General features: G+C 61.6%; 63 protein-coding genes (2 of these 63 only partly in view). 53 read left to right on the top strand and 10 right to left on the bottom strand.

Annotation, left to right across the window (positions count from 1 at the left end; genetic code table 11):
- The 30 genes from rpsC to NKH41_RS15030 form a co-directional block, all read left to right on the top strand.
- Positions 1 to 132 carry the 3' portion of a 30S ribosomal protein S3 gene (gene rpsC / locus NKH41_RS15175; protein WP_023675137.1) on the top strand. 594 nt of this gene lie to the left of the window's left edge, so 132 of the gene's 726 nt are visible here — the last part of the coding sequence; the start codon falls outside the window, past its left edge; its stop codon occupies positions 130 to 132.
- A 27-nt stretch (positions 133 to 159) separates the two neighbouring features.
- The gene (gene rplP, locus NKH41_RS15170; RefSeq protein ID WP_006205460.1) at positions 160 to 573 is read left to right on the top strand and encodes a 50S ribosomal protein L16; all 414 of its coding nucleotides are present in this window, start codon (positions 160 to 162) and stop codon (positions 571 to 573) included.
- A gap of 13 nt (positions 574 to 586) precedes the next feature.
- Positions 587 to 787 (top strand): 50S ribosomal protein L29, encoded by a 201-nt coding sequence (gene rpmC / locus NKH41_RS15165; protein ID WP_006205459.1) that lies wholly within the window; start codon positions 587 to 589, stop codon positions 785 to 787.
- A gap of 11 nt (positions 788 to 798) precedes the next feature.
- Entirely contained in the window at positions 799 to 1,038 is a 240-nt protein-coding gene (gene rpsQ, locus NKH41_RS15160) for a 30S ribosomal protein S17 (RefSeq protein ID WP_023675136.1), read from the top strand.
- An 81-nt stretch (positions 1,039 to 1,119) separates the two neighbouring features.
- Positions 1,120 to 1,488, top strand: coding sequence for a 50S ribosomal protein L14 (gene rplN, locus NKH41_RS15155; RefSeq protein ID WP_006205457.1), 369 nt, complete (start codon positions 1,120 to 1,122; stop codon positions 1,486 to 1,488).
- A 12-nt stretch (positions 1,489 to 1,500) separates the two neighbouring features.
- Positions 1,501 to 1,815, top strand: coding sequence for a 50S ribosomal protein L24 (gene rplX / locus NKH41_RS15150; protein ID WP_254817150.1), 315 nt, complete (start codon positions 1,501 to 1,503; stop codon positions 1,813 to 1,815).
- Positions 1,808 to 2,386 carry a 50S ribosomal protein L5 gene (gene rplE, locus NKH41_RS15145; protein WP_008875670.1) on the top strand — a complete coding sequence of 193 codons (579 nt, stop codon included), beginning with the start codon at positions 1,808 to 1,810 and terminating at the stop codon, positions 2,384 to 2,386. The genes rplX and rplE overlap by 8 nt, the downstream gene beginning before the upstream one ends.
- A 27-nt stretch (positions 2,387 to 2,413) precedes the next feature.
- Complete coding sequence (rpsN, locus tag NKH41_RS15140) at positions 2,414 to 2,719, top strand: 30S ribosomal protein S14 (RefSeq protein ID WP_352451046.1); 306 nt, start codon at positions 2,414 to 2,416, stop codon at positions 2,717 to 2,719.
- Between the two features lie 12 nt (positions 2,720 to 2,731).
- Positions 2,732 to 3,130 (top strand): 30S ribosomal protein S8, encoded by a 399-nt coding sequence (gene rpsH / locus NKH41_RS15135; protein ID WP_006205453.1) that lies wholly within the window; start codon positions 2,732 to 2,734, stop codon positions 3,128 to 3,130.
- Between the two features lie 89 nt (positions 3,131 to 3,219).
- Complete coding sequence (gene rplF / locus NKH41_RS15130; protein ID WP_023675133.1) at positions 3,220 to 3,753, top strand: 50S ribosomal protein L6; 534 nt, start codon at positions 3,220 to 3,222, stop codon at positions 3,751 to 3,753.
- A gap of 85 nt (positions 3,754 to 3,838) precedes the next feature.
- The gene (rplR, locus tag NKH41_RS15125) at positions 3,839 to 4,198 is read left to right on the top strand and encodes a 50S ribosomal protein L18 (RefSeq protein ID WP_023675132.1); all 360 of its coding nucleotides are present in this window, start codon (positions 3,839 to 3,841) and stop codon (positions 4,196 to 4,198) included.
- An 83-nt stretch (positions 4,199 to 4,281) separates the two neighbouring features.
- Positions 4,282 to 4,845 (top strand): 30S ribosomal protein S5, encoded by a 564-nt coding sequence (gene rpsE, locus NKH41_RS15120; protein WP_006333394.1) that lies wholly within the window; start codon positions 4,282 to 4,284, stop codon positions 4,843 to 4,845.
- A 24-nt stretch (positions 4,846 to 4,869) separates the two neighbouring features.
- Complete coding sequence (gene rpmD / locus NKH41_RS15115) at positions 4,870 to 5,067, top strand: 50S ribosomal protein L30 (RefSeq protein WP_006205449.1); 198 nt, start codon at positions 4,870 to 4,872, stop codon at positions 5,065 to 5,067.
- Between the two features lie 22 nt (positions 5,068 to 5,089).
- On the top strand, positions 5,090 to 5,563 hold the full coding sequence (gene rplO, locus NKH41_RS15110; RefSeq protein WP_292660428.1) for a 50S ribosomal protein L15: 474 nt from the start codon (positions 5,090 to 5,092) through the stop codon (positions 5,561 to 5,563).
- Between the two features lie 191 nt (positions 5,564 to 5,754).
- Positions 5,755 to 7,095 (top strand): preprotein translocase subunit SecY, encoded by a 1,341-nt coding sequence (gene secY / locus NKH41_RS15105; RefSeq protein WP_352471807.1) that lies wholly within the window; start codon positions 5,755 to 5,757, stop codon positions 7,093 to 7,095.
- Complete coding sequence (locus tag NKH41_RS15100) at positions 7,092 to 7,703, top strand: adenylate kinase (protein ID WP_352471809.1); 612 nt, start codon at positions 7,092 to 7,094, stop codon at positions 7,701 to 7,703. Before secY ends, NKH41_RS15100 begins: the two co-directional genes overlap by 4 nt.
- A gap of 198 nt (positions 7,704 to 7,901) precedes the next feature.
- On the top strand, positions 7,902 to 8,270 hold the full coding sequence (gene rpsM, locus NKH41_RS15095) for a 30S ribosomal protein S13 (protein WP_006205445.1): 369 nt from the start codon (positions 7,902 to 7,904) through the stop codon (positions 8,268 to 8,270).
- 139 nt (positions 8,271 to 8,409) lie between these two features.
- The gene (gene rpsK, locus NKH41_RS15090; protein WP_006205444.1) at positions 8,410 to 8,799 is read left to right on the top strand and encodes a 30S ribosomal protein S11; all 390 of its coding nucleotides are present in this window, start codon (positions 8,410 to 8,412) and stop codon (positions 8,797 to 8,799) included.
- A 104-nt stretch (positions 8,800 to 8,903) separates the two neighbouring features.
- Positions 8,904 to 9,914, top strand: coding sequence for a DNA-directed RNA polymerase subunit alpha (locus tag NKH41_RS15085; RefSeq protein ID WP_023675128.1), 1,011 nt, complete (start codon positions 8,904 to 8,906; stop codon positions 9,912 to 9,914).
- Positions 9,915 to 10,030: 116 nt separating this feature from the next.
- Positions 10,031 to 10,462: a 50S ribosomal protein L17 gene (gene rplQ / locus NKH41_RS15080; protein WP_023675127.1), complete on the top strand. Its 432-nt coding sequence runs from the start codon at positions 10,031 to 10,033 to the stop codon at positions 10,460 to 10,462.
- Between the two features lie 188 nt (positions 10,463 to 10,650).
- Positions 10,651 to 12,138 (top strand): DegQ family serine endoprotease, encoded by a 1,488-nt coding sequence (locus tag NKH41_RS15075; RefSeq protein ID WP_352541987.1) that lies wholly within the window; start codon positions 10,651 to 10,653, stop codon positions 12,136 to 12,138.
- Between the two features lie 43 nt (positions 12,139 to 12,181).
- Positions 12,182 to 13,492, top strand: a complete 1,311-nt coding sequence (locus NKH41_RS15070; RefSeq protein WP_352471813.1) for a replication-associated recombination protein A — start codon at positions 12,182 to 12,184, stop codon at positions 13,490 to 13,492.
- 136 nt (positions 13,493 to 13,628) lie between these two features.
- Positions 13,629 to 14,459, top strand: coding sequence for an aspartyl/asparaginyl beta-hydroxylase domain-containing protein (locus NKH41_RS15065; RefSeq protein ID WP_352451041.1), 831 nt, complete (start codon positions 13,629 to 13,631; stop codon positions 14,457 to 14,459).
- A 31-nt stretch (positions 14,460 to 14,490) separates the two neighbouring features.
- The gene (gene crcB / locus NKH41_RS15060; protein ID WP_352451040.1) at positions 14,491 to 14,877 is read left to right on the top strand and encodes a fluoride efflux transporter CrcB; all 387 of its coding nucleotides are present in this window, start codon (positions 14,491 to 14,493) and stop codon (positions 14,875 to 14,877) included.
- 125 nt (positions 14,878 to 15,002) lie between these two features.
- On the top strand, positions 15,003 to 15,374 hold the full coding sequence (locus NKH41_RS15055; protein ID WP_352766955.1) for a CrcB family protein: 372 nt from the start codon (positions 15,003 to 15,005) through the stop codon (positions 15,372 to 15,374).
- The gene (locus tag NKH41_RS15050) at positions 15,371 to 15,709 is read left to right on the top strand and encodes a DUF190 domain-containing protein (RefSeq protein WP_352451038.1); all 339 of its coding nucleotides are present in this window, start codon (positions 15,371 to 15,373) and stop codon (positions 15,707 to 15,709) included. Before NKH41_RS15055 ends, NKH41_RS15050 begins: the two co-directional genes overlap by 4 nt.
- Positions 15,710 to 15,771: 62 nt before the next feature.
- Positions 15,772 to 16,752, top strand: coding sequence for an RluA family pseudouridine synthase (locus NKH41_RS15045; protein WP_352766662.1), 981 nt, complete (start codon positions 15,772 to 15,774; stop codon positions 16,750 to 16,752).
- Between the two features lie 68 nt (positions 16,753 to 16,820).
- The gene (locus NKH41_RS15040; protein WP_502895615.1) at positions 16,821 to 17,678 is read left to right on the top strand and encodes a DMT family transporter; all 858 of its coding nucleotides are present in this window, start codon (positions 16,821 to 16,823) and stop codon (positions 17,676 to 17,678) included.
- A gap of 2 nt (positions 17,679 to 17,680) precedes the next feature.
- Positions 17,681 to 18,472: an ATP12 family chaperone protein gene (locus tag NKH41_RS15035; RefSeq protein WP_352766658.1), complete on the top strand. Its 792-nt coding sequence runs from the start codon at positions 17,681 to 17,683 to the stop codon at positions 18,470 to 18,472.
- Between the two features lie 187 nt (positions 18,473 to 18,659).
- On the top strand, positions 18,660 to 20,549 hold the full coding sequence (locus tag NKH41_RS15030) for an MFS transporter (RefSeq protein ID WP_352451033.1): 1,890 nt from the start codon (positions 18,660 to 18,662) through the stop codon (positions 20,547 to 20,549).
- A gap of 76 nt (positions 20,550 to 20,625) precedes the next feature.
- Here NKH41_RS15030 and NKH41_RS15025 read toward each other — a convergent pair whose 3' ends face one another.
- The gene (locus NKH41_RS15025) at positions 20,626 to 20,820 is read right to left on the bottom strand and encodes a DUF2735 domain-containing protein (protein WP_352451032.1); all 195 of its coding nucleotides are present in this window, start codon (positions 20,818 to 20,820) and stop codon (positions 20,626 to 20,628) included.
- A gap of 319 nt (positions 20,821 to 21,139) precedes the next feature.
- Between NKH41_RS15025 and NKH41_RS15020 the strand changes: the two genes are divergently transcribed.
- A complete protein-coding gene (locus tag NKH41_RS15020; protein WP_023717535.1) occupies positions 21,140 to 22,180 on the top strand; it encodes a glutamine synthetase beta-grasp domain-containing protein in 1,041 nt (346 codons plus the stop codon).
- Between the two features lie 115 nt (positions 22,181 to 22,295).
- On the opposite strand, the gene glnA is transcribed toward NKH41_RS15020, so the two are convergent.
- Both glnA and NKH41_RS15010 read right to left on the bottom strand, forming a co-directional pair.
- Positions 22,296 to 23,705 carry a type I glutamate--ammonia ligase gene (gene glnA / locus NKH41_RS15015; RefSeq protein ID WP_023675115.1) on the bottom strand — a complete coding sequence of 470 codons (1,410 nt, stop codon included), beginning with the start codon at positions 23,703 to 23,705 and terminating at the stop codon, positions 22,296 to 22,298.
- Positions 23,706 to 23,759: 54 nt separating this feature from the next.
- Entirely contained in the window at positions 23,760 to 24,098 is a 339-nt protein-coding gene (locus NKH41_RS15010; protein WP_019857988.1) for a P-II family nitrogen regulator, read from the bottom strand.
- Between the two features lie 357 nt (positions 24,099 to 24,455).
- On the opposite strand from NKH41_RS15010, the gene NKH41_RS15005 reads away from it, so the two are divergent.
- Together NKH41_RS15005 and NKH41_RS15000 are read left to right on the top strand one after the other, a co-directional pair.
- Positions 24,456 to 25,985 (top strand): NAD(P)H-hydrate dehydratase, encoded by a 1,530-nt coding sequence (locus NKH41_RS15005; protein ID WP_352471820.1) that lies wholly within the window; start codon positions 24,456 to 24,458, stop codon positions 25,983 to 25,985.
- On the top strand, positions 25,982 to 27,985 hold the full coding sequence (locus tag NKH41_RS15000; protein WP_352766656.1) for a hypothetical protein: 2,004 nt from the start codon (positions 25,982 to 25,984) through the stop codon (positions 27,983 to 27,985). The genes NKH41_RS15005 and NKH41_RS15000 overlap by 4 nt, the downstream gene beginning before the upstream one ends.
- 43 nt (positions 27,986 to 28,028) lie before the next feature.
- On the opposite strand, the gene NKH41_RS14995 is transcribed toward NKH41_RS15000, so the two are convergent.
- Together NKH41_RS14995 and NKH41_RS14990 are read right to left on the bottom strand one after the other, a co-directional pair.
- A complete protein-coding gene (locus NKH41_RS14995; RefSeq protein WP_352766654.1) occupies positions 28,029 to 29,099 on the bottom strand; it encodes a M48 family metallopeptidase in 1,071 nt (356 codons plus the stop codon).
- Positions 29,100 to 29,106: 7 nt separating this feature from the next.
- Entirely contained in the window at positions 29,107 to 30,639 is a 1,533-nt protein-coding gene (locus tag NKH41_RS14990; protein WP_352933019.1) for an acyl-CoA carboxylase subunit beta, read from the bottom strand.
- A gap of 387 nt (positions 30,640 to 31,026) precedes the next feature.
- Here NKH41_RS14990 and NKH41_RS14985 point away from each other — a divergent pair, with 387 nt between their 5' ends.
- Entirely contained in the window at positions 31,027 to 32,445 is a 1,419-nt protein-coding gene (locus tag NKH41_RS14985) for a DEAD/DEAH box helicase (RefSeq protein ID WP_352502945.1), read from the top strand.
- 103 nt (positions 32,446 to 32,548) lie between these two features.
- Here NKH41_RS14985 and NKH41_RS14980 read toward each other — a convergent pair whose 3' ends face one another.
- Positions 32,549 to 32,707: a hypothetical protein gene (locus NKH41_RS14980; RefSeq protein WP_502893806.1), complete on the bottom strand. Its 159-nt coding sequence runs from the start codon at positions 32,705 to 32,707 to the stop codon at positions 32,549 to 32,551.
- A 22-nt stretch (positions 32,708 to 32,729) separates the two neighbouring features.
- Positions 32,730 to 33,551: an SDR family oxidoreductase gene (locus NKH41_RS14975; protein WP_352457508.1), complete on the bottom strand. Its 822-nt coding sequence runs from the start codon at positions 33,549 to 33,551 to the stop codon at positions 32,730 to 32,732.
- A 215-nt stretch (positions 33,552 to 33,766) separates the two neighbouring features.
- Here NKH41_RS14975 and NKH41_RS14970 point away from each other — a divergent pair, with 215 nt between their 5' ends.
- From NKH41_RS14970 to NKH41_RS14945, 6 genes are all read left to right on the top strand, one after another.
- Positions 33,767 to 34,801, top strand: a complete 1,035-nt coding sequence (locus NKH41_RS14970) for a cysteine synthase A (RefSeq protein WP_023675106.1) — start codon at positions 33,767 to 33,769, stop codon at positions 34,799 to 34,801.
- Complete coding sequence (locus tag NKH41_RS14965; RefSeq protein ID WP_023675105.1) at positions 34,801 to 35,544, top strand: alanyl-tRNA editing protein; 744 nt, start codon at positions 34,801 to 34,803, stop codon at positions 35,542 to 35,544. The genes NKH41_RS14970 and NKH41_RS14965 overlap by 1 nt, the downstream gene beginning before the upstream one ends.
- A 35-nt stretch (positions 35,545 to 35,579) precedes the next feature.
- A complete protein-coding gene (sseA, locus tag NKH41_RS14960) occupies positions 35,580 to 36,431 on the top strand; it encodes a 3-mercaptopyruvate sulfurtransferase (protein WP_352766649.1) in 852 nt (283 codons plus the stop codon).
- Positions 36,432 to 36,436: 5 nt separating this feature from the next.
- Positions 36,437 to 37,000: a GNAT family N-acetyltransferase gene (locus NKH41_RS14955; protein ID WP_352448953.1), complete on the top strand. Its 564-nt coding sequence runs from the start codon at positions 36,437 to 36,439 to the stop codon at positions 36,998 to 37,000.
- A gap of 150 nt (positions 37,001 to 37,150) precedes the next feature.
- Positions 37,151 to 37,957: a 4-hydroxy-tetrahydrodipicolinate reductase gene (dapB, locus tag NKH41_RS14950; RefSeq protein ID WP_352448952.1), complete on the top strand. Its 807-nt coding sequence runs from the start codon at positions 37,151 to 37,153 to the stop codon at positions 37,955 to 37,957.
- Positions 37,958 to 38,034: 77 nt separating this feature from the next.
- Complete coding sequence (locus NKH41_RS14945; RefSeq protein ID WP_352471826.1) at positions 38,035 to 38,502, top strand: DUF1203 domain-containing protein; 468 nt, start codon at positions 38,035 to 38,037, stop codon at positions 38,500 to 38,502.
- A 244-nt stretch (positions 38,503 to 38,746) separates the two neighbouring features.
- On the opposite strand, the gene ald is transcribed toward NKH41_RS14945, so the two are convergent.
- The gene (ald, locus tag NKH41_RS14940; RefSeq protein WP_352933016.1) at positions 38,747 to 39,862 is read right to left on the bottom strand and encodes an alanine dehydrogenase; all 1,116 of its coding nucleotides are present in this window, start codon (positions 39,860 to 39,862) and stop codon (positions 38,747 to 38,749) included.
- Positions 39,863 to 40,019: 157 nt separating this feature from the next.
- Between ald and NKH41_RS14935 the strand changes: the two genes are divergently transcribed.
- Positions 40,020 to 40,493 (top strand): Lrp/AsnC family transcriptional regulator, encoded by a 474-nt coding sequence (locus NKH41_RS14935; RefSeq protein WP_023675099.1) that lies wholly within the window; start codon positions 40,020 to 40,022, stop codon positions 40,491 to 40,493.
- A 13-nt stretch (positions 40,494 to 40,506) separates the two neighbouring features.
- On the opposite strand, the gene NKH41_RS14930 is transcribed toward NKH41_RS14935, so the two are convergent.
- Positions 40,507 to 41,163 (bottom strand): 5-formyltetrahydrofolate cyclo-ligase, encoded by a 657-nt coding sequence (locus tag NKH41_RS14930; protein ID WP_352766645.1) that lies wholly within the window; start codon positions 41,161 to 41,163, stop codon positions 40,507 to 40,509.
- A gap of 178 nt (positions 41,164 to 41,341) precedes the next feature.
- Here NKH41_RS14930 and NKH41_RS14925 point away from each other — a divergent pair, with 178 nt between their 5' ends.
- The 7 genes from NKH41_RS14925 to NKH41_RS14895 all read left to right on the top strand — a co-directional run bounded on the left by NKH41_RS14925 (position 41,342) and on the right by NKH41_RS14895 (position 48,144).
- Positions 41,342 to 42,607: an NAD(P)/FAD-dependent oxidoreductase gene (locus NKH41_RS14925; protein WP_352613578.1), complete on the top strand. Its 1,266-nt coding sequence runs from the start codon at positions 41,342 to 41,344 to the stop codon at positions 42,605 to 42,607.
- 131 nt (positions 42,608 to 42,738) lie between these two features.
- Positions 42,739 to 44,718, top strand: coding sequence for a bifunctional 2',3'-cyclic-nucleotide 2'-phosphodiesterase/3'-nucleotidase (locus NKH41_RS14920; protein ID WP_352471831.1), 1,980 nt, complete (start codon positions 42,739 to 42,741; stop codon positions 44,716 to 44,718).
- Positions 44,719 to 45,089: 371 nt separating this feature from the next.
- On the top strand, positions 45,090 to 45,224 hold the full coding sequence (locus NKH41_RS14915) for a hypothetical protein (protein WP_292655342.1): 135 nt from the start codon (positions 45,090 to 45,092) through the stop codon (positions 45,222 to 45,224).
- A 103-nt stretch (positions 45,225 to 45,327) separates the two neighbouring features.
- Complete coding sequence (locus tag NKH41_RS14910) at positions 45,328 to 45,615, top strand: Dabb family protein (RefSeq protein WP_352766643.1); 288 nt, start codon at positions 45,328 to 45,330, stop codon at positions 45,613 to 45,615.
- 306 nt (positions 45,616 to 45,921) lie between these two features.
- Positions 45,922 to 46,809, top strand: a complete 888-nt coding sequence (locus NKH41_RS14905) for a VOC family protein (protein ID WP_352541999.1) — start codon at positions 45,922 to 45,924, stop codon at positions 46,807 to 46,809.
- A complete protein-coding gene (gene kdsA, locus NKH41_RS14900) occupies positions 46,806 to 47,657 on the top strand; it encodes a 3-deoxy-8-phosphooctulonate synthase (protein ID WP_352933012.1) in 852 nt (283 codons plus the stop codon). Before NKH41_RS14905 ends, kdsA begins: the two co-directional genes overlap by 4 nt.
- A gap of 121 nt (positions 47,658 to 47,778) precedes the next feature.
- The gene (locus tag NKH41_RS14895; RefSeq protein ID WP_023675091.1) at positions 47,779 to 48,144 is read left to right on the top strand and encodes a PRC-barrel domain-containing protein; all 366 of its coding nucleotides are present in this window, start codon (positions 47,779 to 47,781) and stop codon (positions 48,142 to 48,144) included.
- 77 nt (positions 48,145 to 48,221) lie between these two features.
- Here NKH41_RS14895 and NKH41_RS14890 read toward each other — a convergent pair whose 3' ends face one another.
- Positions 48,222 to 48,344 carry a hypothetical protein gene (locus NKH41_RS14890; RefSeq protein WP_084642452.1) on the bottom strand — a complete coding sequence of 41 codons (123 nt, stop codon included), beginning with the start codon at positions 48,342 to 48,344 and terminating at the stop codon, positions 48,222 to 48,224.
- A gap of 202 nt (positions 48,345 to 48,546) precedes the next feature.
- Between NKH41_RS14890 and eno the strand changes: the two genes are divergently transcribed.
- The 5 genes from eno to NKH41_RS14865 all read left to right on the top strand — a co-directional run.
- Positions 48,547 to 49,821, top strand: coding sequence for a phosphopyruvate hydratase (gene eno, locus NKH41_RS14885; RefSeq protein ID WP_352471834.1), 1,275 nt, complete (start codon positions 48,547 to 48,549; stop codon positions 49,819 to 49,821).
- A 134-nt stretch (positions 49,822 to 49,955) separates the two neighbouring features.
- A complete protein-coding gene (locus NKH41_RS14880; RefSeq protein WP_023675088.1) occupies positions 49,956 to 50,276 on the top strand; it encodes an FtsB family cell division protein in 321 nt (106 codons plus the stop codon).
- Positions 50,277 to 50,447: 171 nt separating this feature from the next.
- Positions 50,448 to 51,488: a pyruvate dehydrogenase (acetyl-transferring) E1 component subunit alpha gene (gene pdhA, locus NKH41_RS14875; RefSeq protein WP_352502934.1), complete on the top strand. Its 1,041-nt coding sequence runs from the start codon at positions 50,448 to 50,450 to the stop codon at positions 51,486 to 51,488.
- Between the two features lie 15 nt (positions 51,489 to 51,503).
- The gene (locus NKH41_RS14870; protein WP_352766642.1) at positions 51,504 to 52,907 is read left to right on the top strand and encodes a pyruvate dehydrogenase complex E1 component subunit beta; all 1,404 of its coding nucleotides are present in this window, start codon (positions 51,504 to 51,506) and stop codon (positions 52,905 to 52,907) included.
- Positions 52,908 to 52,925: 18 nt separating this feature from the next.
- On the top strand, positions 52,926 to 53,438 hold the start of the coding sequence (locus tag NKH41_RS14865) for a pyruvate dehydrogenase complex dihydrolipoamide acetyltransferase (protein WP_352766640.1). It continues 864 nt past the right edge of the window; only the first 513 of its 1,377 coding nucleotides appear in the window; its start codon is at positions 52,926 to 52,928; the stop codon falls past the right edge of the window.

The following is a 53,438-nucleotide window of genomic DNA, read 5'->3' as shown; positions in this document are numbered from 1 at the left end:
AAGGTCTGGGTGTTCAAGGGCGAAATCCTCGAGCACGACCCGATGGCTTCGGAGCGCCGCGCCACCGAGGGCGATCATGCGCATGGCGGTGGTGGTGAGCGCGAACGCGGTCGCCGTCGCGAAAACGCGTAAGACATTTAGGAATTTGGAGTTAGAACGATGCTGCAGCCAAAGCGCACAAAGTTCCGCAAGCAGTTCAAGGGCCGCATCCACGGTACCGCCAAGGGCGGCACCAACCTGGATTTCGGTGGTTTCGGGCTGAAGGCGCTTGAGCCGAACCGCGTCACCGCGCGTGAGATCGAGGCGGCCCGCCGCGCGATCACCCGCGAGATGAAGCGTGCCGGCCGCGTGTGGATCCGTATCTTCCCGGACGTGCCGGTGACGTCGAAGCCGACCGAAGTCCGTATGGGTAAGGGCAAGGGCGCGGTCGACTACTGGGCGGCACGCGTCAAGCCGGGCCGCATCATGTTCGAGATCGACGGCGTCAACGAGGAAACCGCCCGTGAGGCGCTGCGTCTCGGCGCGGCCAAGCTCTCGGTCAGGACGCGCTTCGTACAGCGCATCGCAGAATAAGGACGGGCTGATCATGAAAGCCGAAGACATCCGGACCAAGACCCAGGACCAGCTGACCGACGACCTGGCCAGCCTGAAGAAGGAGCAGTTCAACCTGCGCTTTCAGAAGGCCACCGGCCAGCTTGAGAAGACCGCGCGCGTGAGGCAGGTCCGCAAGGACATTGCGCGTATCAAGACCATCGCTGCGGAAAAGTCCGCGGCCAAGAAGGCTTAAGGACGAAAACCATGCCAAAGCGCATTCTGCAGGGCACCGTCGTCAGCGACAAGAACGAGAAGACGGTTGTCGTCAAGGTCGAACGGCGCTTCACGCATCCCGTGATGAAGAAGACCGTGCGCATGACCAAGAAGTACAAGGCGCACGACGAGAACAACGCCCACAAGGTCGGCGATCAGGTGTTCATCCAGGAATCGAAGCCGATTTCCAAGGACAAGCGCTGGGTCGTGGTGTCTTCGGACCAGGCCTGATCAGGGCTAACGAACGAATTTTGGACAGACCGGGGAGGGGTGAGAAACCCGTCCCGTTAGAAAAGAAGAAGGCGGCCAGTCATGATTCAGATGCAAACAAACCTCGACGTCGCGGATAATTCCGGCGCCCGTCGTGTCATGTGCATCAAGGTGCTGGGCGGCTCGAAGCGGAAATACGCTTCCGTGGGCGACATCATCGTGGTGTCGATCAAGGAAGCCATCCCGCGCGGCCGCGTCAAGAAGGGCGATGTGATGAAGGCGGTCGTGGTTCGCACGGCCAAGGACATCCGCCGCCCGGACGGCAGCGTGATCCGTTTCGACAAGAACGCAGCCGTTCTCGTCGACAACAAGAAAGAGCCGATCGGCACGCGTATCTTCGGACCGGTTCCGCGCGAACTCCGCGCCAAGAACCACATGAAGATCATCTCGCTCGCGCCTGAAGTGCTGTAAGGAGCCGGACCAATGCAGAAGATTAGAAAAGGCGACAAGGTCGTCGTGCTGGCCGGCAAGGACAAGGGCCGTTCGGGCGAAGTCCTCTCGGTACAGCCGAAGGACGACACCGCGCTGGTGCGCGGCGTCAACCTGATCCGTCGTCACCAGAAGCAGTCCCAGTCCCAAGAGGGCGGGATCATCACCAAGGAAGCGCCGATCCAGCTGTCGAACATCGCGCTGGCCGACCCCAAGGATGGCAAGCCGACCCGCGTCGGCTTCATCTTCCAGAAGGACGGCAAGAAGGTGCGCGTCGCCAAGCGCTCGGGAGAAGTCATCAATGGCTAAGGCTCAAACCAAGCAGGCAACTGCCCAGAACACGCCGCGCCTCAAGCAGGTCTACAACGAGACCATCCGCAAGGCGCTGCAGGAGCAGTTCGGCTACGAGAACGAGATGCAGGTTCCGCGCATCGACAAGATCGTGCTGAACATGGGCGTCGGCGAGGCGACCGGCGATTCGAAGAAGCCTTCGATCGCGGCGGAAGACCTTGCGATGATCGCCGGCCAGAAGGCCGTCGTCACCCGCGCCCGCAACTCGATCGCCGGCTTCAAGGTCCGCGAGAAGATGCCGATCGGCGCCAAGGTCACGCTGCGCAAGGAACGCATGTACGAGTTCCTCGACCGCCTCGTGAACATCGCACTGCCGCGCGTCCGCGACTTCCGCGGACTTAATCCGAAGAGCTTCGATGGCCGTGGCAACTATGCCATGGGCATCAAGGAACACATCGTGTTTCCGGAGATCAACTACGACAAGGTTGATCAGATCTGGGGCATGGACGTCATCGTTTGTACGACTGCGAAGACGGACGACGAAGCCAGGGCATTGCTCAAGGCCTTCAACTTCCCCTTCCGCCAGTAACGGCAGCGAGAAAAGGAAAAATCTGAAATGGCAAAGACCAGCTCAGTCGAGAAGAACAACAGGCGCCGCAAGCTTGCGGACCAGTTCGCTGCCAAGCGCGAGGTGCTCAAGGCGATCATCATGGATCAGTCCAAGCCGATGGAAGAGCGCTTCCGCGCCCAGCTGAAGCTTTCGGCGCTGCCGCGCAACTCGGCCAAGACCCGCATCCGCAACCGCTGCGAAGTCACCGGACGTCCGCGTGCCTATTATCGCAAGCTCAAAGTATCGCGTATCGCGCTTCGTGATCTCGGCAATAACGGCCAGATCCCGGGCCTGGTCAAGTCGAGCTGGTAAGGAGGACATAACATGTCATTGAGCGATCCTCTCGGCGATATGCTGACCCGCATCCGCAACGCGTATGGCCGCAAGAAGTCGAGCGTTTCGACGCCGGCCTCGCGCCTGCGTACCCGCGTCCTCGACGTGCTGAAGGCGGAAGGCTATATCCGCGACTACAGCCAGACCGACTTCGACAACGGCAAGTCCGAAATCGAGATCGAGCTGAAGTATTTCGATGGTGCGCCGGTGGTGCGCGAAATCGCTCGGGTCTCGAAGCCCGGCCGCCGCGTCTACGTTTCGGCCAAGTCGATACCGCACGTCGCCAACGGCCTCGGCATCGCCATCCTTTCGACGCCGAAGGGCGTGATGGCCGACCACGAAGCGCGTGAACAGAATGTCGGCGGGGAAATCCTCTGCCAGATCTTCTGATCTGGTATGTGACCCGGTTGGAAACAGGTTTTCGGGATCTAGTCCCGAAAGCCGAGACCTGAAACAAGAGAAGTGACGAGGACAACAAAATGTCTCGTATTGGAAAGAAACCCGTTTCGCTGCCGCAGGGCGTGACCGCGACCGTCAACGGCCAGACCGTGACGGCGAAGGGTCCGAAGGGCGAGCTGAAGTTCGTGGTGAACGACGAAGTGCTGGTCAAGATGGAAGGCAGCGAGATCGCTGTCCAGCCGCGCGACCAGACCAAGACTGCCCGTTCCAAGTGGGGCATGTCGCGCACGCAGATCGTCAACATCCTGCAGGGCGTCAAGGACGGCTTCGAAAAGAAGCTCGAGATCACCGGCGTCGGCTATCGTGCCGCCATGCAGGGCAAGAACCTGCAGCTGGCGCTCGGCTTCAGCCATGACGTCGTCTACGAGACGCCGCAGGGCGTGACGATTTCGGTGCCGAAGCCGACGGAAATCACGGTGACCGGCATCGACAAGCAGCAGGTCGGCCAGGTTGCCGCCGAGATCCGCGAGTATCGCAGCCCCGAGCCCTACAAGGGCAAGGGTGTCCGCTATGCCGGCGAGAAGATCGTCCGCAAGGAAGGCAAGAAGAAGTAATTTTAACGCCGCGGGGAGCGGTCGCGGGAGGCTCGTCCTACCGCATATGGCTGCCCCCGTTTTTTGAAGGCAAGGAACTGATATCATGGGCTCGAAAGAATCCACCCAACGCCGCGCCCAGCGCGTCCGCCGCCAGATCAAGAAGGTTGCCGGCGATCGTCCGCGCTTGTCGGTCCATCGCACGTCGAAGAACATCTATGTCCAGGTGATCGACGACGCCAAGGGCCACACCATCGCGGCTGCTTCGACGCTCGAGAAGGAGCTCAAGGGCTCGCTCAAGACCGGCGCCGACACGGCGGCCGCCGCTGCCATCGGCAAGCTGATCGCCGAGCGTGCCTCGAAGGCTGGCGTCAAGGAAGTCGTCTTCGACCGCGGCGCCTATATCTACCACGGCCGTGTCAAGGCGCTTGCCGAGGCTGCCCGTGAAGGTGGTCTGAGCTTCTAAAAACGAAATTCGCCCCCGGCGACCCACAGAGGCGCCGGATATCATCATCAACCGTGCTTCCGGAAAAAAACAAGGAACAGGATATGGCACAGGAACGTAGGGATGGCGGCCGCGGCCGTGATCGCGAAGAGCGCGACGACGGCATGGTCGACAAGCTCGTCCACATCAACCGTGTCGCCAAAGTCGTCAAGGGCGGCCGGCGCTTCGGCTTTGCGGCACTTGTCGTCGTCGGCGACCAGAAGGGCCGCGTCGGCTTCGGCCACGGCAAGGCGCGCGAAGTGCCGGAGGCGATCCGTAAGGCGACCGAATCGGCCAAGCGCGACATGATCTTCGTGCCGCTGCGCTCAGGCCGCACGCTGCACCACGACGTCGAGGGACGCTGGGGCGCGGGACGCGTTCTGCTGCGCGCCGCCAAGCAAGGTACCGGCATCATCGCCGGCGGCCCGATGCGCGCCGTTTTCGAAACGCTCGGCATGCATGACGTGGTCGCCAAGTCGATGGGTTCTTCGAACCCCTACAACATGGTTCGTGCCACTTTCGACGCGCTGAAGAGCCAGATGCATCCGAAGGATGTGGCTGCTGCGCGCGGCATCAAGTATTCGACCCTTCAGGCCCGCCGCGGCACCGCCGTTGCGGCTGAAGAATAGTCGACGCTGACCAGGGATTTGACCATGGCCAAGAAAGCAACCAAGACCATCACCGTCGAGCAGATCGGTTCGCCGATCCGCCGGCCGAAGGAGCAGCGCGCAACGCTGGTCGGCCTCGGCCTCAACAAGATGCACAAGCAGCGCACGCTGGAGGATACGCCCTCGGTGCGCGGCATGATCGCTGCCGTCCAGCATCTCGTCCGCGTCGTGGACGAGGGCTGAACCAGAGCGCAGGAGAACCCAGATGAAACTCAATGATCTGCGTGACAAGGACGGCGCGACGCACTCCAAGAAGCGTCTCGGCCGTGGCATCGGTTCCGGTTCGGGCAAGACCGCCGGTCGCGGCGTCAAGGGCCAGAAGGCGCGCTCCGGCGTCGCCGTCAACGGCTTCGAGGGTGGCCAGATGCCGCTCTACCGCCGCCTGCCGAAGCGCGGCTTCAACAATATCTTCGCCAAGAGCTTCACCGTCGTGTCGCTGGCCCGCATCCAGGCGGCGCTCGATGCCAAGAAGCTCGACGCCAAGACAGTTGTAACGGCCGAGGCGCTGGTTGCGGCTGGCGTCATCCGTCGCGTCAAGGACGGCGTGCGCATCCTTTCAGATGGCGACATCAAGGCCAAGCTTGCCTTCGACGTAGCCGGAGCCTCCAAGGCCGCGATCGAGAAGATCGAAAAGGCCGGCGGCTCGGTGAAGCTGCCTGAGAAGGCAGCCGCCGAGTAACGGCAATTTGAAGTACGGCCGGCAAAGGTGGAATTCGGTTTTGCCTGCGGTCGTGCTTTGATCCGACAGATGTGACGGCCGCATCAACGCGGCCGCTTGCATGTTTGCAGTCCGGAGCTTATCTCGTGAGTTTCGGTGACACGCGCCGCCTGAGCTGCGGGCATCGAGCGTGACCAAGCGGAGAATCAGGCATGGCTTCGGCTGCTGAACAACTAGCCTCGAATCTGAATTTTTCGGCCTTCGCCAAGGCCGAGGATCTGAAGAAGCGCATCTGGTTCACCATCGGCGCGCTGCTCGTCTACCGTCTTGGCACCTATATCCCGCTGCCCGGCATCAATCCGGACGCCTTTGCCCACGCCTTCTCGTCGCAGAGCAAGGGCGTGCTTGGCATGTTCAATATGTTTGCAGGCGGTGCCGTGCAGCGCATGGCGATCTTTGCCCTCGGCATCATGCCCTATATCTCCGCCTCCATCATCATGCAGCTGATGACCTCGGTCATCCCGTCGCTGGAAGCGCTGAAGAAGGAAGGCGAGCAGGGCCGCAAGATTATCAACCAGTATACGCGCTACGGGACCGTGCTTCTGGCGCTGGTCCAGGCCTACGGCATTTCGGTCGGGCTCGAGGGCGGAAACGGCATCGTCAACGATCCCGGCATCTTTTTCCGCATCTCGACCGTCGTCACGCTGGTCGGCGGCACCATGTTCCTGATGTGGCTCGGCGAGCAGATCACCGCCCGCGGCATCGGCAACGGCATTTCGCTGATCATCTTCTCCGGCATTGTCGCCGGCCTGCCGCGCGCCATCTCCGGTACCTTGGAGCTAGGCCGCACCGGAGCGCTGTCGACCGGCCTGATCCTGGCGATCATCGTGCTCGCCATTATCGTTATCGGCCTGATCGTCTTTTTCGAGCGCGCCCAGCGCCGCCTGCTGATTCAGTACCCCAAGCGCCAGGTCGGCAATCGCATGTTCCAGGGCGATACCTCGCATCTGCCGCTGAAGCTCAACACATCCGGCGTCATTCCGCCGATCTTCGCTTCGTCGCTATTGCTGCTGCCGGCGACCGTCGCCGGTTTCTCGCAGACAACGAACATGCCCGCTTGGGCCAGCACCATCCTGGCGTCGCTCGGTCATGGCCAGCCGCTCTACATGGCCTTCTACGCGGCGATGATCGTGTTCTTCGCCTTCTTCTACACGGCGATCGTCTTCAACCCGAAGGACACCGCGGACCAATTGAAGAAGCATTCGGGCTTCATCCCGGGCTATCGCCCGGGCGAGCGCACCGCGGACTATATTGACTATGTGCTCACCCGCATCACCGTCGTCGGCGCCATCTATCTGGTGCTGGTGTGTCTGCTGCCCGAGTTCCTGATTTCAGCGACTGGCGTACCGTTCTACCTTGGTGGCACTTCGCTCCTGATCGTGGTCAGTGTAACGCTCGATACGGTGGCGCAGATTCAGGGTCACCTGATCGCGCACCAGTATGAGGGCCTGATCAAGAAGTCGAAGCTGCGCGGGGGGAAAAAGGCCAGATGAGGTTGATATTGCTTGGACCGCCGGGGGCGGGCAAGGGGACACAAGCACTGAGACTGGTAGAACGACACGGCATCCCACAGCTTTCCACGGGGGACATGCTGCGTGCTGCTGTCCAGGCCGGCACCGAAGTCGGCAAGCGCGCCAAAGCGGTGATGGACGCTGGCGAACTGGTGTCCGACGCTATCGTCAACGCCATCGTAGCAGAGCGCATCGATCAAGCTGATTGCGCAAACGGCTTCATCCTTGACGGGTATCCCCGAACTCTGGTGCAAGCGGACGCCGTTGAGGAAATGCTGTCGGATCGCGGACTGGAGCTAGACGCGGTCATCGAATTTGTCGTCGACGACAAGGCGCTGGTTGGCCGAATCGTCAAGCGAGCCGAAGAAGCCAAGGCCGCAGGCCTGCCGGTGCGCAAGGACGACAGTCCAGCGGTGTTCGAAGAACGCTTGAGGGAATATTACAAGAAAACCTCGCCGCTGATCGGCTACTACTACGCCAAGGGTAAACTCAGGGGCGTCGATGGCATGGCCGACATCGATGCGGTGACGCAGCAGATCGAGGCGGTGCTCAGGGCGACGACCCGGCGGGTTGGCCAGGCGGCCGGCTAGAGAATCGAACGATTGCGCTTGACTGGAGCGGTCCGCTGGGGTATGGCGGCCCGTCTTCCTATCAGGCATGAGGCTTGCTTGTCCGCAAGGGCAAGGCAGGCCGCTTTGAACTGGAAACTCCCGCAAGGGCCGGCCTCCACCGGACGCGGGGCAACTTGAAGCGCCGGCTCGCCCGGCCTATATGGAGAAGAGAAGAACATGGCTCGTATAGCCGGCGTCAACATTCCGACCAACAAGCGCGTTGTCATTGCGCTTCAATACATTCACGGCATTGGCAAGAAGTTCGCCCAGGAGATCGTCGACAAGGTCGGCATCCCGGCCGAGCGCCGCGTCAACCAACTGACCGACGCGGAAGTGCTGCAGATCCGCGAGACCATCGACCGCGACTACCAGGTCGAGGGCGACCTGCGCCGCGAAGTGTCGATGAACATCAAGCGGCTCATGGACCTCGGCTGCTACCGCGGCCTGCGTCACCGTCGCTCGCTGCCGGTTCGTGGCCAGCGCACGCACACCAATGCGCGCACCCGTAAGGGCCCGGCCAAGTCGATTGCCGGAAAGAAGAAGTAATTTAGGGCAGTAAGGGGGTAGGGCAGTAAGGCAATAGGGACGGCAGACATACTGCCCTACTGCCATATTCCCCCACTGCCTTCTCCCTGGTGGAGCCGCTGGCATTACGGCGGTGTAGAGATCAACTGAAAGGACTATCATGGCCAAGGAAGCCGCTCGTGTTCGCCGTCGCGAACGCAAGAATATCTCGTCGGGCGTTGCCCACGTCAATTCGACCTTCAACAACACGATGATCACCATCACCGACGCACAGGGCAATTCGATTGCCTGGTCGTCGGCCGGAGCCCAGGGCTTCAAGGGATCGCGCAAGTCGACCCCTTTCGCTGCCCAGATGGCTGCCGAAGATGTTGCCAAGAAGGCTCAGGAACACGGCATGCGCATGCTCGAGGTCGAGGTCTGTGGACCCGGCTCCGGTCGTGAATCGGCGTTGCGCGCACTGCAGGCAGCAGGGTTCACCATCACCTCGATCCGTGATGTGACGCCGATCCCGCACAACGGCTGCCGTCCGCGCAAGAAGCGCCGCGTCTAAAGAATTTACCGAACGCCGCGCGAGCGCCTCAAGGGCGCTCCTCCACGGCATTCCAGGTCGCCCGCCACGATTGGATGGTGGCGGGACAACGGAAGGAAAGCACTATGATCCAGAAAAATTGGCAAGAACTGATCAAGCCGAACAAGATCGAGTTCTCGTCGAAGAAGAAGACGCTGACCACGCTGGTCGCCGAGCCGCTCGAGCGCGGCTTCGGCCTCACCCTAGGCAACGCGCTGCGCCGCGTGCTTCTGTCTTCGCTGCGTGGCGCGGCTGTAACCGCCGTGCAGATCGACGGCGTTCTGCATGAATTCTCGTCCATCGCCGGCGTCCGCGAGGACGTGACCGACATCGTTTTGAACATCAAGGAAATCGCCATCCGCATGGAAGGCGACGGCCCCAAGCGCATGGTCGTCCGCAAGCAGGGACCGGGCGCGGTTCTCGCCGGCGACATCCAGACGGTCGGCGACGTCGAGATCCTCAATCCCGACCACGTCATCTGCACGTTGGACGAAGGCGCTGAAATCCGCATGGAATTCACCGTCGATACCGGCAAGGGCTATGTGCCGGCCGACCGTAACCGCGCCGAGGACGCGCCGATCGGGCTGATCCCCGTCGACAGCCTGTATTCGCCGGTCAAGAAGGTCTCGTACAAGGTCGAGAACACCCGCGAGGGCCAGGTTCTCGACTATGACAAGCTGACCATGACCATCGAGACCGACGGTTCGATTTCGGGCGAGGACGCGGTGGCCTTCGCCGCTCGCATCCTGCAGGACCAGCTCGGCCTGTTCGTCAATTTCGACGAGCCGCAGAAGGAAGTCGCTGCCGAACAGGTTACCGAGCTTGCCTTCAACCCGGCGCTGCTCAAGAAGGTCGACGAACTCGAGCTTTCGGTGCGTTCGGCCAACTGCCTGAAGAACGATAACATCGTCTATATCGGCGATCTGATCCAGAAGACCGAAGCCGAGATGCTGCGCACCCCGAACTTCGGCCGCAAATCGCTGAACGAGATCAAGGAAGTCCTGGCGGCGATGGGCCTTCATCTCGGCATGGAAGTGCCGGACTGGCCGCCGGAAAACATCGAAGACCTCGCCAAGCGTTACGAAGATCAATATTAAGCATGATCCCGAACCGAAGGTCAGCGCAGCAAAAAGTTGCAGACTTTTCGGACAAGATCATGCGGCTAACCAACTGAGGCTCAGGCCTCTTGAAACCGCAATGAAGGAGAAGAGCCATGCGCCACGGTTTTAAAGGCCGCCGGTTCGCCCGCAGCATAAGCCATCGCAAGTCGATGTTTGCCAACCTTGCCGTGTCGCTTATCGAGCACGAGCAGATTCTCACCACGCTGCCGAAGGCGAAGGATTTGCGTCCGATCGTCGAGAAGCTGGTGACGCTCGGCAAGCGCGGCGACCTGCATGCTCGCCGCCAGGTGATTGCCCAGATCGGCAATGAAGGCGTCGTCAAGCGCCTGTTCGATACCATCGCGCCGCGCTACGCCACCCGCAATGGCGGCTATCTGCGCATCATGAAGGCGGGCTTCCGCCACGGTGACAATGCCGCAATGGCCGTCATCGAATTCGTCGACCGCGACACCTCTGCCAAGGGCGCCGGCGATCGCGCCCGCATCGAGGCCGAAGGCACCGAAGAGGAAGCCGCAGCCGCATAAGGCTTGGCTTTTCTGAGTGAGTTTAAGGGGCCCGAGGGCCCCTTTTTCGTTGCAGAAGCTGCCGGGCAGGTCTGTAGGGTTTTGTCACCGGTTTTTGGGGCGACTACTCAAAATATCGGATTTCAGCGGCTTAGCCTTTCATTTTGCACAATCGTCAGGACAATGGCGCCCGACTTGGAGGATTCGGAATGCGCGTTAAACGGCTGTCCCTTGTTCTGATCTGCGCCTTGATGGCGCTGGCCATCGTGCCGGCGGCCAGGCACGCGCTGGCGGAGGAGAACAAGCCAGACCCCGGTTTGTCCGACGTGCTGACGGATCTATTGCATGGCGTCGAAGGCGAAAACGCCACTTCCGGCCCCGACAAGCGCGTGCCGTTCGGCCGCGAGGAGGTGCAACTGTCCTTCGCGCCGCTGGTCAAGCAGACAGCGCCGGCCGTGGTCAATGTCTACGCCTCGCAAACCGCCAAGGTGACGTCGCCCTTCGACGGCGATCCGTTCTTCGAGGAGTTCTTCGGCCGCTCGCAGCCGCGCGCGCAGTCTTCGCTCGGTTCGGGGGTGCTGGTCGATCCGACCGGCGTCGTGGTCACCAATTTCCACGTCGTCAAGAACGCTGACCAGGTCAAGGTAGCGACCGCCGACGGGCGCGAATTCGACAGCAAGGTGCTGCTCAAGGATGAGACGCTCGACCTCGCCGTGCTCAAGATTTCTTCTGACAAGCCGTTCCCGGTGATCGCTATCGGCGATTCCGACGCGCTCGAGGTCGGTGATCTGGTGCTGGCGATCGGCAATCCGTTCGGTGTCGGCCAGACCACCACCAGCGGCATCATTTCGGCCGTGGCGCGCAGCCATATCGGCGTCTCCGATTCCAGCTTCTTCATCCAGACCGACGCCGCCATCAACCCCGGCAATTCCGGTGGCGCGCTGGTCAACATGGGAGGGCAGCTGATCGGCATCAACACGGCGATCTATAGCCGTAGCGGCGGCTCGATCGGCATCGGCTTTGCCATCCCTTCGAACATGGTTCGCGCCTTCGCCGACGCGGCCAAGGCCGGGCTCGACTTCTTCGAGCGGCCGTATGCCGGTGCCGAGTTCGAGGCGGTGACGCCGCAGATTGCCGAATCGCTCGGCATGGACAAACCGACCGGTGCGCTGGTTTCTTCGGTCGAAGAGGCGGGACCCGCCGCCAAGGCAGGGCTCAAGCCGGGCGACGTAGTGCTGTCGCTCAACGGCAAGCCGGTCGAGAGCGTCGGGGCGCTGGACTACCGGATGGCGACGCTGTCGATTGGTACGAATGCCAGCTTCGGCGTTCTGAGCAAGGGTCAGCAGGCGACGATGGACATCGCGCTGGAACGGCCGCCTGAGGGCGCCAAAGCTGCGGAACTCACATTGCGCGGCCGCAGCCCGTTCTCCGGTGCCAAGGTTGCTGAACTGTCGCCACGGCTTGCCCAACGGCTCGGTCTGCGCACCGATGTCAAAGGCGTCACCGTGGTCGACATCAACCGCGATTCGCCTGCTGCCGATTTTGGCTTCCAGCCAGGCGACATCGTGCGTGAGGTCAATGGCCTGACGATCGACAAGGCGGCGACCCTGGAACAGGTAGCCCAGCAGGATACGCGCTGGTGGCGCTTTACCGTCGAGCGCGGCGGGCAGATACTGCGCCAGGTGTTGCGTTACTGAGCCCGACCGTCAGCATGATCGGACTCCAGGCAGAAGAAGTTGCATGGCCGATCTGTTCAGTGTCGACGAACCGGAAAAGACGCCGCCCGGCAGGCCGCTGGCGGACCGTCTGCGCCCGAAGAACCTCGGCGAGGTCGTCGGCCAGGAGCATCTGACCGGACCCGACGGCGCGCTGACGCGGCTGATCGGCTCCGGCTCGCTCGGCTCGATGATCTTCTGGGGCCCGCCCGGCACCGGCAAGACAACGGTCGCACGGCTGCTTGCCGGCGAGACAAGCCTCGCCTTCGAACAGATCTCGGCCGTGTTTTCCGGCGTTGCCGACCTGAAGAAAGTGTTCGAGGCAGCGAAGCTGCGCCGCTCGAACGGCCGCCAGACGCTGCTGTTCGTCGACGAGATCCATCGCTTCAACCGCGCCCAGCAGGACAGTTTTCTGCCCGTGATGGAAGACGGCACCGTCGTGCTGGTCGGCGCCACCACGGAGAATCCATCCTTCGAGCTTAACGCCGCGCTTTTGTCGCGCGCGCGTGTGCTGGTCTTTCACTCACTCGGCGAGGACAGTATCGCCAAGCTGCTGGCGCGGGCCGAAGAGGCAGAGGGCAGGGCGCTGCCGCTCGATGAAGACGCGCGGGCGATGCTCATCCGCATGAGCGACGGCGACGGCCGCGCGGCGCTGACGCTCGCCGAAGAGGTCTGGCGCGCAGCGAAATCAAAGGAGGTGTTCGGCGCCGAAGCTCTGCAGCGCATCGTCCAGCGCCGCGCGCCGATCTACGACAAGGGACAGGACGGCCACTACAATTTGATCTCCGCCTTGCACAAATCGGTGCGCGGCTCCGACCCCGACGCGGCACTCTACTATCTCGCCCGCATGTTCGACGCCGGCGAAGATCCGCTTTATCTCGGGCGCCGGTTGGTGCGCATGGCGATGGAGGATATCGGGCTGGCCGACCCGCAGGCGCTCGTCGTCGCTAACGCCGCCAAGGACGCCTATGACTATCTGGGCTCGCCCGAGGGCGAACTGGCCTTCGCCGAGGCGACCGTCTATCTCGCCACCGCGCCGAAATCCAATGCAGTCTATACCGCGTTCAAGGCCGCCACACAGGCGGCGAAGGAATTCGGTTCGCTGCTGCCGCCCAAGCACATTCTCAATGCTCCGACCAAGCTGATGAAACAGGAAGATTACGGCGCCGGCTATCGCTACGACCACGACGAGCCCGACGCTTTTTCCGGCCAGGACTATTTTCCGGAGAAGATGGGAAGGCAGACATTCTACGACCCGCCCGAGCGCGGCTTCGAGCGCGATATCAGGAAGCGGCTGGATTATTGGGCCAAGCGGCGCAGCGAGCGGGAAAAGTAGCTGCCAGTCGCACACTGGTGTGATCGCCGTTGTCTGGCGGGATAAAAAACCCTATCAAGATGCGCCTTCGGCCGGCGGACAGGCCAGAAACGTACCGACGATATTCAGAACGGAATCGCGCCTGGCGCGTGGAAAAATGACAAAAAGAACTCGCAAGACCCTCCGGAAGTTCGCCATAGCGATCCCGCTGCTGGCGCTCGGCTTCTATTTCATTCCCATCCTGACGACAATTTTCATTGTCCTCGGCCTGATCGACGTGTTGCGCAACGACAACAAGAACTGGGCCCTGTTCAGTGGTTATTTCCTCGGCAACGGCATCTTCACCTGGCTGCTTTCGCCCTTCAATCTGCTGGTCGATCTGCTGTGCTACAGAAACCGCGGTGTCTGGAAACTGGACCAGTTTCCTCCGGACTATCAGCGTGAGGTCAACGAGGTTCTGGACGTCTTCAAAGCGCGCAAGGACGAGATCATCGCCGATATCGACGCCAATTTCGGCAGCGGCCGGCGCGGCATGTATGTCTACCAGTGGTATGGCAAGCACAAAATCGACAACGTTGCCGAATTCAACAAGGATTTCAAATACATCAAGACCATCGCCGTGTCGGTGTTTAGGGGCAGGGAATCGACCTCCTGGCATTTCGGACCGCTGCGGCTCAGCCTGCGCATTCTCTACAATCTTCTCCCGGTGAAGGCCGAGGTTTTCGTCGAGTGCAACAACGCCAGGAACTACTGGCACGACAATCCGCTCTATATTTTCGACGACACGCTGCTGCACCGATCGGTCAACGAATATGATGGGCGCCGCTACTGCGTGTTCATGGACATCATCCGGCCATCGCCATTTCCCGGCATGATTGCCGCTCTTCTCGCCATCGTTTCGGTCAGCGTCGAGCGCATCAATGCCATGTTCTACAAGAACTGGAAGATGATCGGCTCCAGCAAGCCGAAGAAGGCCGGAGCCGCCTGACACCATGGTGTGACCGGCGCGAGGGAGCACGATGTATCATCTGTTGCTTGTCTGCCTTGGTGGCGCGATCGGTGCAATGGCCCGCTTCTTCCTGTCCGGCTTCGTCGCCCGCCGGGTCGGCGAGACCTTTCCCTGGGGCACTATGGCCGTCAATGTCTCGGGAGCGTTTGCAATCGGTGTCGTTGCGCATGCGGTGGCGCGCGACGGCATGCCCGCCATCTGGGCCTTTACCGTTACCGGCGGCCTCGGCTGCTATACCACGGTTTCTTCCTTCAGCCTGCAGACGCTGGCGCTGGCGCGCGAGGGCGAATGGCGGCGCGCCGGCGGAAATGTGCTGCTTTCGGTTTTTCTGAGCCTCGGCGGCGTGACGCTGGGTTTTGCCGCCGGAAGTCTTCTGATTGGCAGCGGGGCGCGGTGAGCGGCCCGCGGAAGCTCCGCCACGACGGGACGGACACTGCCGCGGCAGGGCATGCGGCGCGCCTCATTGGCCGTCGCAGAACCAACGAAACGGTTCGGCTCTATGCGACCGTGGCCGCAGGCAGCATGATCGGCGGTGTGTTGCGGGCGCTTGCCTCATCGACGAGCACTGCCCTGTGGGGCGCTGGATTTCCCTTCGGCACGCTCCTCGTCAATTTTGTTGGCTCGTTCCTCATCGGCTTCTACGCGACATTGACGGGACCGGATGGTCGCGTCTTCGCCGGTCCGCTGCAACGTCAATTCTTCATGGCCGGCTTCTGCGGCGGCCTGACGACCTTCTCCGCTTTCAGCCTTGAAACACTCATCCTCGCGCAAGGCGGGAGGTTTGTGGCCGCGGGACTCAATATCGCGATCTCCGTGGTGGCCTGGCTTGCCGCCGTCTGGCTTGGCCACATCTTTGCAGTTCGGCTCAACCGGCTGAGAGGGTCCAGGCAATGAAGATACCAACACAGGCACAATTGCTGCGCATCTTTATCGGCGAAAACGACAGGGCAGATGGCCGTCCGCTGTATGAGGTTATTGTGCTGAGGGCCCGCGAAATGCAGATAGCCGGCGCGACCGTCCTGCGCGGCGCGATGGGGTTCGGCCATTCCAGCCGGCTTCACACCACGAAGATCCTCCGCCTATCGGAGGATCTGCCACTCGTCATCGAGATCGTCGATGACGAGGAAAAATTGGCCGCTTTCCTGCCCGTGCTTGAAACAATCATGACAAGTGGTTTGATTACGCTGGAGAAAGTTCAGGTTCTGCAATATGGAACCGACAACGAATAAGCGAGTGAGATTGCGGGTACCGGCGAATGCCGTTGCATGCCTGCAAAACGGCGATTGGAATCATGGCAGGCGTTGAACAGATCACAGTGGACGCCGGCGAGGCGGGCATGCGGCTCGATCGCTGGTTCAAGAGCCATTTCCCCGGTCTCGGTTTCGGTCATCTGCAGAAGCTGCTGCGTTCCGGCCAGATCCGCCTCGACGGCGGCAGGGTGAAGGCCGATACCCGCGTCGAAGCCGGCCAGACGGTGCGTGTGCCGCCGCTCGAAGTCGACAAGAAAAGTGAAAGCCCGCTCACCGGTCATTCGATCCGCAACCAGGGCGACGCCGACGTTTTGGCAAAGATGCTGATCCATGAGGACCCGAAGGTCTTCGTCTTCAACAAGCCGGCCGGCCTGGCAGTGCAGGGCGGCTCGGGCGTCACCCGCAATGTCGACGACATGCTGGAAGCCTGGCGCAACCAGAAGGGCGAGAAGCCGCGCCTGGTGCACCGGCTCGACCGCGACACGTCGGGTGTGCTGGTTGTCGCCCGTACAAGGCTCGCCGCCATGAAGCTCGCCGAAGCGTTCCGGGCGCGTGAGACGAAGAAAACCTACTGGGCGCTGGTCAAGGGCGTGCCGCCGAAGCGCGAGGACAAGATCTCGACCTGGCTGATCAAGGAACCGACGCCCGACGGCGATCGTGTGCGTATCGCCAAGCATGGCGAAAAGGGCGCCGATCACGCCGTCTCCTATTATCGCATAGTCGAGCAGGCGGCGCAGACGCTGTCCTGGCTGGAAATGGAACCCTATACCGGGCGCACCCACCAGCTTCGCGTCCATGCCGCCCATATCGGTTGCCCGATCATCGGCGACCCCAAATATTTCGAGGCCGACACCAATTGGGATTTTCCAGGCGGCATGCAGAACCGGCTGCATCTGCACGCGCGCCGCATCGTTATCCCGCATCCCGACAAGGGCTTTGTCGACGTCACCGCACCGATGCCGCCGCATATGCGCCAGAGCTGGAACCTGCTCGGTTTCGACGAGCAGAGTGCCGAGGACTAGCGACGGTGGGCGTCGCCACAGAAACCCTCGACCGCCGTGACGCGGTCGATCTGGCGGCAGCCGCCATCATGGTTGGGCTGACTTTTTCCTGGGGGCTGAACTACGTCGCCGCCAAGATCTCCTATGCCGGCTACGATCCCGTTTTCCTGTCGATCGCCCGCTCGGTGATCGGCGGCCTGTGTGTTTTCGGCTGGTGCCGCTGGCGCGGCATTGCGCTGTTCACGCCCGACAAGACCCTCGTCGCCGGCATTCTGGCAGGCGCGCTTTTCGGTCTCGAGTTCCTGTTTCTCTATGTCGGGCTCGAGCATACCACTGTCGTGCGCAACACTTTGCTGGTCAACACCATGCCGTTCTGGATGTTGGTCGGCGGTCATTTCCTGCTGGGCGAAAGCATCACGGCACGCAAGCTCGTTGGTCTTCTGCTCGCTTTCGCCGGATTGATCGCGGTGTTTTCCGATAAACTGAGCGCCAATGGCGGCGCAACATTGGGTGGCGATTTGCTCAGTCTCGGTGCCGGCATTCTGTGGGCCGTGACCAATATCGTCATCAAGCGGTCGAAGCTGGTGACGGCCAGCGCCGAAAAGCTGCTGCTCTATCAGCTGGCCGGGGCCGCCGTCATCGGCATTTTGGTGATGCCTTTTGCCGGGCCGCCGGTCCGCAGCTTTGCCGTTCTGCCGACCTTGGCGCTGTTGTTCCAGGCCGTCTATGTCGTCGCCTTCACCTATGTGCTGTGGTTCTGGCTGCTGCGGCGCTACCCTGCATCTGGACTGTCGAGCTTCACTTTCCTGTCGCCGGTGTTTGGTGTGCTGTGCGGCGCCGTGTTCTTGAACGAGCCGCTGACCGTTAGTATCTTCCTGGCACTCGCCCTGATCGCCGCCGGACTCATCATCGTCAACCGGCCGGTCCGAAAACAAAGTCCCGGATGAGCATGCGCGATATATTGAACGACCTCGAAGCTGGAAAGCAGCTCTCCGATCCGGACCCGGTGCGTCGCGCCCAGATCCAGATGAAGACGCCGCTGCCGAAGCGCTTCTACAAGACCGTCGCGGTAGCACCGGTCGAAGACGGTTTTGCCGTCCATCTCGACGGCAAGCCCGTCCGCACGCCGGCCAAGGCGCTGCTGGCGCTGCCGACCGAAAAGGCGGCTGCTCTCGTCGCCGAGGAATTCGCCGCACAGGAGGAGACCATCAACCCGGTGACGATGCCGGTGATGCGTCTGGTCAATACGGCGATCGATGGCGTCGCCAGTGATCCCCAGGCCGTGCTGGAGGACATCCTGCGCTTTGCCTCGTCCGATCTGCTCTGCTACCGCGCCGATGCGCCCCAAGGACTCGTCGACCGGCAGAACGAGCATTGGGATCCGGTCATCAGCTGGGTGCGCAGCGCTCTCGGCGCCCGGTTCCATCTTGCCGAAGGCGTGATCCATGTCGAACAGCCGCGCGAGAGTATCGCGCTGCTTGGCCAGCATCTTGCCCAACGTGCCGATCCGCTGCGCCTTGCCGCCATCCACGTCATGACGTCGCTGACCGGATCGGCGCTGCTGGCGCTGGCCGTCGACTTCGGCGAGCTCGACGGCGAGGCGGCCTGGGCTGCCGGTCATGTCGACGAGGACTGGCAGGCCGAGCAATGGGGCCATGATGCCGAGGCCGTCGCGCACCGCGCGGCCCGCAAGCGCGACATGATGGCGGCAGTCACGCTGCTCGAAGCTCTCAAAGGCTGACCGCACCGTCGTTTCTATTTCGCACTGCACATTAGACCAAAGTCATAATCCCAAAGACGGTCTGCCTCTGGACGGCGCTTTCTGTCATTTTTTGTACTGGTGGCTGCACTGAGTCTGCGTTCCGAGGAAACGCGGACGATGACGCGCAGCATCGAGGACTGACGGAATCACACGGGAGGATACGCTCATGGCAATGGCATCGACCGCCGGCAAAACAAGCCGCGGCATGACGCGCGAGGAGAAGAAGGTCATCTTCGCTTCCTCGCTCGGCACCGTTTTCGAATGGTACGATTTTTATCTCTACGGCTCGCTGGCAGTGTTCATTGGTTCGACTTTTTTCAGTCCAACCATTCCGGAAGCGACGCGCAATATTTTCGCGCTGCTGGCGTTTGCCGCTGGCTTCCTCGTGCGCCCGTTCGGCGCATTGCTGTTCGGCCGCATCGGCGACCTTGTCGGCCGTAAATACACTTTCCTTGTCACCATGACGATCATGGGCCTGTCGACCTTCCTGGTCGGCTTGCTGCCTGGCTATGCGACTTTGGGCATCGCCGCTCCCGTGATCCTGATCATCTTGCGCATGTTGCAAGGCCTGGCGCTCGGTGGCGAGTATGGCGGTGCCGCCACCTATGTCGCCGAGCATGCACCCGACGATCGCCGCGGCTACTACACGTCGTGGATACAGACGACGGCAACGCTCGGCCTGTTCCTGTCGCTGATCGTCATCCTGATCGTCCAGGGGTCGATGACCAAGGAAACCTACGCCGCCTGGGGCTGGCGCATTCCGTTCATCGTTTCCTTCCTCCTCCTCGGCATTTCGATCTGGATCCGGCTGTCGCTTTCTGAATCGCCGACCTTCCAGCGCATGAAGGACGAAGGCAAAGGCTCCAAGGCGCCGCTGTCAGAAGCCTTCGGTCAGTGGAAGAACGCCAAGATCGCGCTGCTGGCGCTGCTCGGCCTCACGGCCGGTCAGGCCGTAGTTTGGTACAATGGCCAGTTCTACGCGCTGTTCTTCTTGCAGAACGTGCTCAAGGTCGATCCGCAATCGGTCAACATCATGATCGCGATTGCTCTGGCTGTTGGCTCGATCTTCTTCGTCGTGTTCGGCTGGCTCTCCGACAAGATCGGCCGCAAGCCGATTATCATGGCCGGCCTTGCACTGGCGATCGTCTGCACCTTCCCGTTGTTCAAGGCGCTGACCTGGGCAGCCAACCCGGCGCTCGCCACAGCGCAGCAGAACACCCGTGCGACGGTGACCGCGGCACCAGGAGACTGCAAGTTCCAGTTCAACCCGGTGGGCACGGCGAAGTTCACCACGTCCTGCGATATCGCCACCTCGTTTCTGACCAAGAACTCGGTGCCTTATGACGTAGTGGCCACGGCAGCGCCCGGCACTGCTGCGTCGGTCAAAATCGGCAACGAGACGGTTGAGTCGTATGACGCCACCGCAGCCGGCGATCAAGCCAAGGCCAAGGACGCTGTTTTCGCCAAGGCGGTAAACACGGCGCTTCAGGACGGCGGCTATCCGCTGAAACGGGCAGCGGCGAAGGTGCCGGATCAGAAGCTCGAAGCCTTCATCGCGGCCAATCCCGAACTGAAGCTCGATGCGGCCGCGATCCGCGCCGGCGAGAAGGCCATGGTTCCGACCGACCAGGCGATCAAGGACAAGCTGCTGACTGCCGATGAGGCTGCGGGAGCTCCCGAGGTCACCGTCTACACCGTACCGGGCGGTGGTCCCTTCGCCATGTTCGCCGACCCGGCGGCGGTCAACTGGCCGATGACGATCGGTATCCTGCTCATCCTCGTGATCTTCGTCACGATGGTCTACGGGCCGATCGCCGCGATCCTGGTCGAGATGTTCCCGACCCGCATCCGCTACACCGGCATGTCGCTGCCCTACCATATCGGCAATGGCTGGTTCGGCGGGCTGCTGCCGGCGACGGTGTTCGCGCTCAGCGCCTACAAGGGCGATATCTACTATGGACTGTGGTACCCGGTGGTGATCGCGGCGATGTCGCTGATCATCGGCATGATCTTTGTCAGGGATACGCTCGGAACGGACCTGCACACCAAACAGTAAGCCGGCCTGTCCGGTTCAAAGCAAAGCCCGGCGCGAGCGATCGCGCCGGGCTTTTTCAATTTATCGAGCGCAGGGCTTAGCTCTTCCGATCCTGGTTCGCTTCCTCGATCGCTGCCTCATGATACCAGGCACTTCCGAAATCCGTGCGGTTGCGCAACGAAGCAAGTTCTGCCGCGAACTTAGCCTTTCCGCTTAAATTTGAGGCAGAAGCGCGCGCTGCCACCGGGAACATCAGGATTTTGGCCGACTGACGAGTGGAAGTGATTTCCATTGTCGGTTTCCTTTCTTCGACAGAACCTTGCCGATTCAACCTTTCCCCAACATAGGTTCAGCAATCGAAATAGGCAATATGATTACGAAAAGATCAGTACTTGCATATTATTTGTGCAAAATGTGCTTGTGGATGATCCGAACGCAGCATGACCGCGGACCAGCGATTTTGGGCGGATACAACCTCACTTTTGCCGCATCCATCGCCGGCGAGAATGGCACACGAATTGCATTTTAGTAATCCGGCAGGTCGGCTGCTGGATAGGCCGGCTCGCCCCGGCGCCATCCAGGGTTCGGTGATCAAACAACGAGAGGCTAGAATGACGAAATACAAGCTCGAGTACATTTGGCTCGATGGATACACCCCGGTTCCCAATCTTCGCGGAAAGACGCAGGTCAAGGACTACGCCGAGTTTCCGACGCTTGACCAGCTTCCGCTGTGGGGCTTCGACGGTTCTTCGACCATGCAGGCCGAGGGCCACAGCTCCGACTGCGTTTTGAAGCCGGTCGCCGTTTATCCGGATCCCGCCCGCACTAATGGCGCGCTCGTCATGTGCGAGGTCATGATGCCGGACGGCGTCACGCCGCATGCGTCCAACAAACGCGCCACCATCCTCGACGACGAGGGCGCCTGGTTCGGCTTCGAGCAGGAGTATTTCTTCTACAAGGACGGCCGCCCGCTCGGCTTCCCCGAGAGCGGCTATCCGGCGCCGCAAGGCCCGTACTATACCGGCGTCGGCTATAGCAATGTCGGCTCCGTCGCCAGGCAGATCGTCGAGGAGCATCTCGACCTTTGCCTTGCCGCCGGCATCAACCATGAAGGCATCAACGCCGAAGTGGCCAAAGGCCAGTGGGAATTCCAGATCTTCGGCAAGGGCTCCAAGAAGGCCGCCGACCAGATGTGGATGGCACGCTATTTGATGCAGCGCCTGACCGAGAAATACGGCATCGACATCGAATATCACTGCAAGCCGCTCGGCGACACCGACTGGAACGGCTCGGGAATGCATGCCAACTTCTCGACAGCCTATATGCGCGAAGTCGGCGGCAAGGCGTATTTCGAAGCGCTGATGGCGGCTTTCGACAAGAACCTGATGGATCACATCGCCGTCTACGGGCCGGACAACGACAAGCGTTTGACCGGCAAGCACGAGACCGCGCCGTGGAACAGGTTCAGCTATGGCATCGCCGATCGCGGTGCCTCGATCCGCGTGCCGCACTCCTTCATCAACAACGGCTACAAGGGCTATCTCGAAGATCGCCGGCCGAATTCGCAGGGCGACCCCTACCAGATCGCCTCGCAGATATTGAAGACGATCGCCTCCGTCCCGACCAGCGCCGAGGTTTCGGCCGCGGCTTGAGCATTCGTCATGGCGTGGACCTCAGGTCTGCGCTGTGACTTTCTCTCCAATCGCATCACAATAAAAACCCCGGCGTCTCTGCCGGGGTTTTTTCTATTGGCTGCAACGATCCGGATCACACCGAATAATACATATCGTATTCGACCGGATGCGGGGTCATTTCGAAGCGCATTACCTCGGCCATCTTGAGCTCGATATAGCTGTCGATCTGGTCGTCGTCGAATACGCCGCCGGCCTTCAGGAAGCCGCGGTCCTTGTCGAGGCTCTGCAAAGCCTCGCGCAGCGAGCCGCAGACGGTCGGGATTTTCTTCAATTCCTTCGGCGGCAGGTCGTAGAGATCCTTGTCCATCGGCTGTCCCGGGTGGATCTTGTTCTTGATGCCGTCAAGGCCGGCCATCAGCATGGCGGCGAACGCAAGATAGGGGTTCGCGCCCGGATCGGGGAAGCGGACCTCGACGCGCTTGGCCTTCGGCGACGAGCCGAACGGAATGCGGCACGAGGCCGAGCGGTTGCGTGCCGAATAGGCGAGCAGCACCGGCGCTTCATAACCCGGCACCAGGCGCTTGTAGGAGTTGGTCAGCGGGTTGGTAAAGGCGTTGATCGCCTTGGCATGCTTGATGATGCCGCCGATATAGAACAGGCAGCTCTCGGACAGGCCGGCATATTCGTTGCCGGCGAAGGTCGGCTTGCCTTCCTTCCAGATCGACTGGTGGACATGCATGCCCGAGCCATTGTCGCCGAACACCGGCTTCGGCATGAAAGTGGCCGTCTTGCCGTAGGCGTTGGCGACCTGGTGCACGACATATTTATAGATCAGCATCTTGTCGGCGTTGCGGACCAGCGTGTCGAACTTGATGCCGAGCTCGTGCTGGGCGGCGGCCACTTCGTGATGGTGCTTTTCAACGCGCACGCCCATCTCGGCGAGCACGGTGAGCATTTCCGAGCGCATGTCCTGCGCCGAATCGACCGGCGGCACCGGGAAATAGCCGCCCTTGATGCGCGGCCGATGACCGAGGTTGCCGGTCTCGTAGTCGGTGTCGTCATTGGACGGCAGTTCGGTCGAATCCAGCCTGAAGCCGGTGTTGTAAGGATCGGCCTTGTACTTGACGTCGTCGAACACGAAGAACTCGGCTTCAGGACCGACGAAGATTTGGTCGCCGATGCCTTCGGCCTTCATGTAGGCCTCGGCTTTTTTAGCGGTGCCGCGCGGGTCGCGATTGTAGGACTCCCCGGAGATCGGATCGAGGATGTCGCACAGGATGACCATGGTCGACTGCGCGAAGAACGGGTCCATATGCACCGTATCGGAATCCGGCATCAGCACCATGTCGGACTCGTTGATCGCCTTCCAGCCAGCGATCGAGGAACCATCGAACATGACGCCATCGGCAAACATGTCTTCCTCGACCTCGACGACATCCATCGTAACGTGCTGCAGTTTGCCCTTCGGATCGGTGAAGCGCAGATCGACGAACTTAACGTCGTTGTCCTTGATCTGCTTCATGATGTCTTTGGCTGTCGTCATGTCCCTGCTTCCCTATGTGATGACGTTTTGAACATGGCCTTTTAACGGGAAAATTCAGACGGCGTCCATGCCGGTTTCGCCGGTGCGAATGCGCACCACTTCCTCGATATTGGAGACGAAGATCTTACCGTCGCCGATGCGGCCGGTCTGGGCCGCCTTGCGGATGGCTTCGATCGCGGCTTCGACCGCATCGTCGCCGAGCACGACTTCGATTTTCACCTTCGGCAGGAAGTCGACGACATATTCGGCGCCGCGATAAAGCTCGGTATGGCCCTTCTGGCGGCCAAACCCTTTGGCCTCGGTAACGGTGATACCTTGCAGGCCGGCCTCCTGAAGCGCTTCCTTCACTTCGTCTAGCTTGAACGGCTTGATGATCGCTTCGATCTTTTTCATGTAAAAAGTGGCCTCCACTGCCAAAAAAGACGGGTTGTGAGCCCCGCTTGCGCCTCAATCAAGCACGAACTGTGCCAATTGATGGGGCGCCGAACGGCCTCACATGATTTGGATACCATGCCACGCGGGAATGTACATTCGCGTCATTCGCAGCGTTGGATGCGCCATGAATGCCGCGAGCCTACACACCGCCGGTCCTGCCGTCCGCACAAAAATTGGGCAGATCGGGTATTTCATGGGCAGCTGCGCGCCGTCGTCCCGAACGATGTACGCCGCCAAATTGCTTGGGGACCTTCGTGGTTTGCGTCGGATCAAAAACTGGACAATGCTTGGGGAAATGATGTGCATGTCGCCCGCATGAGCAATGAACTTCTGTCTCCGTCCGAAATGGCTGAGGCCGACCGGCTGGCGATTGCCGCTGGTCCATTCGACGGCATCGGCCTGATGCGCAATGCCGGTGCTGCGGTTGCTGCCGTAGTACTCAAGCGCTACCCGAACGCAACGCGCGTCCATGTGCTTTGCGGCCCCGGCAACAATGGCGGCGACGGCTATGTCGTGGCGCGCATCCTTCGGGAGAGCGCCGTCGACGTCTCGGTATGGGCGTCCGGATCGCCTAAAGGCGGCAGCGATGCGGCAGTCGCTGCCTCGGAGTGCCCGGTTGAAGCTCGGCCGCTGTCGGATTTCGTTGCCGAGACGGGCTCGATCGTGGTCGATGCGCTTTACGGGGCGGGGCTGTCCAAGCCGCTATCCGGCGACCCCGCCAAGGCGATCGATAATGTGGCGGAGTTGAATTCGCCGGTCGTCGCGGTCGACCTGCCGTCGGGCGTCTCCGGTGAGAGCGGCAATGTCCTCGGTCAGGCTTTCCACGCCCGAATCACCGTGACCTTTGCGCGAAAAAAGCCAGGCCATCTTTTGTTACCGGGGCGCGAGCTGTGCGGCGAAATCGTGCTCGCTGATATCGGCATAAGCGACAGTGTTGTTGCGCAGCTTGAACCACGAACATTCGAGAACATTCCGGCGCTCTGGCTTGGCCGCTTTCCGGTTCCGGCCGTCGACGCCCATAAGTATAAACGCGGCCATGTCGGCGTCTTTTCCGGCGGGCCGTCGGCGACGGGTGCTGCGCGGCTGTCGGCGCTTGCCGCGGCCAGGAGCGGGGCAGGGGCCGTCACCTTGCTGTCGCCGGCGAACGCCATCCATGTGAACGCGGCGCATCTGACCTCGATCATGCTGCGCAAGCTAGACACTGTCGCGGATGTGGACGAATTCGTCGGCAGCCGCCGGCCATCGGCCTTCGTGCTCGGCCCGGGATTTGGCATTGGTGAGAAGACGCGCGAATTCGCCCTGGCCGTGCTGAATGGCGCCCATGGGCAGGGCGGCGGGATTGAGGCCTTGGTGCTCGACGCCGACGGCGTCACCTCGTTTCGCGACGCGCCGGATGCCCTGTTCGAAGCCGCCAGCCGGCCGAGCGCGCCGGCTCTGGTGATGACGCCGCATGACGGCGAATTCGCCAGGCTTTTTTCAGATATCGCCGAGGACAAGGACCTGTCCAAACTCGCCAAGGCACGCGCCGCAGCCGAACGAGCCAACGCCACTCTCGTCTACAAGGGTGCCGACACTGTGATTGCGGCCCCCGATGGCCGGGCAGCGATCAACGACAATGGCGCGCCTTGGCTGGCCACCGCCGGTTCGGGCGACGTGCTGTCGGGTATCATCGCCGCGCTGCTGGCGCAGGGCATGCCGGCCTTTGAAGCGGCCTGTGCGGCAGTCTGGATCCATGCCGAGGCCGGCAGCCGTTTCGGACCGGGGCTGATCGCCGAGGACCTACCGCTGGCGCTGGTGCCGGTCCTGCGCGAGCTCGTTGAAAGCCGCGGGAAGGCTGCCGAATGAACCGCCTGATTGCGCTGCTCGTTGCGATCATTAGTGCCATATCCATGGCGCAGGCCGCGAACGCCGGAACTCCGCTGACCATCGTCGACGACCCGGCCGTTCTCGCCCAGCTTGACGCCAAGGGCTTTGGCCTCGCCGGCATTTTCGGCGTCGATGGCAAGGGCGATTTGAAGACGCTTTACGACAAGGCGCCGGCCTATCACGCGATCGTCGAAACGATTGCAAGCGACGTCGCGGCATTGCGGGCCGAGATGAAGGCCGGCGGGCGCACGCTCTACGAGGTGACCGACGGCAATGTCGGCCGCATCATGGACATGCGCTGGCTGAAGACCGAGGCGGCGCGCTTCCGGCTGGTCGGTATCGTCAACAGGCTCGACCGGCGCGATTTCACCGCGCTGAAAGGTGACGGAAGTTGCGGCGAGGTGCGCCTCATCTATCGCCTAGCTTACAGTTTCCGCAAAGACGGCAAGGTTCTGGCCTCGCGTCTGCCATTCAACTTCAACGCCGTCTACAGCGTGGCGCCCGATGTCGACGGCGGTTGTGTCGGCGTCGCGGGACGCTGGGCACCACAACTCGACGAGAGCGTCGATGCCGGCTGGCTGACCGGTGGGCCGCTGGAAAGGACGGCGCTCACCTTCAAGCAGCTCGAGCTCAATGCGCAAGTGGTGCGCTTCCCCTCCGGCCAGGAGACCGAATTCGGCGGGCAGGCTGCCTATCTCATGCGAATTTTCGGCATCGATGGAGCGGCTGTCAGCGAAAAGCCGCTGGAAAACACGCCCGACACGGCACGTCTCGCCGAAGATGCTGCGCTGAAAGCAAGACTTGCCGACTATGTCCGCACCAATGTCGCGGCGGTCGATCTCGGCGTCTACGAGATTCCCGAGGAATTCCTGGCAAGGAAGGTCATCTCTTGGTCGACCTTCGGCAGTGCGAGGCAGGCTAACCACCTGTTCACGCCACTGTTCCAGTCCGCGGATTTCGCTGGTGTCGATTTCTCTGCTATGAAGCTGGTGCGCACGCCGGAGGCACTGGCCGAGCGGCTGGACAACGGCGCCTGCCAGGGCTGCCATCAGGCGGGCTCGACCGCCGGCTTCCATTTTATCGGACTTGACGACAAGACGACCTCGCCGCTCAACCGCATCGAGGTCGGCATCTCGCCGCATCTCCACGCCGACATCCCGCGCCGCGTCGCCTGGCTGCACGCGACTACCGACGGCAAGGAACCGAACCGCTTCCGCCCGCTGTCCTTCGCGCCGCCGGCGACATGGAACGATGCCGGCGAAATTGCCTATTCGCCGGCCGAAATGGCGATGCCGTGCTTCATGCCGGAAGATGCGGCCCGCTTCGGCGCGACATGGCAATGCGGTGGCGGCACCGTCTGCACGCCGTTGACCACCGCGTCCGGCGTGCGCACCAAGCTGGCGCAATGCCTGTTGCCCAAGGACAGCGAAGACATGTTTTCCGGCCACCCTTGTTTAACGGGATCCATCGCCAGCAACCCGGCACGGCCTTTCAATGACCGGTATACCATCACCGGTCAGTTCGCCGCGTTCGCGCCGGGCATTTCGCGCGCCGCCTACACCTGCCGACCGCCGAAGATCGGTGTGCCGGCGGGTATCGCCTATCGCGGCTGCGATGACCGGGATCGCAGCTTTGCCGCCTTCAAGACGGGCAAGCCGATGCCGAACGAGATTTGCGGGCTGGTTGGCGGCAAGAAATTCGACACCTGCGTGGCGACCAATAATTTCGACCAGTGCCTGGGCGGCGCCGTCAATCGCGGCAATCGTCCTGCCTGCTCGGCCGACCATTTCTGCCGAGAGGATTACATGTGTCAGTCGCTGCCGCCGGATACACCCGGTATCGGCAAGGTGAAGGGCATCGGCTTCTGCTCGCCGACCTACTTCATCTTCCAGATGCGCATCGACAATCACGCCACGCCGTGGTCGGGCGCCGTCCGCGCGACGATGGGAGCCGGGTTCGGAGCAGCGGAAGCGGAATAGGCCGACGACTCTGACATTGGCCGCAGTAGCTCCAGGCGGACAGCTATCGATCGAGGTCGTCGGCGATGTTCGATGTCCATTCACCGTCGAAATGCCGGACGCGTTCGGCGACGACCTCATCGCTCAGCAGGCTCGACAAGGCGGAAACCAGAACTGGTTCTATCTTTGGAGCCGAGCTAAATCCAAGAGCAGTCAAGCGTTCGGACCAGGGCGGATGATCCGCGCTTTCGTTATCTGGCGCGTCCCAGGCCTTTTGCGCATATTCTTGAAGGATGGGAAGCCTCGACAGGTGACTGGCGGCCGCCAGAATTCTTTCGAGTGGTGGACGAGGCGGTACCATGGTGCCAAGCAGTTCACGTTTAAGCGGAATATACACTTGGTCATCGAAGAACGCACTGGCGGCACCGACCAGCAGCAGGGCGCGGGCCGCTTCATATGCATCGCCGGACATCGCTGCATGACGATCCGCGTCAATTTCCGCCCGCCGCGACAACCGTATTTCTTCGCGCTCCAGCGTGCGCGACAGCGGGCCAAGCATCCAGTAGAACAGGCTGCCCGAAACTGTTTTTCCCGGTGGGGCGAAGTCGAAGATTAGATCGAAGCTCTTTTCGAGTTCGGCCAGGTTGAGCCCGCCATTTGTATCTTTATTTTTCAGATGGGCGTCCTCATGGGCCAAGATCGCCGCAACCCCCTTTTGGTCGGTCACTGCGAGCAGCGGCAGGCCCACGGTGAGAATTGCCCTGCGACCAAGCAGGCCCAGAAACGGCCGCTCTTCACCGATACTGGCGTTGAGATCGGGGCTCAGCACGATGGTAGTCCGGCTGGCGCGGTGTTTGCCGGCAATACTCTCCCAGATGGCCCATAATTTCGGGGCTGATTCCCGAGTAATCCCGTCCACCTTGCTGGGTCGAAAACCGGCGAACAATGTCCCGATCAACAGAACCATGCCCAGCATCGCAGCTGGGATCGCAACAACGCCAGCCGCGATGACGGCGAGCGGATGCCGGTCGAGAAACCAGAACCATAAGACTGTTGGGCAGAACAGCGGCAGATCGAAAAGCAGGACGGCAAACCTGCCGAAGCGCGCTCCCATGTAGAAGACCAGGCGCGACATCAACCCCTCACAGCGGAATGTTGTCGTGCTTCTTCCAGGGGTTTTGCATATCCTTGTTGCGCAGCATCCTGAGCGCGCGGGCGATGCGGCGGCGGGTTGAATGCGGCATGATCACCTCGTCGACATAGCCACGCTCGGCGGCAACGAAGGGGGACAGGAAGCGATCCTCGTAAGCTTTTGTGTGCGCTGCAATTTTCTCCGCGTCGCCGATATCCTTGCGATAGATGATCTCGACTGCGCCCCTGGCGCCCATCACCGCAATCTGCGCCGTTGGCCACGCATAGTTCATGTCACCGCGCAAATGCTTTGACGCCATGACGTCATAGGCACCGCCATAGGCCTTTCTGGTGATGACGGTGATCTTTGGCACGGTCGCTTCGGCATAGGCGAACAGAAGCTTGGCGCCGTGCTTGATCAACCCGCCATATTCCTGCGCGGTGCGGGGCAGGAAGCCCGGCACGTCGACGAAGGTGACGATCGGGATCGAGAAGCAGTCGCAGAAGCGCACGAAACGAGCCGCCTTGCGGCTGGCATCCGAATCGAGCACGCCGGCCAGCACCATCGGCTGGTTGGCGACGAAGCCGACGGTGCGGCCCTCGATACGGCCGAAGCCGGTGACGATGTTTTTCGCAAAATTCTGCTGGATCTCGAAGAAGTCACCCTCGTCGGCAACTTTAAGGATCAACTCTTTGATGTCGTAGGGTTTGTTGGCATTGTCGGGGATCAGCCTGTCGAGCGACAGATCGTGATCGGTGACCGACTGGTAGCATTCGATCTCGGGAATTTCCGCCGTGTTGGAAGCGGGCAGCAGATCGACCAGCCGGCGCATCTGCAGCAGCGCCTCGACGTCATTGTCGTAGGCTCCGTCGGCGATCGAGGACTTCGTCGTGTGGATAGAAGCGCCGCCGAGGCTTTCGGCGGTGACCGTCTCGTTGGTTACGGTCTTCACCACATCCGGCCCGGTGACGAACATGTAGGAGGTTTCGCGAACCATGAAGATGAAGTCAGTCATCGCCGGCGAATAGACATCGCCGCCGGCGCAGGGGCCCATGATCAGTGAAATCTGCGGGATGACGCCGGAGGCCAGTACATTGCGCTGGAAGATCTCGGCATAGCCGCCGAGCGCCGCCACGCCTTCCTGGATGCGGGCGCCGCCGGCGTCGTAAAGGCCGATGATCGGCGCGCGATTGCGCAGCGCCATCTCCTGGACCTTGACCACCTTTTCGGCATGGGCCTCGGACAGCGAGCCGCCGAACACGGTGAAATCCTTGGCGAAAAGATAGACCGGGCGACCGTTGACGGTGCCCCAGCCGGTAACGACGCCGTCGCCGGCGATCTTGGTTTTCTCCATGCCGAAATCGGTCGAGCGGTGCTCGACATACATGTCGAACTCCTCGAACGAGCCCTCGTCGAGAAAGACGTCTATGCGTTCGCGGGCGGTCAGCTTGCCCTTCTTGTGCTGGGCGTCGATGCGGGCCTGGCCGCCGCCCATGCGGGCGATCTCGCGGCGGCGCTCGAGTTCCTTCAGCACGTCCTTCATGACCGGTCCCCGAAACGGAAAGCTGCATTGTGGTAATCATGCCCGCGAGAGAGCGCAAGCGCCGCTTCCTCATGGCTTTTGCTGCGCTGCAACATCAGGCCCCTTGCATTTCGATGCGAACTGGGCCATATGCGGCGGCATAGGCGCTTGGGCCGGGACACTCCGGCCTTCTCGATGAATGAGACTGGTTGCGTCTGTTTTCCCTCTTCCCGACATATCGGCAAGGTGGCGAAAAAGCCCCGTGGCATGAAGCCTGCGGGCACGACAGCGCAGCCGTGCGGACGATGACGTCCGCCCGCCTTGTCGTTTCATGACAATTTTCGACGGCAGGTTGCGCCCTGCCGCCATCGATGTTTGCGGCCAGGAGCCGCATGAAAGAAGAATATTTTGACCAATGAAAACACTTTGACCGGTAAGGACACTGCGGAACCGAACGGTTTCGCCGCACTTGGAATCACCGGCGCACTGCTCAAGGCCACCAATGCCGCCGGTTTTACCGATCCGAAGCCGATCCAGGCCCAGGCGATCCCGCCGCAGCTCGAAGGCCGCGACATTTTCGGCATCGCCCAGACCGGCTCGGGCAAGACGGCGGCGTTCGCGCTGCCGATCCTGTCGAAGATCATCGCACTTGGTACCAAGCGCCGGCCGAAGACGGCCCGAGCGCTGATCCTGGCGCCGACACGTGAACTCGCGGTGCAGATCGAGGAGATGATCAAGCTGCTCGCCAAGGGCGCGCATGTCTCGACCGCGCTCGTGCTGGGCGGCGTCTCGCGCTTCAGCCAGGTGAAGAAGGTTGCGCCCGGCGTCGACATCCTGATCGCAACGCCCGGTCGGCTGACCGACCTTGTGCGTGAAGGCGACCTGATGCTTGCCGACACCAAATGGCTGGTGCTCGACGAAGGCGACCGCATGCTCGACATGGGCTTCATCAACGACGTGAAGCGCATCGCCAAGGCGACGGCGCCGGACCGTCAGACGGTGCTGTTCTCGGCGACCATGCCGGCCGAGATCGCCGAACTGGCGAAAGGCCTGCTGAAGAACCCGATCCGCGTCGAAGTCGCTCCTCACAGCACCGCGGCAGCCGAGATCGTGCAGGGCGTCGTCTTTGCCCGCACCAAGCAGAAGCGCCAGGTGCTGGCCAACATGCTTGCCGATGAGGCGATGAAGTCCGTCATCATCTTCTCGCGCACCAAGCATGGCGCCGACAGGGTGACCAAGGATCTCGAGCGCGACGGCTTCAAGGCCGCCGTCATCCACGGCAACAAGTCGCAGAATGCCCGTCAGAAGGCACTCAACGATTTCCGTGAGGGTTCGGTGCGCATTCTCGTGGCGACCGACATTGCGGCACGCGGCATCGACGTGCCCGGCATCAGCCATGTGGTGAATTTCGACCTGCCGGACGAGGCGGAGAGCTATGTCCACCGCATCGGCCGCACCGGCCGCAACGGCATGGACGGCATCGCCATCACACTCTGCGACCCGTCTGAAAACAGCAAGCTGCGTCAGGTCGAGCGCATCATCCGCACCAAGCTGCCGATCGTTGCCGACCATCTCGGCAGCCCCGATCCGCAGCGCAATCCCGCCGAGAAGAACGAGCGCAGCTTCGAACCGGCCAACGATCGCAACGACCACAATGGCCGTCGCGACGGCAGGCGGCCCGGCGGCGCAAACAACGGCTTCGGCAAGAAGCGGTTCGGGGACAAGCCGGCCTTTGCGGGCGAGCGCAAGCCGGAAGGCGCCAAGCCCTTCAAGGGCAATAACAAGCGCCGCTTCGGCGGCAAGCGGCCAGCAGCGCGGGCCGCATAATCTGACCGTGTTGCGGTCGGCCAAGCCTGGCTTGGTCACACACGATTGAAGAGAGCGACCGGAGCGATGCTTCGGTCGCTCTCTTGCTTTGGGGGCCTTTGGTTCACTTTACCACCGCCTCGATCCACACGACGATCCGCTGCGCGAGGAAAACCGTGGTCGATGGCGACAGCGCGTCGCCGGCAATGGCGTGGTTGTCCGGGTCGCCGGTATCGTCGACCGGTACCAATTCATGTGCGGCGCCCCAGCGACCCGCAAACACGATCGCTCGCCCATCACCGATCCTACTCGACTGGCGGCTTGCGGTCGAAATTCAGCGGCCGCGCATTCCAGCGGGTGACCGTGCTGATCACCCATCGGCAGAACGGCCTCGGCAGCATCCTGAGCAGTTTCAGCGTCCAACTCAGGCGGCGTGGGAAAGTGACTTCGAAGCCGCCGTATTCGATGCCTTGCGCGATGCGGCGCGAGGCCAGATTGACCGGCATCAAGCCCGGCATCGGCAGGAAGTTCTTTTCGGTCAGCCGCGTGTCGACAAAGCCCGGATTAATCACCTGGATGCGGACGTTCATCTTGTCGAAATCGTATTTCAGCGACTCGGCCAGGATATTGACCGCCGCCTTGGTGCCGCCATAGGCGGCGGTGGTGGGCCAGCCGAAATAGGCGGTGACCGAACCGATCAGCACGACATGGCCGCGCGAGCGCACGCGCATGCGTTCGATGACCGGCAGCAGGCCATTGATGATGCCAAAATAATTGACTTCGAAAGACCGACGGAAATTGCGCGCCACAAGATCCTCGCCCGGCGTTGCGATATAGCTTCCAGCGTTGAACACTGCCAACACGATCGGACCGAGATCTTTCTCGATCGCTGCAACCGTCTTCGCCATGCGTTTTTCGTCGGTCACGTCGCAAGGATAGGCTGCGACACGGCCCGCCATCTGCGCCGTTTCGACGATGAGCGTATCGATCGGATGGTCATCTGGCGCAGTCACCGCGACGACATAGCCCCGAGCGGCAAGATCCTTGGCCAGCGAACGGCCGATACCGCTGCTGCCGCCCGTAATCCAGGCGACGCCATGCTTCGGATTGGCCCGATAGAGTGTCATGTTGCGCCCCGCCGGCTCTTCTTAGCCTGTGCTCTACCGGTGAAGAAATCGAATGAAAAGAGTGCTTTTCGGTACATGGTTGAAATGAATACCGGTCGGGCGCTCCTGGCTGCAGCAATTGCAGTGTGCGAAATGCGACTGGACCAGGCAAATTCTTGCCTTGAAACCGAAGCTTCGGGTTTCTAGGGTTTCGCCGCACCCACAAAGGAATCTCCATGCCCCGTTCTGTGATCGACGTGATCGGCAACACGCCCCTGATCCGCCTCAACAAGGCCTCGGAAGCAACCGGCTGCGAGATCCTGGGCAAGGCCGAATTCATGAATCCCGGGCAGTCGGTAAAGGACCGCGCCGGCCTGTTCATCATCCGCGATGCCGAACAGCGCGGGCTGCTGCGGCCCGGCGGCGTCATCGTCGAGGGGACGGCCGGCAACACCGGCATCGGATTGACACTGGTTGCCAAGGCGCTTGGCTACCGCACCGTGATCGTCATTCCTGACACCCAGAGCCAGGAGAAGAAGGATACCATCAAACTGCTCGGCGCAGAGCTGATCGAAGTGCCCGCCGTGCCCTACAAGAACCCGAACAACTACGTGAAGCTGTCGGGCCGGCTGGCCGAGCAGATGGCCAAGAGCGAGCCGAACGGCGCGATCTGGGCTAACCAGTTCGACAATGTCGCCAACCGTGACGGCCATATCCGCACCACGGCCGAAGAAATCTGGAACCAGACCGACGGCAAGGTGGATGGTTTCGTGTCGGCGGTCGGTTCCGGCGGCACTCTGGCAGGCGTCGGTTTCGGGCTGAAGGCCAAAAACAATCAGGTCAAGATCGCGCTGGCCGATCCGCTGGGGGCAGCGCTCTATTCCTTCTACACCAGCGGCGAGCTGAAATCCGAGGGCAGTTCGATCACCGAAGGCATCGGGCAGGGGCGGATCACCGCCAACCTCCAAGGCTTTACACCCGATTTTGCCTTCCAGATCCCCGACGAGGACGCGCTGCCGATCGTATTCGACCTGATCCAGGAGGAGGGGCTTTGCGTTGGCGGTTCGACGGGCATCAACATTGCCGGCGCCATTCGCCTGGCGCGCGAGCTAGGCCCCGGCCACACTATCGTGACCATGCTTTGCGACTACGGCACGCGCTACCAGTCGAAGCTGTTCAATCCTGAATTCCTGCGCGAAAAGAAGCTGCCGGTGCCGGGGTGGATGGAGCAACAGAGCACGATTTCAGTACCGTTCGAAAGGGTTGCGTGATGGCGCACAAGACCGAAGCGCTGTTTCGTGACGACGCCTATCTGGGGACGGCCGACGCCACCGTCGTCGCAGTCAATGATCGCGGCGGCATCATTCTGGACCGGACGGTGTTTTACGCCACATCGGGCGGGCAGCCGGGCGACACCGGCAGCCTCGAACGCGCCGACGGCACCGGCATAGCGATTGCCGCTACGATCACCGGCGAAACCAAGGACGAGATCATCCATGTGCCGGCGCCGGAGCAGGCAGTTCCAAAGGTGGGCGAGCGCATGAGGCTCGCCATCGACTGGCCGCGGCGGCAGTTGCTGATGCGCATGCATTCTGCCTGCCACCTGCTTACCGTCGTCTGTCCGTTCCCGATCACCGGCGCCGCGGTTTCCGAGGACGACAGCCGTATCGATTTCGACATCCCGGATGCCGGCTTTACCAAGGAAGACGTGACGGCCAGACTGATGGAACTGGTGCGAGCCGACCATCCGATCTTCACCCGGCTCATTTCCGACGAGGAACTGGCATCCAATCCGGGCTTGGTGAAATCCAAGAATGTGCGGCCCCCGGCCGGCACGGGAAGGATCCGATTGGTCTGCATCGGCGAGAACGCCTCGATCGACAGCCAGCCTTGCGGCGGCACCCATGTAAAGAGCACCAGCGAAATCGGCGAGATCCATATCGGCAAGATCGAGAAGAAGGGCCGCGAGAACCGGCGCTTCCGCATTCGCTTTGGTCCTATGCCGCCAGCCTGATATAGGACTGCAACGGGCGGGACAGGAGAGAAAAGATGGCCGACGACAGTCCTTTCACCATCGATGCCGATTGGTTACAGAAGCGGCTCGGCGAACCCGGCCTGACGATTGTCGACGCGTCCTGGTATCTGCCGGCGCAAAAGCGTGACGCGCGCGCCGAGTACGACGTAGCGCATATTCCAGGCGCCCGCTTCCTCGACCAGGATGCGGTTTCGGACCCCGACGCGGCTCTGCCGCACACGCTGCCGTCGCCGCAGCATTTCGCGCAATATGTCGGCGCGATGGGTATTTCGGCCGATGACACGATTGTTGTCTATGACGGGCCAGGGTTCTTTTCTGCACCGCGCGCCTGGTGGTTGTTTCGCGTCATGGGCGTGTTCCAGGTCCATATACTCGACGGCGGGTTCGATCGTTGGAAAGCCGCCGGACGGCCGGTGACGGCGGAGCCGACGAAGATCGCGCCTTGCGTGTTTTATGCCAACTTCGATGCCGCCCGCGTCGCCAGCCTTGCCGACATGCGCCGGATCGTCGAGACGGGGGAGAGCCAGATCGCCGACGCGCGCTCGCCTGGCCGTTTTGCCGGCACCGAGCCGGAGCCGCGCCCCGGCATCCGCTCCGGCCATATGCCGGGCGCGCACAACGTGCCATTTTCGGCGCTTTCGGAAAACGGCGAATTGTTGCCGAAGGACAGGCTGCGCAAAGTGATCGAAGGAGCCGGCATCGACCTGTCGAAGCCGGTCGTCACCTCCTGCGGGTCGGGCGTCACCGCGGCAGCTGTCACGCTGGCTTTGGAGACGCTTGGCCATGCCGACAACAGGCTTTATGACGGTTCATGGACCGAATGGGGCGGGCTTTCCGACACGCCCGTCGTGACGGGCAAGGACTGACGGGGATGGAAGACGGATCGCTGGAAGACATCGACGTCACCGTGACGTTTCTCGAAATGCATGTGCCGCCTGCGTATTCGCCGCCGCTGCCGTACAACCGCCAGATCGCGCTGCTCAAGACCAAAGACATTCCGCTGCATTTCTACCGCTATTTGATGGATCGGGTGGGCCGCAAATGGCACTGGGTCAATGTGCTGAGGCTGAGCGACGAGGAGCTTGCGGCGGGCATCCACCGCGAGGACCGCGACATCAGGGTGCTTTATCTGGATGGTGCGCCGGCCGGCTTCTTCGACCTCAAGCCGCATTTGCCGGAGGAAGTGGAACTCGCTTATTTCGGAATGATGGAGCACGCGACCGGGCAAGGCATCGGCCGCTGGTTCCTTGGTGCGGCAATCGCCGCGGCATGGTCGCACGGGCCAAAGCGGGTGACGGTGCAGACCTGCACCCTCGATCACCCAGCAGCACTGCCGCTCTATCAAAAACTCGGCTTTACGCCAGTGGCGCAAAAAAAGGAGGTCGTACATCCGATGTCTTTTGCCGAGCGCGCGGCCAGCGTCATGCGGCCCTGATTTTCAGGCCCGTTCATCCGAGCTTCAGCTTGTCTTGCAATGTCCCAGAGTCTCTGGATCAACACTCAAAGGCGAGCCCGACTTGAATGAGCTTGGCTCTTTCCATATCGCTATCGTCTAAAAACCCGATGGGTGATGGAGGATCGCACGATGGCAATACGCGTGGTAATGGCCGGCGCGACCGGCTGGGTCGGCAAAGCGCTGGTTCCGGCGATCGGGGCGCAAGGCGACATGGCGCTGGCCGGGGCTGTATCCCGCAGCGGCGCGGGGCAGGATTCCGGTCTGCTGGTTGGTATGCCGGCTAATGGTATTGCCGTTTCGGCCTCGCTGGCCGAGGCGCTGGAGGCGCCGTCGGACGTGCTGGTCGACTTCACCAAGCCGCATGTCGTGAAAGACCATGTGCTGCTCGCCATCGACAACGGACGGCACACGGTGATCGGCACGTCGGGACTGGGAGCTGCCGACTATGCCGAGATCGACGCCGCGGCGCGCGCCAATGGCGTCGGCGTTGTTGCCGCTGGCAACTTTTCCATCACCGCCACGCTGATGAAGCGGTTTGCACTTATGGCGGCAAAATACGTGCCGGATGTCGAGGTCATCGATTATGCTAGTGCAAAGAAGCCCGACGCGCCCTCCGGAACCGCACGAGAGCTTGCTGAAGCGCTGGCCGACATCCGCAAGGCCTCAACGGCAAAGCCGGTCTCCGAGGTCTCCGGCGTGCCGGCCACACGCGGTGGTGCGGTCGGCGCAGGCGAGGGGGTGCAAGTGCACGCGCTTCGCCTGCCGTCCTACATCCTGTCCTGCGAGGCGCTGTTCGGTTTGCCAGACGAGCGGCTGACCATACGCCACGACGCCGGCTCGTCCGCGGCGCCTTACGTGGCGGGCACGCTGCTCGCCATCAGACGGGTACAGCAGATCAAAGGTCTGGTTCGTGGTCTCGACGCGCTGATGGATTGATCCATTTCGGCAGGAATCGGGTGGGAAACGCTGTCTTGCGAGCATAATTTCCGGTCGACGACACCGGAGATTTTGCCATGACGCTAAAATTCAAAGCCTTGCCAACCAATGCTGTCCGGGCACTTCAGCGCGGCGGGCCGGATGCTTATGGCTTGAAGCCAGAGCGGCAAATTTCGGATGGCGACGGCGTGCCTTGCCGTCATTGCTTGAAAAATATTGCTTTGGGAGAAGCCTATCTTGTTTTGGCCTATCGACCTTTTCCGGAGCTGCAGCCTTATGCCGAAACGGGGCCGATCTTTCTGCATGCGAAAGAATGCGAACGCGCCGCCGAGGGGAAAATGCTTCCCGAAATGCTCGAAAGCAGCGATTACATTGTGCGCGGTTATGGCAAGGACGACCGCATCGTTTACGGCAGCGGCGGCGTCATTCCGACCGACGCCATTGCCGCACGGGCAGAGACGTTGTTCGAACGCGACGACATCGCTTACGTCCACATCCGCTCGGCGCGCAACAATTGCTATCAGTGCCGGATCGACCGCGCGTAACCGGACAGGCTGCACCGGCTTGGCTGTCGTACTCCCGTCGCATACCAGCGGTAGAAAGAGACTGTCGATCGATTTGCCGACCGCGGATGAACCGGCGGGAATTTTCGACAACCGAGGAAGCGGGGCTTTGGCTCCGCTTTTTTGTTGTCCGGTTATTCTGCGCGCCCGACACTTTTCAGTTTTTCGACATAAGAAAAACCCGTCGGACGAATCCGACGGGCACTGGAGAGGCAGATTCGGAAGCTCAGGCGGCGAGAACGGCCTTCGGCTCGACCAGCTCGTAACCGAGCGCTTCGGCCACCGCGCGATTCGTGATCTTGCCCTTGTGGACGTTCAGCCCGTTGCGCAGATGGTGGTCGTCTACCAGCGCCTTGAGGCCCTTGTCGGCGAGCTGCAGGCCATAATGCAGCGTCGCATTATTGAGCGCGTGGGCCGAGGTGACCGGCACCGCACCCGGCATGTTGGCGACGCAATAGTGGATGACGCCGTCGACCTCATAGGTCGGCTCGGCATGGGTGGTGGCGTGCGAGGTCTCGAAGCAGCCGCCCTGGTCGATGGCGACGTCGACCAGCACGGCGCCTTTCTTCATGCCCGACAGCATCTCGCGCGTCACCAGCTTGGGCGCTGCTGCCCCCGGGATCAGCACGGCGCCGACGACGATGTCAGCCGAAAAACATTCTTCTTCCAGCGCCTCGACGGTCGAGTAGCGGGTGTGGACGCGGCCGCCAAAGATGTCGTCGAGCTGACGCAGGCGCGGGATCGAGCGGTCAATGATGATGACGTCGGCGCCAAGGCCGGCGGCCATCCGTGCAGCATGCAGGCCGACGACGCCGCCGCCGAGCACGGTTACCTTGCCGGGGAGCACGCCGGGCACGCCGCCAAGCAGCACGCCGCGGCCGCCATTGGCCTTTTGCAGCGCCGTTGCACCCGCCTGGATCGACAGGCGGCCGGCAACTTCCGACATCGGCGCCAAGAGCGGCAGACCGCCGCGCTCGTCGGTGACGGTCTCGTAGGCTATCGCGGTCACGCCGGAGGCCAGCAGGCCCTTGGTCTGCTCCGGATCCGGGGCAAGATGCAGATAGGTATAGAGGATCTGGCCGTCGCGGAGCTGAACCCATTCGTTGGGCTGCGGCTCCTTGACCTTCACGATCATGTCGGACTTGGCAAAAACGTCGGCTGCCGTCTTGGCGATCGTGGCGCCGGCGGCACGATACGCGTTGTCGTCCGCGCCGATTCCGGCCCCGGCGCCCGGGAGCGTCAACAAATGCTGGCCATGCGGGAGATATTCGCGGTCCGCACACCGCGGCAGGCCCAGCCGGTATTCGGGATTCTTTATTTCCCGGGGGCAGCCGATGCGCATCGTTCTTCTCCTGATCCGGCCCTTTGGGGCTCGTTCCCTGTCTAGAGATAGTGAACCACGAATCGTTCGGTAAGTGTTTGCGAATGCGCTTGCCTGAGAAGCCACTGTTCGATAATCGTTGCGCGAAACATTAGAATTGTCGCAGGAACCCGCAAAAATGCCGCTCGACAGGATTGATATCGCCATTCTCGAGACGTTGCAGAAGGATGGGCGGATACCCAACGCAGCGCTCGCCGAGAAGGTCGGCCTGTCCCAGTCGGCCTGCTCGCGGCGGCTGGACAATCTGGAGAAATCCGGAACCATCCGCGGCTATCACGCCCGGCTGTCCAACGCTGCACTTGGGCACCAGATGACGGCGATCGTGCATATATCGCTGTCCGGGCAATTCGAGAAGACGTTGTCGGATTTCGAGGCAGCGATAAAGCGCTGCCCGAACGTCTTGTCCTGCCATTTGATGTCGGGCGAATATGACTACATCCTGCGCATAGCGGCAAAGGATCTCGTCGACTACGAACGTATCCACAAGGAGTGGCTGTCGGCAATGCCGCATGTGACGAAGATCAATTCGTCCTTTGCCTTGCGCGAAATCGTCGATCGCACAGCCGTGGGAATGAAGCCTGAACTCGCCTAGGCCCCGAACTCGCCTAGGCCTTGGATGCCTCAGTCACCACACGGTCCATCGGAATGTCGTGCGGCTGCGGGTAGATGGTGACGATGCGCTGCAGTTCGTAGCCGACGCCGACGACCAGCGGTTTGAAGGGCATCGCGGCAAGCGTGCGATCGAAGAAGCCGCCGCCATAACCCAGGCGAAACTGCCCGGGATCGATGCCGACGATCGGCGAAATGACGATGTCGGGCAACACCGGATCACCCTCGGCCGGTATCGGGATATTCCAGACGCCCTTCTCCAGCCGGTCTCCGTGGGTATAGGCGCGAAAGACAAGCGGCCGGTCTTTCTCGACGACGACGGGCAACGCCGTGCGCCCGCCCCGCGCGTTAACGGTTTCCATCCACGGGCGCAGGTCCGGCTCGCCGCGAAACGGCCAGTAGAGGCTGACCAAACGGCCGGCGATGTCGCCGATCACCGCGTCGAGCCCTTCGGCAATACGCTGCGACATAGCTGCGCGCGTGTCGGCTGAAACGGCAAGGCGGGATGCGATCAACCGCTCGCGCTCGGCCTTGCGCCAGCGCCTTACGTCGGTCCAGTCGGATAGCGGCGCTTGAAACTCCGGATCGAGCTCGTGCATAAAACAAGGCGGCGAGGCGTACTGCGCTGAGCCTTCGTCTTCATCGCTAGCCATGCTTCACCTGCAATACAGTTCCAACCAAGTAGTATCCTGGACGCAGGCTATATCCGGGAACGAGTCCGCAGCATGCGTATTCACGACATCAAGCGACGACTCCCAGGTAGTTGCAGCGCAGGCATTGCTGCACTGCACAATGATACTTACATCAGCCTTGGCGAGAGGGATGAGCGAGATGAACACAGCCAACCATCACGTCGTCGTCGTAGGTGCCGGTTTCGGCGGCCTCGAGTTCACCCGCGCACTAGCCGGCTCGCCGGTGCGCATCACGATGATCGACAGGCGCAATCATCACCTTTTTCAGCCGCTGCTCTACCAGGTGGCGACGACGGCGCTGGCCACCTCCGAAGTCGCCTGGCCGATCCGCCATCTTCTGCGCAGGCGCAAGGACGTGACGACGCTGCTCGCCACCGTTACCGGCATCGACCGCACCGGCAAGCGCGTGCTGCTGCAGGACGGCGGCACGGTCGCTTACGACACGCTGGTGCTGGCCACCGGCGCGCGGCACGCCTATTTCGGCCATGACGAATGGGAACCGTTCGCCCCTGGCCTGAAGACGCTGGAGGACGCCACCACCATTCGACGGCGTATTCTTTTGGCTTTCGAGCAGGCCGAGCGGGAAACCGATCCCGCCCAGCGCCAGGCATTGCTGACCCTGGCGATCGTCGGCGGCGGGCCGACCGGCGTGGAACTGGCCGGCACCATTGCCGAGCTGGCGCACGACACGCTGCGCGGCGAGTTCCGCAACATCGACACGCGGCAGACGCGTGTGGTGCTGATTGAGGCCGGTGACCGCATCCTCACCAATTTCGCTCCCGAACTCTCCGATTATGCAACGAAGGCGCTCGAACGGCTCGGCGTGACCGTCGAACTCGGCCGGGCGGTTACGCGCTGCGATGCCGAGGGTGTCGTCTTCGGCGACACACATTTGCCGGCCAGGACAATCCTGTGGGCGGCGGGCGTCGCCGCTTCGCCGGCCGCCGAATGGCTCGGCGCGGCAGCGGACCGCGCGGGCAGGGTGCTTGTCGAGCCCGACTTGAGTGTGCCGGGAAACCCGGAGATTTTCGTCATCGGTGACGCAGCGCACGTCCTGCGGCCGGATGGCCGGCTGGTGCCGGGCGTCGCGCCCGCCGCCAAGCAGCAGGGACGGCATGTCGCCGCGACGATCAAGGCAAGGCTTACCGGTGACACGACACCGCGTCCTTTCAGCTACAGGCATGACGGCGACCTGGCGACGATCGGCAAGCGCGCCGCGGCCATCGATTTCGGCTGGATCAAGCTTACCGGCCGGCTTGCCTGGTGGCTATGGGGCTTGGCGCATATCTACTTCCTGATCGGCTTTCGTAACCGGCTTGCGGTTTCCCTGAGTTGGCTATGGATCTACTTCACCGGTCAGCGCAGCGCGCGGCTGATCACGCAGGGCGACGACGACAAGGGCTGATTGTTCGCTGCCGGACATTCATCGGCGCGTCACCTCCTCTTGATGGAATCGGCTTCTGGACTCGACTGGATTTCGGCGCGAAGCTTTGCTTCGGGCAGGACTTGTCACGTCGTGGAAGAAAGAGAAAACGAATGTCCCAATTGCGCCACCTCGTCTCACGCCGCGATTTCCTCGCCGGCGTCGCCGCCAGCGGAGCGCTGATCATGCTGCACCCGTTCTCCGCCCGGGCTCAAGCCAATCAGGCGCATCTGAGGATTATGGAGACGACCGACATCCACGTGAATGTGCTGCCTTACGACTACTACGCCGACAAAGCTAACGACACGATGGGGCTGTCGCGAACGGCATCGTTGATTGAAGCCGTGCGCAAGGAAGCAACCAACGCGATGCTGATCGATAATGGCGACCTTCTGCAAGGCAACCCGATGGGCGACTACATCGCCTACGAGAGGGGGATGAAGGATGGCGATCTGCATCCGGTCATGAAGGGCATGAACCTGCTCGGCTACGAATGCTCGACCCTCGGCAACCACGAGTTCAACTACGGCCTGTCGTTCATGGACAAGGTGCTGGCCGGTGCCAACTTCCCGTTTGTCTGCGCGAATTTGATCCGCGGCACGGAGCTCGCCGCGAACCCGCGCGACGACAGGCTTTATCTCAAGCCTTACGTCATCCTCGACAGGAAGATCAAAGACGGGTCGGGCGCCGAGCAACCGATCAGGATCGGCATCATCGGCTTCGTGCCGCCGCAGATCATGGTCTGGGACCTGAAAAATCTCGAGGGCAGCGTCAAAACACGCGACATCGTCGAGGCGGCCAAGGCGTGGGTGCCGCAAATGAAGGAAGAAGGCGCCGACATCGTCATTGCGCTCTCCCATTCCGGCATCGACGTGAAGCAAAGTGACATGATGGAGAACGCCTCCTTCTTCGTTGCCGGTGTCGAAGGTATCGATGCGGTGTTCACCGGTCACCAGCATCTGGTCTTCCCCGGCAAGAAGGACTTTCAGTCGCTGGAAGCCGTCGATACGGCGAAAGGCACGTTGCAAGGCAAGCCCGCCGTCATGGCCGGCTTCTGGGGCTCGCACATGGGGCTGATCGATCTGTTGCTGGAGCGCGACGGATCGACGTGGAAAATCGTCTCGGCGACCTCTGAGGCCAGGCCGATCTTTGAGCGGGTCGACAAAACGAACAAGCCGACCGTCGCGGACGACCAGCGCATCATCGACGCGCTCAAACAGGACCACGAGGCGACGCTTGCCTATGTGCGCCGGCCGGTCGGCAAAACCTCGGCGCCGCTCTATTCCTATTTTGCGCTGGTCGCCGATGATCCATCGGTGCAGATCGTCAGCCAGGCGCAGACCTGGTATTTGAAGGACATCCTGAAGAACACAGAGTGGAAGGATATGCCGCTGTTGTCGGCGGCGGCACCGTTCAAGGCGGGCGGGCGCAACGGCGCCGACTATTACACCGACGTGGCGGTGGGCGATATCGCCATCAAGAACGTCGCCGATCTCTACCTCTATCCAAACACGGTGCGCGCCGTTGAAATCACCGGGGCAGAGGTGAAGGAATGGCTGGAAATGTCGGCCGGCATCTTCAACCGGATCGAACCGGGCAAAGCCGACCAGGCGCTCATCAACACTGACTTCCCATCTTATAATTTCGACGTGATCGACGGCGTCACATACAAGATCGATCTGTCGCAGCCACCGAAATATGATTCGAAGGGCGGGCTGGTGAATGCTGGCTCGACCCGCATCATTGACTTGATGTTCGACGGCAAACCGATTGACCCCAAGCGGAAATTCGTCGTCGCCACCAACAACTACCGAGCCGGCGGCGGGGGCAATTTCCCGGAGATCAATGCCTCGAAGATCATCTACGAAGCGCCCGACACCAACCGCGATGTGATCGTGCGCTATATCGTCAGCAAAGGCACCATCAACCCGTCGGCGGACGCCAACTGGTCGTTTGCGCCACTGCCGGGAACCCGCGTCGTATTCGAGACCGGCGCCAAGGCGAAGGAGTTTATTGCGCAAGTGAAGTCGCTGAAGATCGAGCCGGCGGGCGAGGGCGAAGCGGGCTTTGCAAAATACCGCATCACTCTTTGAGGCGAGGATTTGAACGTCGGCTCGAAACTGTCTCAGCGTTAAGATACTGCCCCGATACGGCCAATCCGTTTGAGACAGGGGGCCTCTTCAAGCAGGTGGTGCGAAACGCCGCTTGACGGCGGCATGACCGGATCCAGCGCGTCCGTCGAAATCCCGCCGGAATAATGGTGTGGCAGTCGGTCGATCGAGGCGGGAAGCGGTCGTCGAAGCCGAGCGGGGTTATCTTTCCAAGGCGCCCTGTGGCGGTAGCGCCATTCTGGCCAGCAAGCATCGCAGCAGACAGACCACAAAGGCCATTAAATTCGGGGAAGGGTCCCCAGCAGCGTTGGAATCGCTATGGTTGCAACCGTCCATATGCGCTAGTTTTAGTCATGCGTTATGTCATCGTCATCACGACTGTCACCTTTTTCCTGATCTGGGACGGCATTTACAACCAAGGCCGCTACCTCGACAGGACGGTCAGGGAGGTGACCCGCATCGTGCACTATGTAACGAGCATGGTGTAGTTTCTCTTCGCACCTACGGTTCGCAGACGCGACAAACCTGCCGATTGACGGCACGCTGCCGCTGACACAAAAGAACGCCGGTCCAACGGTCGAGGAGGCTGGGTTGATCCGGCATATCGTTTTCTTCAGCGCACGGCATAAAGCGGATGTCGAGGCAGTGCGCACGGGCCTCCTGGCGCTTGGCAAGATACCTCATTCGCGTCATTTCGAGGTAACGCTCAACACCAAGGTCGACCCGCTCTCGGATGAGATCGATGTGGTCGTCTACGCCGAGTTCGAGGACGAAGCGGCGCTCGCCGCCTACAAGGCGCATCCGCTCTATGCAAAGACGACCAGCCGGGTCAAACCTCTGCGCGAATTACGCTATTCGGCCGACATCGTTGCAAGTTGACCGCCTCCCAAGGCAGATTTGACGTCGCGGAGGGGCTCCGCGCCGTAGCCCGCTTCACTCCGTCTGAGCCGCGGAGGTTTCGGTCGGATCGACGCCCGGCCGCTTTGGCGCGTTCCAGATCAGCACGGCGATAACTGCTATCGCAATAACGGCTAGGGCGATGAAAAGGTCTCTTCCCATAGCAATGAGCTAGGATGATTTTTGCGGGCGGCAAGTCGGCTCCTCGCGGCCGAGGCCTGCGATCGCCGCTGAGGCACCGGCTAAGCCCTTGAACCATTTTCAGGAATGAGGCACATCGCGCGGGACATGACCGAAAACACCCCCGCAAGGCCTCATCCGCTCGATCACCTGGTGCTGCCGACAGCAAGCCTCGATGTTGCGCGGGCGCGCTTGGCCCTGCTCGGCTTTACCGTTGCGCCGACAGGTATCCACCCTTTCGGAACGCAAAACTGCTGTGTCTTTCTCACCGACGGCACCTATCTCGAGCCGCTCGCGGTCGCTGACCGGCAGGCCGTGGCAACGGCGATCGCGAACCGCAATGTCTTTGTCGTGCGTGATCGCACGTATCGCGAAGAAAACGGCGATGAAGGATTTTCTGCCGTGGCGCTGGGCACCGAAAGCGCCGCCGCGGACCACGCGCGCTACATGGAAGCCGGTCTGTCGGCGGGAGACGCGCTAAGCTTTTCGCGCGCCTTCACCGATGCGGCGGGAAAGAGCGATACCGCATCGTTCAAACTGGCCTTCGCGGCTACAGGCAAGACAGCGGACGCTTTTCTCTTCGCCTGCGAGCGGATCAATGCGCCGAACGTCGACCGCACTGCGTTGCAGGCCCACGCTAATGGCGCAACCGGCATTGTCGAAGTCGTGGCAGTCACTGGCGAACCTTTCGAACAAGGCCGTTTGATTTCGATCGCAGCCGGAATCGAGGCGCAGGGCGGCGGCACTGTCTATGAGCTACCGAATGCCGTCGTGACCGTTCTGGATCCTGCAGCCTATTCGGCACGCTTCGGCATTCCTGCCGGCGCACCATCTGAACTCCGCTTTGCTGGGATCGTCTTTTCGATTAGGCACGGCGATGCCGTCGCCAAGCTGCTTGCAGCCAATTCTGTGGAACACCACATGCGCGGCGGTGATACCATCGTGCCGCCGGCGCCAGGGCAGGGCGCAGCCTTCATTTTCCGGGAGATCGCATGAACAAGCTCAATCCACTGATGCCGAACTCTTCCGTTGCGGTCGGCAAAGTCATTTTCGGCAACAGCGCGCCCCTATCGCTGATCGCTGGTCCATGCCAGCTGGAATCGCGGCAGCACGCTTTCGACATGGCCGGTGCGCTAAAGGAATTGACCGACAGGCTCGGCATTGGGCTCGTCTACAAGACCAGCTACGACAAGGCCAATCGCACCTCGCTTGGCGGCACGCGCGGCGCGGGACTTGAAGCGGCAATGCCGATCTTCGACGACTTGCGCAAGAATTTTGCCTTGCCGATCCTGACCGACGTCCACACTGAGGAACAATGCGCGATCGTCGCGCTTCATGCCGATATCCTGCAGATTCCTGCCTTCCTCAGCCGCCAGACCGATTTGCTGATTGCTGCGGCAAAAACCGACAAGGTGGTCAATGTGAAGAAGGGGCAATTCCTCGCGCCGTGGGACATGAAGAACGTCGTCGCCAAAATCATCGGCTCCGGCAACGCCAATGTCTTGGTCACCGAGCGCGGCGCATCCTTTGGTTACAACACCCTGGTGTCCGACATGCGGGCGCTGCCGATCATGGCCGAGATCGGCGCGCCGGTGATTTTCGATGCCACCCATTCCGTGCAGCAGCCGGGTGGGCAGGGCGGTTCGTCTGGAGGCGACCGGCGCTTTGTCGAGACGCTGGCGCGCGCGGCCGTCGCGGTTGGCGTCGCCGGCGTCTTCATCGAGACGCACCAGGACCCCGACAACGCGCCTTCCGACGGTCCCAACATGGTGCCGCTAAAGGATCTTCCCGCATTGCTTGAACGGCTGATGGCGTTCGATCGCGTTGCCAAAAGCGTGGGTTGAACCAGCAGTTGCGCCACAGCAGCGCCGCCAGGAAACTTTGAAGAATTTCGAACCCGCCTGGAACCTTAGCCCGCGGCCCTCATTGTCAAAATCTAATGTCAACGACGACGAGGAGCACACCATGACGACCCAGACGGGACACACCGAAGCCATCGCCGCTTCGCGGGTTATCGGCACATCGGTCTACAATACGGAAGGCACTCATATCGGCGACATCGAGGACGTCATGCTCGACAAACTGTCGAACGGAATCATGTTTGCCGTGATCGGTTTTGGTGGATTTCTCGGCATCGGCGAGAAATACCACGCCATTCCGTGGGCGAGCCTTGACTATGACGAGAACAAGGGCGGCTATGTCGTGCCGTTCACCAAAGACCAGCTGATGGCCGCTCCTTCCTATTCGATCAACGAGTTGACCGGCGCCGACGGCGAGGCCGCGCGTGATGCCTCATACAACTACTACAAGGTCGAGCCTTACTGGCACTGACCTTACTGGCACTGACTAAGTCTCCTGGAATCAAAAAGGCCCCCGGGAAATCGGGGGCCTTTCGATGTGGCGGGATGCTACTGCGCAATCTGCAGGGCCGGCAAAGGCGACGATCCCTGCGGGGGTTGCTGATTGTCGCACGACGTCAGGAACGCAGCCGCGATCAGGAACAAACTCACAATACCGCTCAACTGGGACATGGCGAAACTCCTCCTGTTTCGCCCCGCGCGACAACAGCCATAAACCAGAAACCGGCATGCCGCGTATGACAAATGATGACAGCGCTTCGTGCTTCGTGAATCCGTAGCGCACGGGCAATATTTGCAAGTGCCCCGATTGCGTTTTGCGGCGCTTTGGCTAAGAGGTGCGCGACGCTTCAATCGATCAATCGGGGACATCGCAATGACGGCCATCATCGACATTGTCGGGCGTGAAATCCTGGACAGCCGCGGAAATCCGACCGTCGAGGTCGACGTCGTGCTCGAAGACGGCTCGATGGGTCGCGCCGCGGTGCCGTCCGGCGCCTCGACCGGCGCGCATGAGGCGGTCGAACTGCGCGATGGCGGCCCCCGCTATCTCGGCAAGGGCGTGCTCACTGCGGTCGAGGCGGTGAACGGCGAGCTGTTCGAGGCGATCGGCGGCATGGAGGCAGAGAATCAGATTCATATCGACCAGACCATGATCGAGCTCGATGGTACGCCCAATAAGAGCCGGCTCGGCGCCAATGCCATCCTCGGCGTGTCGCTGGCTGTGGCCAAGGCTGCGGCCGAAGCCGCCGACCTGCCGCTCTATCGTTATGTCGGCGGCACCAAGGCCCATGTGCTGCCGGTGCCTATGATGAACATCATCAATGGCGGCGCGCATGCCGACAACCCGATCGATTTCCAGGAATTCATGATCCTGCCGATCGGCGCGCCGACGCTGCGCGACGGCGTGCGCTGGGGCTCGGAGATCTTTCATACGCTGCGAAAGAAGCTGAAGGACGCCGGCCATAACACCAATGTCGGCGACGAGGGCGGCTTTGCCCCCAACCTGAAGAGCGCGCCGGCCGCGCTCGACTTCATCATGGAATCGATCGAGCAGGCTGGCTTCAAGCCCGGCGAGGAGGTTGCGCTAGGCCTCGACTGCGCGGCGACCGAATTCTTCAAGGATGGCAACTACGTCTATGAAGGCGAGAGGAAAACCCGCGACCCGAAGGTGCAGGCCAGATATCTGGCCAAACTTGCTGCCGACTACCCGATCATCACCATTGAGGACGGCCTGGCGGAGGATGACTGGGACGGTTGGAAAATACTGACCGATCTCATCGGCAAGCAAACGCAGCTGGTTGGCGACGATCTGTTCGTCACCAACACGGCGCGGCTGCGCGACGGCATCCGCATGGGTGTCGCCAATTCGATCCTGGTCAAGGTCAACCAGATCGGCTCGCTTACCGAAACGCTCGACGCCGTCGAGACCGCGCACAAGGCCGGCTATACCGCGGTGATGTCGCACCGCTCGGGCGAGACCGAGGATTCGACCATCGCCGACCTCGCCGTTGCCACCAATTGCGGGCAGATCAAGACGGGCTCGCTGTCACGCTCGGATCGCATGGCCAAGTACAACCAGCTCATCCGCATTGAGGAGGAGCTCGGCAAGCAGGCGCGATATGCCGGCAAGTCGATCGTGAAAAGCTGATTTCGAGAGAAAATCCGTGGCGGCGAGGGCGGGGACATTCCCGCCCTTTTTTGCTTCCTGGCTCTGAATCCAACAGGCTGTAACCGTCCATTAAGCACAATCGGGCGACAAAGGCGGCGTAGAGGATTCGGACCATGTGGACACGCCAGCACAAGCAAAGAAACACCGGCCGGCTGATCATCCCCTCGCTCTGCGTGGTGTTCCTGACTTATTTCGGCTTCCATGCCTATCATGGCGAGTTCGGCATCTATTCCAAGTATCAGCTCGAAGCTGAGACTGCCGAATTGCAGGGCAGGCTCGATGCCGTCAGGGCGCGCCGGATCGATCTCGAGCGCCGCGTTCAGCTGATGCATGAGGGCACCCTGGAGAAGGACATGCTGGACGAGCAGGCGCGCAAGGCGCTTAATCTGTCCCACGCGGACGAGATCACCATCATGCTGCCGGTTGCAAGATAACCGGATTTCAGTTAATCGGTGATATTTGCAATGATTTTAATTGCTTAGATGCATGACAGCCATGCGTTTTCGGCATGGCGAAAGCCTTCCCTGCATGTTAGCCTGCCTCAAATCGGTGGGAGAACTGATCTCCCTCGCTGTCCGCCAAGAGACGCCAACAGGGAGTGATGCATGGCCACCGCCACCAGAAAAGCGCCTGCCAAATCCAAATCGGACGGCAAAACGCCGGGCCTTTCCACCCCAAAGCCTGTTGAATTCACCAAAGACCAGGAGCTTGCCGCCTACCGGCGCATGCTGCTCATCCGCCGCTTCGAGGAAAAGGCCGGCCAGCTTTACGGCATGGGCTTCATCGGCGGTTTCTGCCACCTCTACATCGGGCAGGAAGCGGTCGTTACCGGCATGAAGATGGCGCTGATCGATGGCGACCAGATGATCACCGCCTATCGCGACCATGGTCATATGCTGGCCATGGAGTTGTCGCCGCGCGGCGTCATGGCCGAACTGACCGGGCGCCGTAGCGGCCTGTCCAGAGGCAAGGGCGGCTCGATGCACATGTTCTCCAAGGAGAAGCATTTTTACGGCGGCCACGGCATCGTCGGCGCGCAAGTGTCGCTCGGCACCGGCATTGCCTTTGCCAATCGCTATCGCGGCAACAACAATGTGACGCTGACCTATTTCGGCGATGGCGCGGCGAACCAGGGCCAGGTCTACGAAAGCTTCAACATGGCCTCGCTGTGGAAGCTTCCGGTGATCTACATCATCGAGAACAACCGCTACGCCATGGGCACCTCGGTTTCGCGCTCGTCGGCCGAGACGGATTTCTCGCACCGCGGCGCGTCCTTCAAGATTCCAGGCATCCAGGTCGACGGCATGGATGTGCGTGCCGTAAAGGCAGCCGGCGACCTCGCCGCCGAATGGTGCCGCGCCGGCAACGGGCCGCTCATTCTCGAAATGCAGACCTATCGTTACCGCGGCCATTCGATGTCGGATCCGGCAAAATACCGCTCCAAGGAAGAAGTGCAGAAAATGCGCTCCGAACGTGACCCGATCGAGCAGGTCAAGGCGCGGCTGCTGGACAAGAAATGGGCGAGCGAGGACGAACTCAAGGCCATCGACAAGGAAGTCCGCGACGTTGTCGCCGACGCCGCAGAATTTGCCCAGAACGACGCGGAGCCGGATCCGTCCGAGCTCTGGACCGACATCGTACTTTAACGAGAGGGCAAGGACATGCCGATCGAAATTCTCATGCCCGCCCTCTCGCCGACCATGGAAGAGGGTAATGTTTCCAAGTGGTTGAAGAAAGAAGGCGACAAGGTCGCGGCGGGTGACGCCATTGCCGAAATCGAGACCGACAAGGCAACGATGGAAGTCGAAGCCGTCGACGACGGCACGCTTGCCAAGATCGTGGTTCCTGCCGGCACCGAGGGTGTCAAGGTCAACACACTGATCGCTGTGCTGGCCGTCGATGGCGAAGACATCGACGAGGCAGGCGAAGGCATCGGCGAGGAGGCTGTCGAGTCGCAAGCGGCAGCGCCCGCGGCTGCTCCGCCCCCCGTTGCTGCTCCGGCCAAGAGCGAAGCGGCAGCACCTGTTGCCGCCGCACCCAGGCTGGAAATTGCCGCCGATCCTGACATCCCGGCCGGCACCGAAATGGTCTCGACCACGGTGCGTGAAGCGTTGCGCGACGCAATGGCTGAGGAAATGCGCCGCGACGGCGACGTCTTCGTCATGGGCGAGGAAGTCGCCGAGTACCAGGGCGCCTACAAGATCACACAAGGCTTGTTGCAGGAATTCGGTCCGCGGCGCGTAGTCGACACGCCGATCACCGAGCACGGCTTTGCCGGCGTTGGTGTTGGCGCGGCGATGGCCGGCCTGAAGCCGATCGTCGAATTCATGACCTTCAACTTCGCCATGCAGGCGATCGACCAGATCATCAATTCAGCCGCCAAGACGCTCTATATGTCCGGCGGCCAGATGGGCGCCCCGATCGTCTTTCGCGGCCCGAACGGCGCGGCTGCCCGCGTCGCCGCGCAGCATTCGCAATGCTATGCCGCCTGGTACAGCCATGTTCCCGGGTTGAAGGTGGTGATGCCCTATACCGCCGCCGACGCCAAGGGTCTGCTCAAGGCGGCGATCCGTGACCCGAACCCGGTCATCTTCCTCGAGAACGAAATCCTTTACGGCCACTCCTTCGACGTGCCGAAGATGGACGATTTCGTGCTGCCGATCGGCAAGGCGCGCATTCACAAATCCGGCAAGGACGTGACCATCGTCTCGTTCGGCATCGGGATGACCTACGCGATCAAGGCCGAGGCGGAGTTGCGCGGCATGGGCATCGATGCCGAGATAATCGACTTGCGCACGATCCGCCCGCTCGACTTCGACACGATCATCGCCTCGGTCAAAAAGACCAATCGCCTCGTGGTGGTCGAGGAAGGCTTTCCGCAGAACTCGGTCGGCGACCATATCGCCAATCAGGTCTCGCAGCGCGCCTTCGATTTCCTCGATGCACCGGTCATTACAATTGCCGGCAAGGACGTGCCGATGCCCTATGCGGCGAACCTCGAAAAGCTGGCGCTGCCCAATGTCGGCGAGGTCGTCGAGGCGGTCAAAGCCGTCACGTATCGCTGAGCAGGGCGGGAGGACAAAATGCCGATCAACATCACCATGCCGGCGCTGTCGCCCACAATGGAAGAGGGCAATCTTTCCAAGTGGCTGGTCAAGGAAGGCGATAAGGTTTCGCCCGGCGACGTGATTGCCGAGATCGAGACCGACAAGGCGACGATGGAAGTCGAAGCCGTCGACGAGGGCACGGTCGCCAAGCTGGTGGTTCCGGCCGGCACAGAAGGCGTCAAGGTCAATGCGCTGATCGCAGTGCTGGCTGCCGAGGGCGAGGATGCTGCTTCTGCCGCCAAAAGCGGTGATGGCGCTGCGCCGGCCAAGGCTGAGGCTCCGAAAGCGGAAGCCCCCAAAGCTGAAACATCAAAGCCCGAAGCGTCGAAGCAGGAGCCTGCCGCACCTGGGCCTAAGGCGGAAGGGGTGCCGGTCGCCAACAGCCACGCAAGCGGTGAGCGCATCTTCGCCTCGCCGCTGGCCCGGCGCATCGCCAGCGAAGCTGGTATAGATGTCGCGGCGCTGACAGGCTCCGGCCCCCGCGGCCGC

It is taken from the genome of Mesorhizobium sp. M1169, assembly GCF_040318345.1.
Classification (GTDB): Bacteria; Pseudomonadota; Alphaproteobacteria; order Rhizobiales; family Rhizobiaceae; genus Mesorhizobium.
Note: the sequence above shows the minus strand (reverse complement) of the source record. Positions and strands in the feature narration are given on the sequence as shown.

What these genes read in the sequence shown, in the direction of transcription:
- rplP (WP_006205460.1), top strand. Translation starts at nt 160, where the DNA reads ATGCTGCAGCCAAAGCGCACAAAGTTCCGCAAGCAGTTCAAGGGCCGC.
- rpmC (WP_006205459.1), top strand. Translation starts at nt 587, where the DNA reads ATGAAAGCCGAAGACATCCGGACCAAGACCCAGGACCAGCTGACCGAC.
- rpsQ (WP_023675136.1), top strand. Translation starts at nt 799, where the DNA reads ATGCCAAAGCGCATTCTGCAGGGCACCGTCGTCAGCGACAAGAACGAG.
- rplN (WP_006205457.1), top strand. Translation starts at nt 1,120, where the DNA reads ATGATTCAGATGCAAACAAACCTCGACGTCGCGGATAATTCCGGCGCC.
- rplX (WP_254817150.1), top strand. Translation starts at nt 1,501, where the DNA reads ATGCAGAAGATTAGAAAAGGCGACAAGGTCGTCGTGCTGGCCGGCAAG.
- rplE (WP_008875670.1), top strand. Translation starts at nt 1,808, where the DNA reads ATGGCTAAGGCTCAAACCAAGCAGGCAACTGCCCAGAACACGCCGCGC.
- rpsN (WP_352451046.1), top strand. Translation starts at nt 2,414, where the DNA reads ATGGCAAAGACCAGCTCAGTCGAGAAGAACAACAGGCGCCGCAAGCTT.
- rpsH (WP_006205453.1), top strand. Translation starts at nt 2,732, where the DNA reads ATGTCATTGAGCGATCCTCTCGGCGATATGCTGACCCGCATCCGCAAC.
- rplF (WP_023675133.1), top strand. Translation starts at nt 3,220, where the DNA reads ATGTCTCGTATTGGAAAGAAACCCGTTTCGCTGCCGCAGGGCGTGACC.
- rplR (WP_023675132.1), top strand. Translation starts at nt 3,839, where the DNA reads ATGGGCTCGAAAGAATCCACCCAACGCCGCGCCCAGCGCGTCCGCCGC.
- rpsE (WP_006333394.1), top strand. Translation starts at nt 4,282, where the DNA reads ATGGCACAGGAACGTAGGGATGGCGGCCGCGGCCGTGATCGCGAAGAG.
- rpmD (WP_006205449.1), top strand. Translation starts at nt 4,870, where the DNA reads ATGGCCAAGAAAGCAACCAAGACCATCACCGTCGAGCAGATCGGTTCG.
- rplO (WP_292660428.1), top strand. Translation starts at nt 5,090, where the DNA reads ATGAAACTCAATGATCTGCGTGACAAGGACGGCGCGACGCACTCCAAG.
- secY (WP_352471807.1), top strand. Translation starts at nt 5,755, where the DNA reads ATGGCTTCGGCTGCTGAACAACTAGCCTCGAATCTGAATTTTTCGGCC.
- NKH41_RS15100 (WP_352471809.1), top strand. Translation starts at nt 7,092, where the DNA reads ATGAGGTTGATATTGCTTGGACCGCCGGGGGCGGGCAAGGGGACACAA.
- rpsM (WP_006205445.1), top strand. Translation starts at nt 7,902, where the DNA reads ATGGCTCGTATAGCCGGCGTCAACATTCCGACCAACAAGCGCGTTGTC.
- rpsK (WP_006205444.1), top strand. Translation starts at nt 8,410, where the DNA reads ATGGCCAAGGAAGCCGCTCGTGTTCGCCGTCGCGAACGCAAGAATATC.
- NKH41_RS15085 (WP_023675128.1), top strand. Translation starts at nt 8,904, where the DNA reads ATGATCCAGAAAAATTGGCAAGAACTGATCAAGCCGAACAAGATCGAG.
- rplQ (WP_023675127.1), top strand. Translation starts at nt 10,031, where the DNA reads ATGCGCCACGGTTTTAAAGGCCGCCGGTTCGCCCGCAGCATAAGCCAT.
- NKH41_RS15075 (WP_352541987.1), top strand. Translation starts at nt 10,651, where the DNA reads ATGCGCGTTAAACGGCTGTCCCTTGTTCTGATCTGCGCCTTGATGGCG.
- NKH41_RS15070 (WP_352471813.1), top strand. Translation starts at nt 12,182, where the DNA reads ATGGCCGATCTGTTCAGTGTCGACGAACCGGAAAAGACGCCGCCCGGC.
- NKH41_RS15065 (WP_352451041.1), top strand. Translation starts at nt 13,629, where the DNA reads ATGACAAAAAGAACTCGCAAGACCCTCCGGAAGTTCGCCATAGCGATC.
- crcB (WP_352451040.1), top strand. Translation starts at nt 14,491, where the DNA reads ATGTATCATCTGTTGCTTGTCTGCCTTGGTGGCGCGATCGGTGCAATG.
- NKH41_RS15055 (WP_352766955.1), top strand. Translation starts at nt 15,003, where the DNA reads ATGATCGGCGGTGTGTTGCGGGCGCTTGCCTCATCGACGAGCACTGCC.
- NKH41_RS15050 (WP_352451038.1), top strand. Translation starts at nt 15,371, where the DNA reads ATGAAGATACCAACACAGGCACAATTGCTGCGCATCTTTATCGGCGAA.
- NKH41_RS15045 (WP_352766662.1), top strand. Translation starts at nt 15,772, where the DNA reads ATGGCAGGCGTTGAACAGATCACAGTGGACGCCGGCGAGGCGGGCATG.
- NKH41_RS15040 (WP_502895615.1), top strand. Translation starts at nt 16,821, where the DNA reads ATGGTTGGGCTGACTTTTTCCTGGGGGCTGAACTACGTCGCCGCCAAG.
- NKH41_RS15035 (WP_352766658.1), top strand. Translation starts at nt 17,681, where the DNA reads ATGCGCGATATATTGAACGACCTCGAAGCTGGAAAGCAGCTCTCCGAT.
- NKH41_RS15030 (WP_352451033.1), top strand. Translation starts at nt 18,660, where the DNA reads ATGGCAATGGCATCGACCGCCGGCAAAACAAGCCGCGGCATGACGCGC.
- NKH41_RS15025 (WP_352451032.1), bottom strand. Translation starts at nt 20,820, where the DNA reads ATGGAAATCACTTCCACTCGTCAGTCGGCCAAAATCCTGATGTTCCCG.
- NKH41_RS15020 (WP_023717535.1), top strand. Translation starts at nt 21,140, where the DNA reads ATGACGAAATACAAGCTCGAGTACATTTGGCTCGATGGATACACCCCG.
- glnA (WP_023675115.1), bottom strand. Translation starts at nt 23,705, where the DNA reads ATGACGACAGCCAAAGACATCATGAAGCAGATCAAGGACAACGACGTT.
- NKH41_RS15010 (WP_019857988.1), bottom strand. Translation starts at nt 24,098, where the DNA reads ATGAAAAAGATCGAAGCGATCATCAAGCCGTTCAAGCTAGACGAAGTG.
- NKH41_RS15005 (WP_352471820.1), top strand. Translation starts at nt 24,456, where the DNA reads ATGAGCAATGAACTTCTGTCTCCGTCCGAAATGGCTGAGGCCGACCGG.
- NKH41_RS15000 (WP_352766656.1), top strand. Translation starts at nt 25,982, where the DNA reads ATGAACCGCCTGATTGCGCTGCTCGTTGCGATCATTAGTGCCATATCC.
- NKH41_RS14995 (WP_352766654.1), bottom strand. Translation starts at nt 29,099, where the DNA reads ATGTCGCGCCTGGTCTTCTACATGGGAGCGCGCTTCGGCAGGTTTGCC.
- NKH41_RS14990 (WP_352933019.1), bottom strand. Translation starts at nt 30,639, where the DNA reads ATGAAGGACGTGCTGAAGGAACTCGAGCGCCGCCGCGAGATCGCCCGC.
- NKH41_RS14975 (WP_352457508.1), bottom strand. Translation starts at nt 33,551, where the DNA reads ATGACACTCTATCGGGCCAATCCGAAGCATGGCGTCGCCTGGATTACG.
- NKH41_RS14970 (WP_023675106.1), top strand. Translation starts at nt 33,767, where the DNA reads ATGCCCCGTTCTGTGATCGACGTGATCGGCAACACGCCCCTGATCCGC.
- NKH41_RS14965 (WP_023675105.1), top strand. Translation starts at nt 34,801, where the DNA reads ATGGCGCACAAGACCGAAGCGCTGTTTCGTGACGACGCCTATCTGGGG.
- sseA (WP_352766649.1), top strand. Translation starts at nt 35,580, where the DNA reads ATGGCCGACGACAGTCCTTTCACCATCGATGCCGATTGGTTACAGAAG.
- NKH41_RS14955 (WP_352448953.1), top strand. Translation starts at nt 36,437, where the DNA reads ATGGAAGACGGATCGCTGGAAGACATCGACGTCACCGTGACGTTTCTC.
- dapB (WP_352448952.1), top strand. Translation starts at nt 37,151, where the DNA reads ATGGCAATACGCGTGGTAATGGCCGGCGCGACCGGCTGGGTCGGCAAA.
- NKH41_RS14945 (WP_352471826.1), top strand. Translation starts at nt 38,035, where the DNA reads ATGACGCTAAAATTCAAAGCCTTGCCAACCAATGCTGTCCGGGCACTT.
- ald (WP_352933016.1), bottom strand. Translation starts at nt 39,862, where the DNA reads ATGCGCATCGGCTGCCCCCGGGAAATAAAGAATCCCGAATACCGGCTG.
- NKH41_RS14935 (WP_023675099.1), top strand. Translation starts at nt 40,020, where the DNA reads ATGCCGCTCGACAGGATTGATATCGCCATTCTCGAGACGTTGCAGAAG.
- NKH41_RS14930 (WP_352766645.1), bottom strand. Translation starts at nt 41,163, where the DNA reads ATGGCTAGCGATGAAGACGAAGGCTCAGCGCAGTACGCCTCGCCGCCT.
- NKH41_RS14925 (WP_352613578.1), top strand. Translation starts at nt 41,342, where the DNA reads ATGAACACAGCCAACCATCACGTCGTCGTCGTAGGTGCCGGTTTCGGC.
- NKH41_RS14920 (WP_352471831.1), top strand. Translation starts at nt 42,739, where the DNA reads ATGTCCCAATTGCGCCACCTCGTCTCACGCCGCGATTTCCTCGCCGGC.
- NKH41_RS14915 (WP_292655342.1), top strand. Translation starts at nt 45,090, where the DNA reads ATGCGTTATGTCATCGTCATCACGACTGTCACCTTTTTCCTGATCTGG.
- NKH41_RS14905 (WP_352541999.1), top strand. Translation starts at nt 45,922, where the DNA reads ATGACCGAAAACACCCCCGCAAGGCCTCATCCGCTCGATCACCTGGTG.
- kdsA (WP_352933012.1), top strand. Translation starts at nt 46,806, where the DNA reads ATGAACAAGCTCAATCCACTGATGCCGAACTCTTCCGTTGCGGTCGGC.
- NKH41_RS14895 (WP_023675091.1), top strand. Translation starts at nt 47,779, where the DNA reads ATGACGACCCAGACGGGACACACCGAAGCCATCGCCGCTTCGCGGGTT.
- NKH41_RS14890 (WP_084642452.1), bottom strand. Translation starts at nt 48,344, where the DNA reads ATGTCCCAGTTGAGCGGTATTGTGAGTTTGTTCCTGATCGCGGCTGCG.
- eno (WP_352471834.1), top strand. Translation starts at nt 48,547, where the DNA reads ATGACGGCCATCATCGACATTGTCGGGCGTGAAATCCTGGACAGCCGC.
- NKH41_RS14880 (WP_023675088.1), top strand. Translation starts at nt 49,956, where the DNA reads ATGTGGACACGCCAGCACAAGCAAAGAAACACCGGCCGGCTGATCATC.
- pdhA (WP_352502934.1), top strand. Translation starts at nt 50,448, where the DNA reads ATGGCCACCGCCACCAGAAAAGCGCCTGCCAAATCCAAATCGGACGGC.
- NKH41_RS14870 (WP_352766642.1), top strand. Translation starts at nt 51,504, where the DNA reads ATGCCGATCGAAATTCTCATGCCCGCCCTCTCGCCGACCATGGAAGAG.